Annotated in this window: 55 protein-coding genes, 11 tRNA genes, 4 pseudogenes and 1 riboswitch (1 of these 71 running past the window's edge); of the genes and pseudogenes, 16 read left to right on the top strand and 54 right to left on the bottom strand. The window is 36.2% G+C overall.

Going from position 1 to position 57,671, the window contains the following annotated elements; all coding sequences use genetic code 11:
- Together feoB and J4P91_RS22730 are read right to left on the bottom strand one after the other, a co-directional pair.
- On the bottom strand, positions 1–1,291 hold the 5' portion of the coding sequence (gene feoB, locus J4P91_RS22735) for a ferrous iron transport protein B (protein WP_207995923.1). It extends 698 nt beyond the left edge of the window; 1,291 of the gene's 1,989 nt are visible here — the first part of the coding sequence; its start codon is at positions 1,289–1,291; its stop codon lies off the left edge, out of view.
- Positions 1,288–1,515 (bottom strand): FeoA family protein, encoded by a 228-nt coding sequence (locus J4P91_RS22730; RefSeq protein ID WP_017153710.1) that lies wholly within the window; start codon positions 1,513–1,515, stop codon positions 1,288–1,290. The genes feoB and J4P91_RS22730 overlap by 4 nt, the downstream gene beginning before the upstream one ends.
- Positions 1,516–1,701: 186 nt before the next feature.
- A riboswitch (TPP riboswitch) is annotated at positions 1,702–1,803 on the top strand.
- Between the two features lie 93 nt (positions 1,804–1,896).
- Here J4P91_RS22730 and thiT point away from each other — a divergent pair.
- Positions 1,897–2,541 carry an energy-coupled thiamine transporter ThiT gene (gene thiT / locus J4P91_RS22725; protein WP_207995922.1) on the top strand — a complete coding sequence of 215 codons (645 nt, stop codon included), beginning with the start codon at positions 1,897–1,899 and terminating at the stop codon, positions 2,539–2,541.
- A gap of 30 nt (positions 2,542–2,571) precedes the next feature.
- Here thiT and J4P91_RS22720 read toward each other — a convergent pair whose 3' ends face one another.
- The 6 genes and pseudogenes from J4P91_RS22720 to J4P91_RS22700 all read right to left on the bottom strand — a co-directional run bounded on the left by J4P91_RS22720 (position 2,572) and on the right by J4P91_RS22700 (position 5,931).
- The gene (locus J4P91_RS22720) at positions 2,572–2,799 is read right to left on the bottom strand and encodes a hypothetical protein (protein WP_243763968.1); all 228 of its coding nucleotides are present in this window, start codon (positions 2,797–2,799) and stop codon (positions 2,572–2,574) included.
- Positions 2,795–2,958: pseudogene (locus J4P91_RS29065) on the bottom strand (class D sortase); the annotation flags it as partial. The gene J4P91_RS22720 and the pseudogene J4P91_RS29065, both read right to left, overlap by 5 nt.
- Positions 2,959–3,072: 114 nt before the next feature.
- The gene (locus tag J4P91_RS22715; RefSeq protein WP_017153707.1) at positions 3,073–3,405 is read right to left on the bottom strand and encodes a hypothetical protein; all 333 of its coding nucleotides are present in this window, start codon (positions 3,403–3,405) and stop codon (positions 3,073–3,075) included.
- Positions 3,406–3,590: 185 nt separating this feature from the next.
- Positions 3,591–3,803 (bottom strand): hypothetical protein, encoded by a 213-nt coding sequence (locus J4P91_RS22710; RefSeq protein WP_207995921.1) that lies wholly within the window; start codon positions 3,801–3,803, stop codon positions 3,591–3,593.
- Positions 3,804–4,133: 330 nt separating this feature from the next.
- A complete protein-coding gene (locus J4P91_RS22705; protein ID WP_017153705.1) occupies positions 4,134–5,033 on the bottom strand; it encodes an ABC transporter permease subunit in 900 nt (299 codons plus the stop codon).
- The gene (locus J4P91_RS22700; protein ID WP_017153704.1) at positions 5,026–5,931 is read right to left on the bottom strand and encodes an ABC transporter permease subunit; all 906 of its coding nucleotides are present in this window, start codon (positions 5,929–5,931) and stop codon (positions 5,026–5,028) included. Before J4P91_RS22700 ends, J4P91_RS22705 begins: the two co-directional genes overlap by 8 nt.
- A gap of 199 nt (positions 5,932–6,130) precedes the next feature.
- On the opposite strand from J4P91_RS22700, the gene hpt reads away from it, so the two are divergent.
- The 3 genes from hpt (at position 6,131) to J4P91_RS22685 (ending at position 7,976) form a co-directional block, all read left to right on the top strand.
- Positions 6,131–6,661: a hypoxanthine phosphoribosyltransferase gene (gene hpt / locus J4P91_RS22695; RefSeq protein WP_017153703.1), complete on the top strand. Its 531-nt coding sequence runs from the start codon at positions 6,131–6,133 to the stop codon at positions 6,659–6,661.
- Between the two features lie 83 nt (positions 6,662–6,744).
- Positions 6,745–7,647 carry a diacylglycerol/lipid kinase family protein gene (locus J4P91_RS22690; protein WP_207995920.1) on the top strand — a complete coding sequence of 301 codons (903 nt, stop codon included), beginning with the start codon at positions 6,745–6,747 and terminating at the stop codon, positions 7,645–7,647.
- Between the two features lie 149 nt (positions 7,648–7,796).
- Positions 7,797–7,976, top strand: coding sequence for a cold-shock protein (locus tag J4P91_RS22685; RefSeq protein WP_017153701.1), 180 nt, complete (start codon positions 7,797–7,799; stop codon positions 7,974–7,976).
- Between the two features lie 220 nt (positions 7,977–8,196).
- Here J4P91_RS22685 and J4P91_RS22680 read toward each other — a convergent pair whose 3' ends face one another.
- The 9 genes from J4P91_RS22680 to J4P91_RS22640 all read right to left on the bottom strand — a co-directional run bounded on the left by J4P91_RS22680 (position 8,197) and on the right by J4P91_RS22640 (position 16,563).
- Positions 8,197–8,808 (bottom strand): DedA family protein, encoded by a 612-nt coding sequence (locus J4P91_RS22680; protein ID WP_017153699.1) that lies wholly within the window; start codon positions 8,806–8,808, stop codon positions 8,197–8,199.
- Entirely contained in the window at positions 8,808–9,374 is a 567-nt protein-coding gene (locus J4P91_RS22675; RefSeq protein ID WP_207995919.1) for a class I SAM-dependent methyltransferase, read from the bottom strand. The genes J4P91_RS22680 and J4P91_RS22675 overlap by 1 nt, the downstream gene beginning before the upstream one ends.
- Positions 9,375–9,520: 146 nt before the next feature.
- Positions 9,521–11,470 carry an ABC transporter permease gene (locus tag J4P91_RS22670; RefSeq protein WP_207995918.1) on the bottom strand — a complete coding sequence of 650 codons (1,950 nt, stop codon included), beginning with the start codon at positions 11,468–11,470 and terminating at the stop codon, positions 9,521–9,523.
- Positions 11,457–12,227 carry an ABC transporter ATP-binding protein gene (locus J4P91_RS22665; RefSeq protein ID WP_207995917.1) on the bottom strand — a complete coding sequence of 257 codons (771 nt, stop codon included), beginning with the start codon at positions 12,225–12,227 and terminating at the stop codon, positions 11,457–11,459. The genes J4P91_RS22670 and J4P91_RS22665 overlap by 14 nt, the downstream gene beginning before the upstream one ends.
- 255 nt (positions 12,228–12,482) lie before the next feature.
- Complete coding sequence (locus J4P91_RS22660; RefSeq protein WP_017153695.1) at positions 12,483–14,057, bottom strand: putative ABC transporter permease subunit; 1,575 nt, start codon at positions 14,055–14,057, stop codon at positions 12,483–12,485.
- Positions 14,047–14,763 (bottom strand): ABC transporter ATP-binding protein, encoded by a 717-nt coding sequence (locus J4P91_RS22655; protein ID WP_017153694.1) that lies wholly within the window; start codon positions 14,761–14,763, stop codon positions 14,047–14,049. Before J4P91_RS22655 ends, J4P91_RS22660 begins: the two co-directional genes overlap by 11 nt.
- A 223-nt stretch (positions 14,764–14,986) precedes the next feature.
- Positions 14,987–15,622, bottom strand: a complete 636-nt coding sequence (locus J4P91_RS22650) for an SdpI family protein (protein WP_017153693.1) — start codon at positions 15,620–15,622, stop codon at positions 14,987–14,989.
- A 21-nt stretch (positions 15,623–15,643) separates the two neighbouring features.
- A complete protein-coding gene (locus J4P91_RS22645) occupies positions 15,644–16,294 on the bottom strand; it encodes an SdpI family protein (RefSeq protein WP_017153692.1) in 651 nt (216 codons plus the stop codon).
- On the bottom strand, positions 16,291–16,563 hold the full coding sequence (locus J4P91_RS22640; RefSeq protein WP_016116817.1) for an autorepressor SdpR family transcription factor: 273 nt from the start codon (positions 16,561–16,563) through the stop codon (positions 16,291–16,293). Before J4P91_RS22640 ends, J4P91_RS22645 begins: the two co-directional genes overlap by 4 nt.
- 356 nt (positions 16,564–16,919) lie before the next feature.
- Here J4P91_RS22640 and J4P91_RS22635 point away from each other — a divergent pair, with 356 nt between their 5' ends.
- The 5 genes from J4P91_RS22635 (at position 16,920) to J4P91_RS22615 (ending at position 23,449) form a co-directional block, all read left to right on the top strand.
- Positions 16,920–17,615: a response regulator transcription factor gene (locus J4P91_RS22635; RefSeq protein WP_207995916.1), complete on the top strand. Its 696-nt coding sequence runs from the start codon at positions 16,920–16,922 to the stop codon at positions 17,613–17,615.
- A gap of 2 nt (positions 17,616–17,617) precedes the next feature.
- Entirely contained in the window at positions 17,618–18,640 is a 1,023-nt protein-coding gene (locus tag J4P91_RS22630) for a sensor histidine kinase (protein ID WP_017153689.1), read from the top strand.
- Positions 18,641–18,734: 94 nt separating this feature from the next.
- Positions 18,735–20,705 (top strand): ABC transporter permease, encoded by a 1,971-nt coding sequence (locus J4P91_RS22625; protein ID WP_207995915.1) that lies wholly within the window; start codon positions 18,735–18,737, stop codon positions 20,703–20,705.
- A gap of 21 nt (positions 20,706–20,726) precedes the next feature.
- On the top strand, positions 20,727–21,479 hold the full coding sequence (locus J4P91_RS22620; RefSeq protein ID WP_207995914.1) for an ABC transporter ATP-binding protein: 753 nt from the start codon (positions 20,727–20,729) through the stop codon (positions 21,477–21,479).
- Complete coding sequence (locus tag J4P91_RS22615) at positions 21,476–23,449, top strand: FtsX-like permease family protein (RefSeq protein WP_207995913.1); 1,974 nt, start codon at positions 21,476–21,478, stop codon at positions 23,447–23,449. The genes J4P91_RS22620 and J4P91_RS22615 overlap by 4 nt, the downstream gene beginning before the upstream one ends.
- A gap of 51 nt (positions 23,450–23,500) precedes the next feature.
- Here the strand turns inward: J4P91_RS22615 and J4P91_RS22610 are convergent, their stop codons facing one another.
- From J4P91_RS22610 to J4P91_RS22565, 11 genes and pseudogenes are all read right to left on the bottom strand, one after another.
- Entirely contained in the window at positions 23,501–23,722 is a 222-nt protein-coding gene (locus tag J4P91_RS22610) for a YjcZ family sporulation protein (RefSeq protein WP_207995912.1), read from the bottom strand.
- 205 nt (positions 23,723–23,927) lie between these two features.
- Positions 23,928–24,035: pseudogene (locus J4P91_RS29605) on the bottom strand (GntT/GntP/DsdX family permease); the annotation flags it as partial.
- A gap of 113 nt (positions 24,036–24,148) precedes the next feature.
- Positions 24,149–24,912, bottom strand: a pseudogene (locus J4P91_RS22605) (hypothetical protein).
- A 471-nt stretch (positions 24,913–25,383) separates the two neighbouring features.
- On the bottom strand, positions 25,384–26,370 hold the full coding sequence (locus tag J4P91_RS22600; RefSeq protein WP_207995911.1) for an inorganic phosphate transporter: 987 nt from the start codon (positions 26,368–26,370) through the stop codon (positions 25,384–25,386).
- Positions 26,371–26,441: 71 nt separating this feature from the next.
- Positions 26,442–27,059, bottom strand: a complete 618-nt coding sequence (locus J4P91_RS22595) for a DUF47 domain-containing protein (RefSeq protein WP_207995910.1) — start codon at positions 27,057–27,059, stop codon at positions 26,442–26,444.
- A 468-nt stretch (positions 27,060–27,527) separates the two neighbouring features.
- The gene (gene menC / locus J4P91_RS22590) at positions 27,528–28,640 is read right to left on the bottom strand and encodes an o-succinylbenzoate synthase (protein ID WP_207995909.1); all 1,113 of its coding nucleotides are present in this window, start codon (positions 28,638–28,640) and stop codon (positions 27,528–27,530) included.
- Positions 28,641–30,086 (bottom strand): o-succinylbenzoate--CoA ligase, encoded by a 1,446-nt coding sequence (locus tag J4P91_RS22585; protein ID WP_207995908.1) that lies wholly within the window; start codon positions 30,084–30,086, stop codon positions 28,641–28,643.
- A 150-nt stretch (positions 30,087–30,236) separates the two neighbouring features.
- On the bottom strand, positions 30,237–31,055 hold the full coding sequence (gene menB / locus J4P91_RS22580) for a 1,4-dihydroxy-2-naphthoyl-CoA synthase (RefSeq protein WP_207995907.1): 819 nt from the start codon (positions 31,053–31,055) through the stop codon (positions 30,237–30,239).
- Between the two features lie 82 nt (positions 31,056–31,137).
- The gene (menH, locus tag J4P91_RS22575) at positions 31,138–31,950 is read right to left on the bottom strand and encodes a 2-succinyl-6-hydroxy-2,4-cyclohexadiene-1-carboxylate synthase (protein WP_207995906.1); all 813 of its coding nucleotides are present in this window, start codon (positions 31,948–31,950) and stop codon (positions 31,138–31,140) included.
- A complete protein-coding gene (menD, locus tag J4P91_RS22570) occupies positions 31,947–33,701 on the bottom strand; it encodes a 2-succinyl-5-enolpyruvyl-6-hydroxy-3-cyclohexene-1-carboxylic-acid synthase (protein WP_207995905.1) in 1,755 nt (584 codons plus the stop codon). Before menD ends, menH begins: the two co-directional genes overlap by 4 nt.
- Complete coding sequence (locus J4P91_RS22565) at positions 33,698–35,092, bottom strand: isochorismate synthase (RefSeq protein ID WP_207995904.1); 1,395 nt, start codon at positions 35,090–35,092, stop codon at positions 33,698–33,700. The genes menD and J4P91_RS22565 overlap by 4 nt, the downstream gene beginning before the upstream one ends.
- Positions 35,093–35,282: 190 nt before the next feature.
- On the opposite strand from J4P91_RS22565, the gene J4P91_RS22560 reads away from it, so the two are divergent.
- Positions 35,283–36,236, top strand: a complete 954-nt coding sequence (locus J4P91_RS22560; protein WP_017153673.1) for a 1,4-dihydroxy-2-naphthoate polyprenyltransferase — start codon at positions 35,283–35,285, stop codon at positions 36,234–36,236.
- Between the two features lie 176 nt (positions 36,237–36,412).
- Positions 36,413–37,144 (top strand): yteA family sporulation protein, encoded by a 732-nt coding sequence (locus tag J4P91_RS22555; protein WP_207995903.1) that lies wholly within the window; start codon positions 36,413–36,415, stop codon positions 37,142–37,144.
- Between the two features lie 44 nt (positions 37,145–37,188).
- Here the strand turns inward: J4P91_RS22555 and cspD are convergent, their stop codons facing one another.
- Entirely contained in the window at positions 37,189–37,389 is a 201-nt protein-coding gene (gene cspD / locus J4P91_RS22550; protein WP_001193054.1) for a cold-shock protein CspD, read from the bottom strand.
- Positions 37,390–37,905: 516 nt separating this feature from the next.
- On the opposite strand from cspD, the gene J4P91_RS22545 reads away from it, so the two are divergent.
- A complete protein-coding gene (locus tag J4P91_RS22545; RefSeq protein ID WP_207995902.1) occupies positions 37,906–38,688 on the top strand; it encodes a TIGR00266 family protein in 783 nt (260 codons plus the stop codon).
- Between the two features lie 36 nt (positions 38,689–38,724).
- On the opposite strand, the gene J4P91_RS22540 is transcribed toward J4P91_RS22545, so the two are convergent.
- Entirely contained in the window at positions 38,725–39,507 is a 783-nt protein-coding gene (locus J4P91_RS22540) for a MerR family transcriptional regulator (RefSeq protein WP_207995901.1), read from the bottom strand.
- Positions 39,508–39,704: 197 nt separating this feature from the next.
- Here J4P91_RS22540 and J4P91_RS22535 point away from each other — a divergent pair, with 197 nt between their 5' ends.
- Together J4P91_RS22535 and J4P91_RS22530 are read left to right on the top strand one after the other, a co-directional pair.
- Positions 39,705–40,427: a lipase family protein gene (locus tag J4P91_RS22535; protein WP_207995900.1), complete on the top strand. Its 723-nt coding sequence runs from the start codon at positions 39,705–39,707 to the stop codon at positions 40,425–40,427.
- A 76-nt stretch (positions 40,428–40,503) separates the two neighbouring features.
- Positions 40,504–40,647, top strand: a complete 144-nt coding sequence (locus tag J4P91_RS22530; RefSeq protein ID WP_207995899.1) for a hypothetical protein — start codon at positions 40,504–40,506, stop codon at positions 40,645–40,647.
- Positions 40,648–40,974: 327 nt separating this feature from the next.
- On the opposite strand, the gene J4P91_RS22525 is transcribed toward J4P91_RS22530, so the two are convergent.
- The 4 genes from J4P91_RS22525 to J4P91_RS22510 form a co-directional block, all read right to left on the bottom strand.
- On the bottom strand, positions 40,975–41,262 hold the full coding sequence (locus J4P91_RS22525) for a hypothetical protein (protein ID WP_207995898.1): 288 nt from the start codon (positions 41,260–41,262) through the stop codon (positions 40,975–40,977).
- 319 nt (positions 41,263–41,581) lie between these two features.
- Positions 41,582–42,058: a hypothetical protein gene (locus tag J4P91_RS22520; protein ID WP_207995897.1), complete on the bottom strand. Its 477-nt coding sequence runs from the start codon at positions 42,056–42,058 to the stop codon at positions 41,582–41,584.
- 56 nt (positions 42,059–42,114) lie between these two features.
- Complete coding sequence (locus tag J4P91_RS22515) at positions 42,115–42,498, bottom strand: lipase family protein (protein WP_207995896.1); 384 nt, start codon at positions 42,496–42,498, stop codon at positions 42,115–42,117.
- Between the two features lie 41 nt (positions 42,499–42,539).
- A complete protein-coding gene (locus tag J4P91_RS22510) occupies positions 42,540–42,788 on the bottom strand; it encodes a hypothetical protein (RefSeq protein WP_207995895.1) in 249 nt (82 codons plus the stop codon).
- Between the two features lie 137 nt (positions 42,789–42,925).
- Between J4P91_RS22510 and J4P91_RS22505 the strand changes: the two genes are divergently transcribed.
- On the top strand, positions 42,926–43,201 hold the full coding sequence (locus tag J4P91_RS22505) for a hypothetical protein (RefSeq protein WP_207995894.1): 276 nt from the start codon (positions 42,926–42,928) through the stop codon (positions 43,199–43,201).
- 198 nt (positions 43,202–43,399) lie between these two features.
- Here the strand turns inward: J4P91_RS22505 and J4P91_RS22500 are convergent, their stop codons facing one another.
- The 9 genes from J4P91_RS22500 to J4P91_RS22460 all read right to left on the bottom strand — a co-directional run bounded on the left by J4P91_RS22500 (position 43,400) and on the right by J4P91_RS22460 (position 55,670).
- The gene (locus J4P91_RS22500) at positions 43,400–43,954 is read right to left on the bottom strand and encodes a GNAT family N-acetyltransferase (RefSeq protein ID WP_207995929.1); all 555 of its coding nucleotides are present in this window, start codon (positions 43,952–43,954) and stop codon (positions 43,400–43,402) included.
- Positions 43,955–44,277: 323 nt separating this feature from the next.
- On the bottom strand, positions 44,278–46,686 hold the full coding sequence (locus J4P91_RS22495) for a glycogen/starch/alpha-glucan phosphorylase (protein ID WP_207995893.1): 2,409 nt from the start codon (positions 46,684–46,686) through the stop codon (positions 44,278–44,280).
- A gap of 11 nt (positions 46,687–46,697) precedes the next feature.
- Positions 46,698–48,134, bottom strand: coding sequence for a glycogen synthase GlgA (glgA, locus tag J4P91_RS22490; RefSeq protein WP_207995892.1), 1,437 nt, complete (start codon positions 48,132–48,134; stop codon positions 46,698–46,700).
- A gap of 129 nt (positions 48,135–48,263) precedes the next feature.
- Complete coding sequence (locus tag J4P91_RS22485) at positions 48,264–49,298, bottom strand: GlgC family sugar phosphate nucleotidyltransferase (protein WP_207995891.1); 1,035 nt, start codon at positions 49,296–49,298, stop codon at positions 48,264–48,266.
- Positions 49,299–49,316: 18 nt separating this feature from the next.
- Positions 49,317–50,447 carry a glucose-1-phosphate adenylyltransferase gene (locus tag J4P91_RS22480; protein WP_017153663.1) on the bottom strand — a complete coding sequence of 377 codons (1,131 nt, stop codon included), beginning with the start codon at positions 50,445–50,447 and terminating at the stop codon, positions 49,317–49,319.
- Complete coding sequence (glgB, locus tag J4P91_RS22475; protein WP_207995890.1) at positions 50,395–52,332, bottom strand: 1,4-alpha-glucan branching protein GlgB; 1,938 nt, start codon at positions 52,330–52,332, stop codon at positions 50,395–50,397. The genes J4P91_RS22480 and glgB overlap by 53 nt, the downstream gene beginning before the upstream one ends.
- 379 nt (positions 52,333–52,711) lie before the next feature.
- Positions 52,712–53,656 (bottom strand): L-lactate dehydrogenase, encoded by a 945-nt coding sequence (locus tag J4P91_RS22470; protein ID WP_017153661.1) that lies wholly within the window; start codon positions 53,654–53,656, stop codon positions 52,712–52,714.
- A 463-nt stretch (positions 53,657–54,119) separates the two neighbouring features.
- Complete coding sequence (locus J4P91_RS22465; RefSeq protein ID WP_207995889.1) at positions 54,120–54,563, bottom strand: carboxymuconolactone decarboxylase family protein; 444 nt, start codon at positions 54,561–54,563, stop codon at positions 54,120–54,122.
- Between the two features lie 234 nt (positions 54,564–54,797).
- Positions 54,798–55,670 carry an RNA polymerase sigma-70 factor gene (locus J4P91_RS22460; protein ID WP_207995888.1) on the bottom strand — a complete coding sequence of 291 codons (873 nt, stop codon included), beginning with the start codon at positions 55,668–55,670 and terminating at the stop codon, positions 54,798–54,800.
- Positions 55,671–56,070: 400 nt separating this feature from the next.
- Between J4P91_RS22460 and J4P91_RS22455 the strand changes: the two are divergent.
- A pseudogene (locus tag J4P91_RS22455) lies at positions 56,071–56,385 on the top strand (MFS transporter); the annotation flags it as partial.
- Positions 56,386–56,539: 154 nt separating this feature from the next.
- Here J4P91_RS22455 and J4P91_RS22450 read toward each other — a convergent pair.
- The 11 genes from J4P91_RS22450 to J4P91_RS22400 all read right to left on the bottom strand — a co-directional run bounded on the left by J4P91_RS22450 (position 56,540) and on the right by J4P91_RS22400 (position 57,501).
- Positions 56,540–56,611, bottom strand: a tRNA-Glu gene (locus J4P91_RS22450).
- Between the two features lie 6 nt (positions 56,612–56,617).
- A tRNA-Ser gene (locus J4P91_RS22445) sits at positions 56,618–56,708 on the bottom strand.
- Between the two features lie 8 nt (positions 56,709–56,716).
- Positions 56,717–56,791, bottom strand: a tRNA-Asn gene (locus J4P91_RS22440).
- Positions 56,792–56,795: 4 nt separating this feature from the next.
- Positions 56,796–56,872 (bottom strand) — tRNA-Ile (locus J4P91_RS22435).
- Between the two features lie 11 nt (positions 56,873–56,883).
- A tRNA-Gly gene (locus J4P91_RS22430) sits at positions 56,884–56,954 on the bottom strand.
- 12 nt (positions 56,955–56,966) lie between these two features.
- Positions 56,967–57,042 (bottom strand) — tRNA-Lys (locus J4P91_RS22425).
- Between the two features lie 10 nt (positions 57,043–57,052).
- Positions 57,053–57,128 (bottom strand) — tRNA-Thr (locus J4P91_RS22420).
- Positions 57,129–57,142: 14 nt separating this feature from the next.
- A tRNA-Phe gene (locus J4P91_RS22415) sits at positions 57,143–57,218 on the bottom strand.
- A 9-nt stretch (positions 57,219–57,227) separates the two neighbouring features.
- Positions 57,228–57,303 (bottom strand) — tRNA-Asp (locus tag J4P91_RS22410).
- A gap of 3 nt (positions 57,304–57,306) precedes the next feature.
- Positions 57,307–57,383 (bottom strand) — tRNA-Met (locus J4P91_RS22405).
- Between the two features lie 25 nt (positions 57,384–57,408).
- Positions 57,409–57,501 (bottom strand) — tRNA-Ser (locus J4P91_RS22400).
- Positions 57,502–57,671: the final 170 nt, after the last annotated feature.

The following is a 57,671-nucleotide window of genomic DNA, read 5'->3' as shown; positions in this document are numbered from 1 at the left end:
GTGCTGAACAAGACATAAATGGCGTTACTAATACTGTCAGTAATCTCTCCTTCTCTTGCTCAATCGTTCTCGCTGCCATAATGCCTGGAACGTTACAACCGAAACCGATAATCATTGGAATAAACGCCTTCCCGTTTAAGCCAAAGAACTCCATAATACGGTCCATAACAACCGCAATTCGTGCCATATATCCTGAGTCTTCTAATAATGAAATAAAGAAGAACAACGCAAAAATTTGCGGAACGAATACTAATACAGCTCCGACACCAGCAATAATCCCTTCCGTAATAAGAGCCTGAATAAACTCAGAAGCCCCAATATTTACGAGTCCCGCTGTAACCCAATCCGTAAACTGTCCACCAAGAAATTCATCAAGCATATCTGATAAAGGCGTCCCAATCCACGTAAACGTAACCTGAAAAATAAAAAACATAACTGCTAAAAAGATTGGAAGTCCCAATATTTTATGTGTAATTAACTGATCGATTTTTTCTGAAAAAGGAATCTTTCCTTCCTTTTCATGATGAATGACATTTGTTTTTAACTTTTCAATATACGCTGCACGTGTCCTATAAATATGTTGTTCCAGCGTTACATCAAGTTCTGCCTCTAATGCTGATCGAATCGCTATAAGCTTTTCATAAACAGGCAATTTCTTTACTTCTTGCTCTACTACTTCATTGTTACTTAAAAATTGAAGTACAAGCCATCTTGGATGTTCATAATTCTCCCTAGTTAGAAGATCCATAAGATCTGTAATTCCTGCATCTACTTGTTTTCCATAAGAAAGAATGAAAGGTTTTTCCCTCTTCTTCTCACTCTCATGAAGAGCAGCAAGTAACTCTTCACAGCCTTTCCCACTTCTCGCAACAACAGGAACGACTGTTACTCCTAATATTTCTGATAATCTTTCTACGTTGATAACGATTCCACGCTGCTTCGCAACATCAATCATATTTAAACCGATAGAAACTGGTTTACCAAATTCTAATAACTGCAACGTTAAATGCATATTGCGCTCAAATTGAGAAGAATCCACAATATTTAACATATGCTGAAATTCTTCTGTTAATAGAAACTTTGTAACGACACCTTCATCACGAGAAACAGGATTTAAATCATATACACCTGGCAAATCAATTAGCGTTCCTTGCTTATCTTTTAACTTACCAACTTTCTTCTCTACCGTTACTCCGCTCCAGTTCCCTACATATTCATAGGAACCAGTTAGCGCATTAAACAATGATGTTTTCCCTGTATTTGGATTCCCTAGCAATGCAACCTTATTCACGCTAATTCCACCTTTATCATTTTCGCGTCACAATGACGAATACTAATTAACTGTCCACGGCACTCTAATGTACATGGGCCATTGAACATTGCTTTTTGTTTTATACGAAGCTCGCATCCTTCTGATAGGCCAAATGCAGATAGACGTCTTTTCAATAATTGATCCAGTGCCTGTAAATTTTTCACTCGTACTTTTTGACCTATACTTATCTCAACTAAACTCATAATCTCCCTCCTCAAAAGAGAATGATAATTATTTTCAGAAAAAATTATATCATATTCTTTTTATCTGGTACTATAGCTCTTTCCTACCTATTTATTAACTTTTTGAGACAATTGTATGTAAATACACACATCCATTTGTCATTCTCATCCATTTCGCTTACAATGAACTTAACAAATAAAGAATCTCGTTATCACAGGGGGAGCCTCGTTGCTGAGAGGGAACACTTCGTTCCGACCCTTAGAACCTGTTAGTTAATGCTAACGTAGGAATTGTGCGAACGTCGAAATACATATACCTCATTATTTTCTACTTACGTATTTCATATCTCCCTTTGGTAATCATTCTTTTTTGTGCAACTTGGATTTAGGGGGAATGACAACATGCGTAACACCAATTTACAAGCGATGATTGAATCTGCAATCCTTGCAGCCTTTGCCTTAATCATCGACATTTTACCACTATCGATTAAACTTCCAACAGGCGGTTCTATCTCATTTGCTATGATTCCTATTTTTATTATCGCTTACCGCTGGGGATTTAAAACGGCTTTCTTAGGAGGGCTAATTTGGGGACTACTACAAATTGTAGTCGGCGATGCATATATTTTAACGCCTGTGCAAGCGTTTATCGAGTACTTCATTGCATTTGCTTTTGTCGGCTTTGCAGGTTTATTCTATCGTCCCATTCAAAAGGCACTTGCAACATCTAGTCTTGGCAGTCGCAAAGATAAGCTTTCATCCAAAGGCAATCAAGGAAAAAAAGTTTTTGTTTATATTATCCTTGCTACATTTGTTGGTAGCTTTGCACGTTATTTCTGCCACTTTATCGCGGGTATTATTTTCTGGGGACAATATGCGCCGAAAGGTCAATCTGCAGTCCTATATTCATTAATCGTGAACGGTAGTACAATGCTTGCTTCTTTCGCATTATGTACAGTGTTACTACTTCTTTTATTTACAACTTCACCACGCTTATTCAAAAGCGTTGGTGCATATAATATGAATTCAAAAAATAAGAGCGCCTAAATGGCGCTCTTATTTTGTATAAATTAGGATTTAATCTTTATCAAAATGTCTATAAGAACGTAATCCATCTAGAAAGAACTGAAAATTTTCCGTCAAGACAGTAATGATAGGATCTTGATAATTCTCTACATTGACATGAATAACTCTCGGTTCTCCATTCTTTCCACACCTACTATAATCTAACATAACCGCATCGTGGCCAGCTGTTGAAGATTCACTAATCAAAATCCCAATGGATGGATATTCAAACTCTTCCATCTTTATATGGCATTTGAGAAGAAGGTTCTTGAGAATTCGCAGTTGTTTCAGTCAAACTCCCTTTTGATTCTATCTTCTCAAAATGCTCTATCTCTTCTATTGTTAAATCTTGCGCGGAACTTTCCCCTTATACCATTCAAAGGAATAATAAGCCCCCATAAGAATGCCAATTATCTTCAAGAAAGCAAAATTCCCTATACACACCTCTCTATTTACGGGATAAAAAAAACATTGTAGATTCCCTCTACAATGCTTTTTTTAGTGTCTCAGTATCTACATGTTACTTTCTTGTGATTTCAGAGTAGGAGAGTCCGAAGCAATAACTATTTGTCTCGACTCAGTTTTCTTTAAGTGATTAGTGACGTTACACTTACGACGTTGAACAACCCATGACTTTATAGGGTTTGTAAAAATGACTCTTCGCTCTTCATTAGGGGTCTCTTCTTTAAACTTACAACTTTCGCTCCATTTACACCATTTCATTGTAAACTTAGAAGAAGAATGATCTTGTTCTCGATCAAACAAATACGAAAAACTCATATCTCCAGCTAACGTAACTGTGTTAGTAGCCGATAATAAAGCAATGGTTGCCCAACGTCTCTCCATTCCCTTCTACTCCTTTTTCACATATAGTGCCTAAAGCTTACTTTACCTAAAATGTGCTTGCCTTTTACCTTACATATATAAGTTTATCCAAAACACTAGCATTCAACTATCGATTTGTCTTACAATTCACCTTACATTTTTGTAAGGAACGAAAAAACCTTCATTTTATAAATGAAGGTTTTAAGTCATTTCTTATCTATATATTCTTTCATATCGTCTAATCCCGTTTCATACAACTGCAACAACATTCCATGAGAGATAGCACCAAGGACTAACGTCATTCCAATAAGTGAAACTCGAATAACTGGAATATCAATTATATAAGACAACATACCAAGAACGATTGTTAATAGCAGCGCTTTTATAAATGTAATACTTGTGTACTGTTTCTTTTTCATGATTATCACCCTTCATGGAAGCGTTTTCTCGATATGACTATTATATCATATCATCAGATCTTTTGGTGGGTATTTTTGTAAAAAGACTTTCCTTTTTGAAAACAAAAACGGCCTCTGAAACAAATCAGACTCTTCTTTATTCACTCCCTTTTATATAACAAAACCTCTACTATCTAAATATGCTAGACGAAAAATAATACTCTATACTCGTTCTCTCCTTTTATTCTCACTTGGCATGGGGCAGGGAGAGGATCTGACCGCTTCTATGCATGGCCGGATGCTCTCTCCCACCTAAAAAGAAAGATTTTATTTCATTTTTTTAATTTGTATTTATATATTATGTTTATACCCGTTCACTACTTTCGACATACAAAATAAAAGAATCATATAAAAAACAACTGGAATCATAATAATTCTTGGCTCTAGCATTAATTCTCCATAGTAATAACTAATTACATTTGCCCAGTCATTTAAGTATGGAAAATATCTACTAAATTGATCATGAGCTTGCCCGGAAACAATTTTCGTTCCCCCTAAAAATAATTTAAAAAGGGCAAGATGTAACATAATTAATAATACTTGGACCATCTGCTCTCCAATTTGAAATATAATTTGTGGTTTCAATACTTTCATAATATGAGTTCGAAACACGTGCCATCTGCTTCCTCCTAATAGAAAAGAACTCTTTACATATTCTTTGTTCCAAAGTTGCTGAACTTCTTTATGAAAAAATCGTGTCATGCCTGGCACTGCTACAAAAACGAATACAAGAAATTGTATACATAGTACTTCTATATTTGTGACAATAGGTTTCGTTCGTAGCTCATAAATGATAAATGGTGTAAGAAATAAAATACAAAATAAAGTTTGCGGAAAAAATTGCAAACTAACAGTAACACGTTGTAAGAAAGAAAATCCCCACTTATCATTACGAATGAACAAGCTCATCAATAAAGAAAGGGTTACTCTAGCAAGTGCCACACAAAATGCAATTAAAATTGTATACTTAGCTCCATCTATTATTTTATAAAATAAATCTTCTCCTTCTCGATCCGTCCCAAACCAATGTGTACGGGAGTTTGAAAAAGGGGCCGCTTCAACGATTTCTCCCTTTTCATTGTATCGATATTCCACTGCCTTAGGCTCCTTCTGAAAATATGGGAGTGCAATACTCATTATTAATAATAAAATAATCGGGAATAAGAAGTACTTATAACGCTGGTTACGCATACAACTTCCTCCTTAACCAATTCAATCCTACTATTACTCCATACATAGGAACTATAAATAACAGTAACAAATAAACGATAACCGCTGGCTCTTGACCACTAATCAAAATTGAAAACAAACCTTTTATATGAAACATGTATTCAAAAACGAATAAGCTTGTTATTAATGCTAGTAATATGGATTCAATATGATTCACAACTGAAGCTACGATATTACTAACAATATGCTTACATAAAATATACAGACTACTAAAACCTTTCGCTTTCACAAACATAACATAATCTTTTTTCTGTTCCTCACCTATAAGTAGCATTTGGAATTGAAATAAAGAGATTGTAGGTATAATAGCTAAAATGAGAATTGGTAATACAACAGATGAATTGTGCATTGTAGAAAATGGATGTAATGGTAAAACCCCGGTATACCTATATATACTTACCATTAAAAGTTGAAGAAAAAAAATCAGGAAGATATCTGGAATTATTTTAAGAAAAAATACAACTTCTTCTATCACTCTCTGTACACGCCGCGGTAAAATCGCCGTAATGATACTACATAAAAAAGACGAACAAATAGAAACTATGAGCGCTCCAAATATAAGCACGAGTGAATATGCATATGGCTTAAATATAAGCGGAAACAAAGGAAATTCTCTTTCTTGCATCTTAAATATTTGCACATTGTTTGAAACAGTCGCTACTTGTGTAGCCATTTTCAGCTTTAATTCTTCTGGGTGTATCAACGCAGAGATAACATGTATACATTGTGTAAAAAAATGCTCTATATGTATCCCAATTTTCTTTCCATCTATAAATAACATCGGAAGACTTACAATCACTACAAATAGCATAATCATGATAAATAACTGAAGAATTATTGAGATTATATTTTTTAACATTCCATTCTCCTCTCAATTTCTCTAGCATAAACGGATCATGAAAACTTCAAATCGAACTTTCACTTTCACTTTCACTTTATTTTATTCTTACTTTCCTAACATAGCCCTTCATTAAATATGTATTTCTTCTTTTTGACTTTTCCCTCTCAATCCTTTACAGTCGAAATGTTCATAAGTTTTACAACATAGGAGGATCATAATGAAAATTGAAATAAAAGATACTTTAATCTCTGAAGAAGTATTACAAGCAAAAGTAAAAGAACTTGCACTGCAAATCGAGCGTGATTTTGAAGGAGAAGAAATCATTGTTATCGCTGTATTAAAAGGTTCTTTCGTCTTTGCTGCCGATTTAATTCGTCACATTAAAAATGAAGTAACAATCGACTTTATCTCTGCATCTAGCTATGGTAACCAAACTGAAACAACTGGAAAAGTAAAATTACTAAAAGATATCGATGTAAACATCACTGGTAAAAATGTAATTGTCGTAGAAGATATTATCGATTCTGGCTTAACACTTCACTTCTTAAAAGACCACTTCTTTATGCATAAGCCAAAAGCTTTAAAATTCTGTACATTACTTGATAAACCAGAGCGTCGTAAAGTTGACTTGAAAGCAGAATACGTAGGCTTCCAAATTCCAGATGAGTTTATCGTTGGCTATGGTATTGATTGCGCAGAAAAATATCGTAACTTACCATACATCGCTTCGGTTGTAACAGAGAAATAAAACCACATATAACTTCCATCAAATTCTGATGGGAGTTTATTCATATCATCCACTACTAGTAAAAAGCAAAGGGAGAGATTAGAATGATACAGACCAAATTTGAAAAAGTTCTTCTCATCATAAATCCTAAAGCGGGACAAGGCGATTTACATACAAACTTATCCAAAATCGTTCCGCCGCTTGCTGCAGCTTTTTCTGATTTACGTATTCTTCATACAAAACAGCAGGGTGATGCGACAAAGTATTGTCAGCAATTTGCAAATGAAGTCGATTTAATCGTTGTCTTTGGCGGTGATGGAACTGTCTTTGAGTGCACAAATGGCTTAGCCCCTCTTGAAATTAGACCAACACTTGCAATCATTCCAGGTGGGACGTGCAATGACTTCTCTCGTACACTCGGTGTTCCGCAAAATATTGGTGAAGCAGCAAAACTAATTGTAAAAGGTCACACGAAGCCAATTGATATTGCTAAAGCAAACGGACAACATTTCTTAAACTTTTGGGGAATTGGACTCGTTTCAGAAGTATCAAATAATATTGATGCTGATGAAAAAGCAAAACTCGGGAAAATCGGTTACTACTTAAGTACAATCCGCACTGTCAAAAATGCTGAAACCTTCCCTGTGAAAATTACGTATGATCAGGAAGTATATGAAGATGAGGCTGTCCTTGTTATGGTTGGAAACGGTGAATATCTTGGTGGCATCCCTTCCTTCATTCCAAATGTAAAGTGTGATGATGGGGCGCTTGATATCTTTGTTGTGAAGTCAACAGGCATCCAAGCATTTAAAGATTACATTGGAAAAAAACTATTTGAAGATACAAATAACAATGATATATTCCACGTCAAAGCAAAATCAATTCATATTGAAACGCGAGGAAAAAAAGAAGTGGATACAGATGGAGAAAGTTCCCTTCATACACCGTGTCAGATTGAATTATTGCCAGGACATTTTACAATGATTTATAATCCAGAACTAGTATAATAGATTCCTTGTTATACTTTGGTAAATGATAAAGTTCGCATTTTTATAAAATAAAGATTATAATTAAAAGTATAAAAGGTTGTTAACAAAAAACGTTAACAACCTTTTTATTTTTTTAGAAAAATTTTTCACTTTAGAGGAGTGATTATATGTATTGGAAAAGAAATAATAAGCCTGTCGAAGATCCAGAAGAAATCGCTGTATGGGAATGCCAATCAGAAAGCTGCCATGGATGGATGCGTAAAAACTTTTCTTTAGAAGAAGAACCAAAATGTCCTTTATGTAAAGGTGATATGAAAAGCGGGACACGACTACTACAAAAACTATAGAGATCGTGCTCCATTTCCTCTATATTCCTCAATTATGAAATCAATTGAACTACCCCCACCTTCACTTCGTTTAGAGGAGGGGGTCTTCTCGGTTAAAACAATAAAGAGAAGTTCCTCTTTCTCCTTATCTCCGCTATAACTACCTTGCCTAAATGTGAATCGAAAATAGCTTTTTTTTCATTACTTCAAGATTTAAAATCTATTCCCTATTGTTTTAATCTTACGTTTCTCTACCTATATTTACTCCCGAATCTTTCTTCCGCAGATGCAAATAAGAAATACTCAATATAACAACAACTACGCCACCAAAATATATACCATACTTCGTCGCAAGTTCTACAATCGTCTCGATATGTTTACCAAACATAGAACCAAGCATAAAATAAAGCAATGTCCACATAAATCCTGTCGTGTACGAATACAAAGCATACGTTTTAAAAGACATACAATTCATACCAACTAAATAAGGAACGATATGTCTAACGACAGGTATAAAATAGCTTGTTACTAATGCATAATGTCCGTATTTACCAATCATTTCTTTTGATTTTAAAAGGTACTTCGCCTTTTTCTTTTTCATCAATTTATCAAGTACTTTAGCGCCAAATATCTTTCCAAGTATATACCCTAAAGAGAGGCCTGACACAACGCCTAGATAAGTTAATAAAAAGGCTGGAATTACTCTTAGTATGCCCAACGATGATACAAACCCGCCACTCATCACAATCATTTCGTCTGGAACTGGCATACCTACAATCCCGAGCCATAAACAAAAGAATAAAGCCCAATAACCATACTGCTCAATATAGGATAACAATTCATGTAATTCCATTACGTGCATGCCTTTCTACAACTAAGAACATGCGCTGGAGGAAGATTTAGCCAAACCTTTTTTAATGAAATTTCCTGAAAAAAGGTGTGGATAAATGCTTTCTTTGCAAGTGAATATTGAAATGTAATGAATTCACCATCCTCACTTAATGACTCCATGACGCTGGATAAAATGCGAGATGATACTTCCCGTGGCAAAGACGTAAAGGGTAACCCCGATAAGACGTAATCAACCTTTTCTATTTGTAACTCCTTGATGTATTTCTTTATGTTTTCAGCTGATCCATGTATAACTAAAACGCTTGGATCGTCCTTAAACTGCTTCTGTAACTTTTTGAAAAAAACTTCATTAATTTCAATCAAGATAAATATTGTATGTTCTTTTTTTCTCTTTATAATCTCTCTCGTGAATGATCCTGTTCCAGGTCCTAATTCTAAAATGTACTTTGCTTCTTCAAAATTAATCGCGCCTACCATCTTTTTGGCTAATCTATTAGAACTAGGTACAATTGCCCCAGTATTCTTTGGATGCTTCACAAATTCGGTTAAGAATGTAATAAGTTGCATTTCTAACCTCTCCCATTCATTCGGTATTGTTTAATATAGCCCTAAGTATAACTATCATTTTTTAAAAAATATCATGGAAATTTCTTAAGATTTTATGAAGAAATTAAAAAAGCAGCTATTGCTCATCACAATAGCTGCCTCTTTCATTACTTCGCGCTCACAATCTTATAATAAGAACGAACTGTTAAGAAGTAATATCCAATATAAATGACGCTATACACACCAATACTCATTAATAATGGGATTAAGATTTCATATGGCATTAACGTCGATAAACCTTCTAATGCAAATAAGCTGTGGCAAATTCCAACTACTAATGGAATCGCGAAGATAAAGCTTACTTGTTTTGCAATCGCCTTTTTCATTTCTTGTTTTGTAACTCCGACTTTGCGAAGTACTACGTAGCGATCACGGTCTGCATTTGCTTCTGTTAACTGTTTGAAGTAAATGATAGAACCTGTTGCTAGTAAGAAAACTAGACCTAAGAAGAGGCCGATGAACATCATTAGCCCTGTCGCTTCCAGCATACCGTGGAAACCAGTGTAGAAATCATTAAAAGGTAGCGCAACTTCTGATTCTCCAATTGGCATCACTTTCTTTAATTTCTCTGTCAGTACTTTACTATTCTTCTCGTCTTTCACATCAATATTTTTAACGATGCGTGTGTCAGAGACTGCCTTCGCATTGTTATATACTTCATCTGGTACAACAACGAATAATTCTCCTAAGTTCGTTACATTACGCCCTTCAGCACCTTGAATCGTTAATGTTTTCGTCTCATTTCCAATTGGGAATACGGCTTTGTTCCCTTTATATACTGTACTAAATTCATGCCCTTCAATATACATACCATCAAATACGAATGCCTCGTTGGCTGCCAAAGTTACAGCATCTATATCCATGTTCTTTGCCATTTTATTAAATGCTGATTGCGATACAAGCTGATATTTCTCAGTAACTAAATAATTTGTATTCATACCCATATCTGCTTTTTCGCCTTCAAACTTCCCTTTAACAGGAACCATTTCTATTTCAAATTGGTTCGTTACAGGATGATTTCCCTTCTCTTCATCCAAAATCGCATTTACTTTATTATCAAGTGCAGCATCTTTTTTCTCGTAAGAATAGCTGTACGGCGCATAATCTCTCGTTTGTTTAAATGTGTTATAATACATCATTACAGATGTACCAACCGCTGTTAATGTAACAGCACTTAATACTGCAATTGTTGCGAGTGACTTTGCATTTCCTTTAATGCGATACAATAACTGTGATGTCGTTACCATATTCATTCCATTATAGAATGATGACTTCTTATTTCTTGCTCTTTTTAATACGAATACTGTAAAGAACATAAACAGTAAATATGTTCCAAGTACTGTTGCAAGTAGAATATAAAATGCAATCATCATAAAGTTAGCATATTGTATTGCTTTTATAAATGTCAGTGATAAAAAATACCCAGAACCGATTAAAAAGACTGAAATTAGTGCCATAATCATCGATCCTTTTGGCATCGTTTCTCCTTCACGTTCTGCACGGAAAAGTTCAATTAATTTAAAGCGATAGATTAAACGATATCCTTGAAGTGATGTATACAATATAATCACGAAGAATATTATTGCCGTATCAATAATTGCTCCCATTGGTACTTCAAAGTGAACATTTAAGTTTAGTCCCATCATGCTTACTAATAGCTCAAGGAATAACTTTGAAAGTACACTACCGATTGCAATCCCGATTACTAATGATATGAATCCCATTAGCATATTTTCATAAAATAACATTTTACCGATTTGCTTTTTACGAATTCCAAGTAGTGAATATAGTCCAACTTCTTTTTTACGTTTACGTGTAAAGAATCCATTAGAGTATATAATAAATACCGCTACGAAAATAATAAGCATCACACTTGATACTTGAAAGGCTCCACTAATTTTTTTAGAACCTTCCGCTGCTTTTTCCATCTGTGAGTTATACTCTAGCGCCTTAAATGTAAAATAAATGACGATGCTAAAGATCATAGATGCAAAATATAAAAAGTAATCCTTAAAGTTCCGCTGTATGTTGCGGAGGGCAATACTAGATAACGTCATCCATTGCACCTCCGGAAATTGCGGACATTACGTCTACTACTTGCTGGAAGAATTGTTTACGAGTTAATTTCCCGCGGTGCAATTCTTTATATAACTCTCCATCTTTAATGAAGATAACACGTTTACAATAACTTGCCGCAAATGCATCATGCGTTACCATTAAAATTGTTGAATTATCATATTCATTTAATGATTTCATACTTTCTAATAAATCTGTTGCTGATTTTGAATCAAGAGCTCCTGTTGGCTCGTCCCCAAAAATCATACTTGGATTTGTAACGATTGCACGTGATGCAGCGCAGCGCTGCTTTTGTCCACCAGATACTTGGTATGGGAATTGACTTAAAATATGATCAATGCCGAACTTCTTCGCAATCTCAAGAACGCGACGATCAATTTCACTTGCTTTCACTTTTGATAACGCAAGTGGCAATGCAATGTTCTCTTTCACCGTTAGCGTATCTAATAAGTTATAATCTTGGAAAATGAAACCTAAATGATCACGGCGGAATAATGCCAATTTATCATCATTCATTTTCACAATGTCTTTCCCATCAATTAAAATCTCACCGCTCGTTGCATTATCAATCGTAGAAAGAACATTTAAAAGAGTCGTTTTACCAGATCCAGAAGGTCCCATAATTCCAACGAACTCACCTTCTTGAACTTGTAAGTTAATCCCTTTTAACGCTTCAAATTTATTTCCACCTGTATCGTATACTTTTTTAATATCTTTCGCTTCTAATACTGTTTTCATCGCTATATCCCCCTCTTCTTCTATTCTCTATTTTTCACTATATCTCACTTCTACTCTTGCCACTATCGATGTTTCTTACACAAACATGACAGTTATGTAAGGGCACCTGGCAGAAGAAAACTAAATTTAACTTTGTGAAATAACTACTTTGTTACTATAGCACCCGGATAACATACCATCCATTCATTCTCCTTACATGAACATTACAATTCTGTAAGGTTAAAAAACACCCATCTTATAGATGAGTGTTTCGTTTCACTTTATGCTTTTTTTCGTTTCATTGTTATACAGTATAACTGTAATAATAGAAAGTATTGCAACAACTATAAAAGTAAACACCCTATAGTTTGATATCGCACTAGTACCTACTAACAAGGCAGGGATGATAGCCATAATCATACCCCCAAACATACCAAGAACAGAGCCCATACTCTGTTTTACCACTTGTGTTTCTGACACCCAGTCGTAATAAGCAAATCGATTATTAATAAAAATCCCCCATACTGCTGAAAAGAATGAATATGTGATGGGAGTTATTATGATTAATATAGAAGTCCAAATATCCGTCTTTAAACCTATCACCATAAGTATCGCGCTAATAATTGATGTAGGTATGCTCAGCGAAAGGTTCATGAGAATCTTACTGTCATAAATTATCTTAGGTGTAAGAGGCAATGATTTGATAATCCATACGTTTTTCCCCTCTAATGACAATGACACGCATGTTGTACACGTCAACGAAATCATTGCTGAAATAACAAATGGCGCAACCTTTTGTAAAATTGTTTCGATTCCAGGATACCCGATTAATTTGCTTGGTCCTACTACAACCACTGCAAGTGAGAAGATGACTGCCATGACAACTCCCATACCAATATTTATCACATATACTGTAGAAGAAAAGAAGCGCTTTCGTTCTTTTTTATATAATGCAATCAATACTTTTTCTTTCTTCATACTATCAATCTTGTAATTTGAAAGCATATGGTACGTAGAAATACCTGTATTGATTTGCTTATATTTAAGAGCGAGTATTTTTACAAAAAGATAATACCAAATAACTGATATGCCAACAAAAAGGATAAAAGCTCCCATATTAGCATCAACAATTGCTTTTTGAAAAATGTTAGCTAATGGATACACTCTAGCTAATCCCTCTGAAACAGTTGCCCCAATCCCTTCTAAATCAGTAAAACTATATTTCGTATTTCCCTGTTTGAACATAAAAAAGCCGAATATAATAATTGCGATAAAACTTAAAATGGTAGTGATTTTATTCGTATGTCTAAATTTAGAGGCGATTGCCGTAATACATGCACCAAAAACTGCCGCAATTGTTGTTGGAATTAATGAGACTGTAAACAGAGTGATGAACCACATCAAGTAGAAAGAAGCTGATGGCTTTTCATATATACAATAAACAGTTCCCATTGGTAGCATAATTATCATCGAAAAGACCGTATTTAGTATATATAAATACAAAAATCTACTAGCAATAATCGTACTTACAGAAATCGGTAAAGACATGACAAAATCATAATCCTTAAAGGCAAAAATTTCACCATTCGCCTTAAACATAGTGAAAAATAAAACTAATACACTGCTAATAACGAATGCATAAACCGGAATGATCTGTCCTATTCCAAGTTTTATCAATCCATATGCCGAACTTCCACAATACAACATCAACATAACAGCCACTAATGCAATTGATACTGAAATTAAAATTTTATTCTGCTTCTTTTTCTTATCTTCTTCATACTTAAAAGTATTGAGACCAAGCTGCGTTATGAGACGGATTTTTAAAAGAGCTAACGTATTATTCTTCATCAGCAAGCACCTTCATAAAGAGCTCTTCTAATGAATGTTCCTTTATTAAAGACTTTACTTCCCCTGAGATCGCTAGTTTCCCTTTATTTATCATCGCTATCTTATTGCATAACTTTTCTGCCACATCTAATACATGGGTAGAAAAGAAAATCGCACTGCCTGATTCGCAAAGTTCCTTCATAATATTCTTAAGTACGACGGCTGCCTTTGGATCAAGCCCAACAAAAGGCTCATCTAAAACTAATAATTTCGGATGATGCACAACTGCTGATATAATCGCTACTTTTTGTTTCATACCATGTGAATAGGAAGATATTAAATCTCCCAAATATGGTGTAATCTCAAAAGCATCTCCATATTTTTGTATCCGTTCTTCTCTGTCTTTTGCAGACACCCCAAAAACATCAGCAACAAAATTCAAATATTGAATTCCTGTTAATTGCTCATATAAATCTGGATTATCAGGAATATATGCCATTACTTTCTTACACGTAATCGGGTTCTTTTTTACTGAATGTCCATCAACAAAAATTTCACCCTCCTCGAAATCAATAACACCTACTAGTGATTTAATCGTCGTACTTTTCCCAGCGCCGTTATGTCCAATAAATCCAAAAATATCTCCTGCTTGAACGGTAAGATTCAAATGATCTACTGCTTTTTTTCCACCTTTGTATGTCTTGCTAAAATTTATGATTTCTAACATACGCTCTCCCCCAAATGATTTAGACTCGTATAGCATTGGTTCAATATATTTGACCGTTTCTTGTGTCCTATTCCTACTAATAATCAAATACCAAGATTAAACTTCTTCAAAACCCCATTTTCTTCGAATATTCAGACTCCCGAAACAAAGCTTTACGCAGTAAGACTTCATTCCTACTGCGTATGATTGATTCCAACCTGCCCTAAAGAGCGACAACTTCTAGTTATAATTGCATTTCTTTTTTATATAAGACATAAGAATATAAATTCGTCAGCACTACAGCAATTAATATCATCGCAAGCATCATATATGATCTCAAGTTAGCTGGCACAACAATACTTACAATCATGAGCAGACCTAGAGCTACAAATACTTTTCCGCTAAAGCGATGTGTCTTGCGCCATACTTCTTCATTGCTTAACGTCCAAGGATTACGCATGCCAACAAAGAAGTTTGGTTTACACTGCGGCAAATAGTTACCGATGATTAAAAATAAAATACCGACCAGTAATTCTGGTACCCGATGAAGAAATACATTATATCCAAGTCCAGTTGTAATAACAGCCATGTTTCCTATAAATAAAAGCACTAATAATGCATTGTTTATCATCATAAGCCCTTTAGGAAACTTCTTATAATTCTCTTTCTTTGGATCAACCTTTGGTACGATATTCAGGAATATATATAATCCAATCATAATCCCAACTACAGACATCATTGCAGATAATTTAGACGAAAATCCATCTGCAGTACCACCACTCCAATGCGTTGCAATTGTATCCGGCAAATATGGCCAAGAAATCGCCCACGCTACACAAGTTATAAGAATTAATATGATTGCAAAAAGATGTTTTTTCATTCCCCTACACTTCCTATACTTTTAGTATTTTCCGCCTAACCCTATTTCTTTTTTATAAATCGAATATGATTTTATCGTTGAGATGATAATGCATAATAAAATTGTTCCAATTGCACTAAACATATTGATAGGATCAGGAAATACTGCAGCAACATACATGAATATTGCCCCAATTACAAATACCTTTGAAGCAAATCGGTGCGTTTTACGCCATACTTCTGGATTTTCTAATGTCCAGTACATTCGAATTCCTACAAAACCATTTGGCTTTGTCTGCTGCATATAGTTACCTACGACAAGAAATATCGTTCCTAATCCAAAATTAAATGCTATTGAGCCTGAAACAATATATCCAGATGAAGCTAATAATGCGAAAATATTACATCCAAAAACCACAAAAAGAATAGCATGATTTGTCATAGAAAGTACTTTAGCATGCTGTTTATGATTCCCCTTCGTTAAATCGATTTTCCCTATAAATATCCATATCACATAGAACAATATCATGCTGCCTATTGAAACAAAGGTCGCTTCTACTTTAGAAAAATATCCATCTACCTCACCAGATGCATTATAATGACGTGGGATTTGCTCTGGTAAATGCGGCCAAACAATATACCAACCAATTGCAACCGCAATAATGAAAATCCACGGTAACAAATGCTTCCTCATTTCCCCTCTCCCCCTTTATTTGTAAACGTAAACACCCATGTTAATAAATCTTGAAAAACAGTAGTGTTTAAGGAATACACAACGAATTGTCCCCTTTTTTCATCTTGAATAAGTTCAGCGTTTTTAAGCGCACTTAAATGATGCGAAATACTTGGCTTTGTCATATTAAAATGTTCGGCAATTTCACCAGCTGTTAAATCGCCTTCTTTTAATAAATCTAAAATTTTTCGCCTTGTTGGGTCTGCTAATGCTTTAAATGCTTGGTTCAATGTCTTTCTTCCTTTCACTAATTAGACATTTAGATATTTATCTAAATGTTAAAATAAAAACTACAAATTGTCAATTATATCCACTGCCCTTTTTACTTTTCCTACTTTTGACCTATACTGTTTACTAGCTCTCATTTCAAGGTAAAGTGAAACTTTAATCAGTGGGGATTTTTTCATCCCCACTGATTATTAGCCCTCACCAATCGGGCTTTTACGGGCAGTTTATCTCCATCCTAACTTCTTCGCTTTTGCTGAGCTTTAAGGCGGAAGTATTACTGCCCGTTAAAGCGGGGTAATGAAAAGACAGGAAACACATGGTACACTATAGCTACAATTGTTTTTTAGGAGGAATATATATGTATAAAATTTTAATCGTTGAAGACGATCCAAATATCTCTTCTTTACTACAGTCTCATATTCAAAAATACGGTTACGATGCAGTTGTTGCGGAGAACTTTGATGATATTATGGAATCATTTAACGATGTGAAGCCACATCTTGTTCTACTCGATGTGAACTTACCGAAATTCGATGGTTTCTACTGGTGCCGTCAAATTCGTCATGAATCTACTTGTCCAATTATTTTCATTTCTGCTCGCGCAGGTGAAATGGAACAAATTATGGCAATTGAGAGCGGTGCAGATGATTACATTACAAAACCATTCCACTATGATGTTGTAATGGCGAAAATTAAAGGGCAATTACGCCGTATTTACGGTGACTATGCACCAAATATTTCAGAACGAATTGTGGAAGTAGAAGGGTTAAAATTATTCCCTGAACGACCAGAAATCCATTTTGGAACTGAGCAAGTTCTTTTAACAAAGAAAGAAGCAATCTTGGCAGAAATGCTGTTATCAAAATTCCCACGTACAGCAAGCCGTGAAGATTTATTAGCAGCACTTTGGGACGATGAAAGCTTCGTTGAAGAAAACACATTAAACGTAAACATTACACGTCTTCGTAAGAAATTTAATGAGCTAGGTATTGAAAATGCAATTGAAACAGTACGCGGATTAGGGTATCGTTTGAATGCAACTTGGAGTGAATAAGAATGAAGTTATTTTTGCGTGATCATTTTGCATTTTTTCTATTATATGCACTAAACTTCGGTATCATTTTTATTCTTTATGATGCAGTAGATGGCTTCCAAAACAACAAGTTTTACTTCATTGTGTTAAGTCTATATTTATTTATTTGCTTCCTTGCTTATCGTTATGTTCGTAATCGCAGAATGTATCACAGATTAAGTGAGCCACCAGAAAAAATGGAAGATGCATTTATTGAAAGAGCAGCCGCACCAATGCCACACGGCGTAAATGAGCTTGTTCGTACGCAATATCGCCTATTCCAAAAAGAACTACAAACATATGAAGTAAAACAACAAGAGCATCAATTGTTTATTAATCACTGGGTGCACCAAATGAAAACCCCGGTTTCTGTTATGCAGCTAATGGTACTAGAAATGGAAGACGAGCATCTCATCCCTAAGTTTAAGAAAGAGCTAGAAAGATTAAACCAAGGACTGGATATGGCTTTATATATGGCAAGATTAAATAACTTCCATGAAGACTTCCATGTAGAAACACTTTCACTGAAAGATGCTGTAACGAAAAATATTAATGGCTTAAAGGAACTCTTTATTCGTAATGGGGTCTTCCCTGTTCTAGAAGTCCATTCCGATCTTAAGGTCGCTTCTGATGCGAAGTGGTTAAAATTTATTATTTATCAATTAATGACCAATGCTGTTCGTTATTCTGGCGAACGTGGTAAGAAAGTCTTCTTGTCTGCTTATCGAAACGGCAAAGACATTATTCTAGAAGTTCGTGATGAAGGTGTTGGTATCCCGCAGGAAGATGTGCGAAGAGTATTTGAACCATTTTACACTGGGAAAAATGGACGCACTTTTGGAGAATCAACTGGTATGGGGCTTTATATTGTAAGTAAAATTTGTACTTATTTAGGACATTCCGTAAAGTTAGACTCTGAAGTTGGAAAAGGAACGAGTGTTAAAATCATCTTCCATAATGCTGCCAATAACCAAGCAGATGAATTAGGGAAGGTGACAAACGAATGAAAATTACATATTTCAGTAAAATGTATGAGAACTCACTCTCATACATTTTTTACAACACGGCAGAGCCTATATCTTCGATTTGGAGGTATACATCATGACATTTTGGCAATTTGCATTTAAAAATGTAACTCGAAACTCTCGGGCTTATTTCGCCTACTTTGTAAGCAGTGCGTTTTCCATTGCGATTTTCTTTTCGTTTGCGGTGTATTTATTTCATCCTCGATTACAAAATTCTAGTACAATTGATGCAATTTCAGGGTTAATGATCGCTTCGGAAGTAGTCATTGTGTTTTTCTCTTTTTTCTTCTTGCTTTATTCTATCGGCACCTTCTTAAAGGTTCGAAAAAAACAATTTGGAATTTTAACCGTTTTAGGAATATCAAGAAAGCAATTGAAGCGCCTTGTTTTCATGGAAAATATGTTAATTGGAGTATTATCCATTTTCTTTGGTATTCAGTTCGGCCTTGTATTTTCACAATTTTTCTTATTGATAACAGCGAAAATTACATTTGCTCCCGGACTATATTTATATTGGCCAAAAGGAGCTATCATTTTAACGGCGACAATCTTTTTGGGACTCTTTATCGTTGTATCAGCTTTCACTCCTATGCTTATTCGAACAAGAAAAGCAGTACGTCTTCTAAAAGAAGGGAATGTAAAACAAAAGGACCGAAAGCCGTCTATCCTGATTTCTCTATTCGGTGCTATATGTTTGCTATCTGGATATGTACTAGCTGGAAACCCAAAATATTTTATATCTCTCGGTACTGAAATAGGAGCTATATACTTATTTTCTAGTATTTTTGTTATTCCGTCACTAGTTGCGATTGGAACTTATCTTTTCTTTTCTCAAATTAGTTTCCTGCTCATTCGCATATTGAAAAGACGAAGAACATTTTATATGAAACGTATTAATATGCTGTGGATTTCAGATTTAGCAAGCCGCATTCGAACAAATGTTAATATGCTTTTTATTGTTGCAATGCTATCTACACTTGCATTTACGATGATTACATTCATCTATGGATTTGGGAAGTTTATGAAGTTTGATGTAGCAAATAATACCCCCTTTCCGTTTACCTATCTTTCATACGATGCCAATCCATTTGCTTCACAGCATATGGACTGGTTAGAAAAACGACTTAGCGAAGAGCAATTTACCTATAAAAAGGTCAAAACAGACTTATATGCAGTTTCATTACAAAAAAATGAAACTAACCCCTATGAAAGAGAAGCATTTGTATTAAAAGAAAGTGACTATAATAAACTTGCGACTGCTTTACATCTCAAGCACCTTTTTGTAAAAGAGAATGAAACATACATACTACCTGGATACGGATATCAAAACATATTGAGTCCAATGCAAGAAGAGCTCAAACAAAAAAACATTACACTTTCTCAAACCTCCACTACATTCCAAGTAAAAGGTTATGAGAATTTTAGCGTAATACCAACTGGATTGGCGTCACAGTTACTAGTTTTATCTGATGATACTGTACATACCTTATCGAATAACATGAAACATATGACACTGTATAACTTTCAAGTAAAAGATTGGGAAAAAACACATGTAATCGCTACAGAATATCTTGATAAATTGAGAAAAGATCGAAAAAGCATCGTATCTGATGAACCTTTATATATTATGCGGGAAGCGAGTTATACGCTATACGAAATTAAATCAGGTGCCGCTTCATTCTTCTTAATTGGAACATTCCTTGGCGTCATTTTCTTCATTGGAGCTGGAAGTGTCCTTTATTTCCGCATGTATACGGATTTAACAAATGAACAAGAAAAGTATATTACCATTACGAAAATTGGGTTAACGGAATCTGAGATGAAGCGCTCAGCAACCATCCAGCTTGCGATTTTATTCTTTGTTCCATATATTATGGCTTCCATCCATACAATGTTTGCTACAAAGATGTTACAAGAAATCATAGACCTTTCATTATTTGCTGAGATTACAGTGGTTCTTACGATTTTTGGAACAGTTGAGATTCTCTTTTTCCTGTTAATTCGTTCCCTATATATGCAAAAACTATCACGGCATATTAAGCTTTAAGAAATAGAAAGGTGAGTTTTTATGGAAGAAGTATTACACATTAAAAATGTCTCCAAAGTGTATGAGGGCAAAGTCCCTCATACCGCTTTAAAAAATATTAATTTACATGTGGATAAAGGTGAATTTGTCGCAATTATGGGACCTTCTGGGAGCGGTAAATCTACTTTTTTAAATGTAATTTCAACAATTGATTCCCCTACTGCTGGGGAGGTTTTTATTAACGGAAAACAGCCGCACACATTCCGCAGAGAAAAATTAGCGGTTTTCCGCCGCCAAGAATTAGGATTTGTCTTTCAAAACTTTAATCTACTAGATACATTAACAATTGGTGAGAATATTGTACTCCCATTAACGTTAGATAATGTTCCGTTAAAAGAAATGGATAAGAGATTAGATAGGATTTCAAAGAAACTTGGGATTGATCACATTTTAGATAAGCGGATTTTTGAAGTTTCTGGTGGACAAGCGCAGCGTACTGCAGTTGCTCGTGCTGTTATTCATAATCCATCACTCCTGCTTGCCGATGAGCCTACAGGAAATTTAGATTCTAAAGCAGCAATCGATGTAATGGAACTTTTTACAAAATTAAATAAAGAAGAGCAAGCTACCATTTTAATGGTGACACATGATCCATTTGCAGCTAGTTACTGCAACCGCGTAATTTTTATTAAAGATGGTGAGCTATACAATGAATTACACCGAGGTTTATATCGTGAAAAGTTTTATCAAGAAATATTAGATGTACTGGCGTTACTGGGAGGAAGACGCGGATGACATTTTGGCAGTTTGCATTTAAAAATGTCTCTCGTAATTCAAAAGCATACTTTGCCTATTTTGTAAGCAGTGTATTTTCAATTACGGTTTTCTTTTCATTTACTGTGTATTCGTATCACCCACGTTTACAAGACTTACAAGAACGAGGACCACTTATGAATCTCATTGGGATGGCACAATTTGTCATCATCATGTTTTCGTTCTTTTTTCTCCTTTATTCTATAGGAGCATTTTTAAAAGTACGCAAAAAGCAATTCGGCATTTTGACCATTCTTGGCATTTCAAAGAAACAATTAAAACGACTTGTGTTTCTGGAAAATATGATGATTGGACTATTAGCAATTTTTGCAGGTATTCAAATTGGCCTTATGTTTTCTAACTTTTTTCTACTAGTTACTTCTAAATTAACAGGGGTAAAAGGGCTTTATTTATATTGGCCAACAAAAGCAATTATCATAACGACCATAACATTTATCATTTTATTTTTGATTGTTTCTACTTTCACACCCATATTAATTCGCACGCGTAAAACAATACGCTTAATAAAAGACGACGGTCAACCAAAAAAAGAGAGACGCCCTTCTATTCTCATTTCTCTTTTTGGAGTGGCTTGTTTAGTAGGGTGCTATTATATCGCTGGTGTTCCAGAAAGTTATGTATCAGAGAAAACAATTCGAAGCGGATTTTCCATTGTTCCACCATTATCTATCATTCCACTTGTAACAATTGGAACCTATTTACTATTTTCACAAACACTTTTTCTTTTCATTTGGTTATTAAAAAAGAGACGCCGTTTTTATATGAAAAAAATTAATATGCTTTGGATCTCAGATTTAGCAACACGTACACGTGGTAATATTAATATGCTTTTTATCGTTACTATGCTATCTGCGCTTACATTCACGATTATCACATTACTTTTTGCAATCAATAATTACACAAAAGCAGCAATTGTAGTAGATTATCCCTTTCCTTTCACGTATATATCTGATGAGAAAAATCCTTTTGAAAAAAAGCATACGGATACAATCGAAAGAGAGTTAACAAATCACGAATTTCAGTATAAAAAACACAAATTCACCGTATTAAACGATCGAGCTTTTAATACTGATATTGCCATTATGAAAGAAAGTGATTATAACCAACTTTCTACACTATTAAACAGACTTACCATTCAACTGAGTGAATCCGAAACCTATATTGTTTCGAGGTATTCAAAAGCTACAGGAAGTTTAATCATGCACCCTTTTGAACAACGAGAAAATATTACGATTGAATCTAACAAAAAAACATTTCATATAAAAGGCTTTTCTGAACAAGCAATTCAGCCAAAGTATGCTCTTCCTTATATTCTGGTTATGCAAGATCATGTAGTCGAAACGATGATTCCTCATATCGAAACGATGACAATTTATAATTATATAGTGGAAAACTGGGAACAGGCCCTTTTACCAACTACAAATGCTTTAAAAGTCATAAACAAAGATAGTGACAATATTTCTAAAGCTGAAGAACAAAATAAGAACACACAAACGCACATCCCATTCTCTATTTTTACGGCTAGTGACGAACTGTATTATAGTAAACAAAATAATGTTTCTGGTTTCTTTATCGGTACATTTCTTGGGGTTATCATCTTTATGGGGGCAGCTAGTGTTCTATATTTCCGAATGTATAACGATTTAACAAGGGAAGAACAGAAATATATTACCATTACGAAAATTGGATTAACAGAAAACGAGATGTTTCATTCGGCAACCATTCAATTGGCAATTCTATTTTTTGTACCTTATATCGTTGCTGCTATGCATACGATATTCGCCATTCAATTTTTACAATTTATATACTCATTTTCATTATTAAAAGAATTACTATTCGTATTAACTCTATTTGGGATTGTAGAGATTATTTTCTTTTTCCTAATCCGTTCCTTTTACATAAATAAATTATCACAACGCCTTAAATTTTGAATAAAATAGCCTTGTGCGCATGCACAAGGCTATTTCAATAGTTTGTAACTGTTAGCAACAATAACCGCCAAAACCGCCACCAAAACCGCCGCCAAAACCACAGTGACCTCCACCGAAACCGCCGAAGCAGCTAGCACCGATGATGATCAACAAAATAAACAACACAATTAGAAGCGCGAAGCCGCCGCCAAAGCCATGACAACGATCACGGTCATGACAACGGTCACGGTCATGGTCATGACCTTTATGTCTATGATCGAAACTTTCACTCATTGCTCTATTCCTCCTTTAGTGTCATTCGTAACAAGAAATTCTATCTTGTTCTAAATGAGGGGATTCCATTTATATTATGTCTATAGGGCAAATCGGAAGCTTGTATTTCCAAAAAACGGGCTCAGTTCATTTAGATGAAAAAAAAAGAGGACACTCATTGAACGTGAATCCCTTTAACAGCATAAATATAAGGGATACCCTTTCCCTAAATAAACATATCAAGTAATAGAGCAAATCTAAATGCGATAAATGAAAGTAATGTCTCTAATACCATCCACATCTTAAACGTCTCTTTCACTGTTAAATCTATATATCAAAACTATTATCGTTTACAAAATGTTAAGTTTGTTTTTTGTTGAAAAAGATGGAGCGTAAAAAAAATAGAGCAGGTACCTATTTTCTAAATAAATACCTGCTTACATCATTCTACGCTTCTTTTGGAGTTGCTCTTTTACTAATCCAAACACCTAAGCCTACCATTCCCAGCCAACAACAGAATGCTAAAATAGACATTAATAACGATACTGGTAACCCCGGAATCTGCAACTTATTCTTTCCGGCAATTGTTTGGAAAAGTTGAGACCACGGGACGTCGTAGTAGATTCCAACTGTCACAATCACAATAAATACAAAGAATTGTAAACACATATTTCCAATCGATCTCCAAGTTGTATGAATGAGTAGTGAAAGCTCTCTATGTGAAGGATTATGGGTATATACATTCATATTATTTTGAGAAGAAATTATGTTAAATGTATAGCTCCCAATTGTTACAATAAAGTTACTAATGGCAGGTTTACTAAGCTAATTGCCAAAAGAATTAAAATTAACAAGAAAAAAACGATAAACATAATCATGGCTTGTTGATTTTTGTTAAAAACTTTCCCTCCTCTTTCTACGTGATGAAATAATAAAGTGCTTGTCATTGAAGAAATAGTACTAACTGAAAAACCAGAAACTAATGCGCTTCCTTCGAGCCACAGGGAAGAATCTTTAAAAAAGACAACACTAATTATCGATACAATCGTAATGAAAACTGACCAGTATAAAGATCGATGAATACCAATCTTACTAACTATAGGTATCCAAATGAACACCCCAGTCATATAGGTAGTATAAAATAAGATAGATGGCCAGTATCCTTCAAATCCAGTTGCTAATTGCAATCCATATACAATGTAAAGAAGCATTGGTGTAAAGACTGTACTTAATAGTAAGCTAAATATACATATACTCTGAACCCTGCCCCATCTTTCTCTATTGATATGTATCATACAATACCTCCACTAAAATTGAGAATTCAACTGTTTCTAATTCATATTCTATCCTGAATCATAATATTGCATATTACAAAGACCATTCATAATCATCAGATAATAATTAGGTTATTTCCCTTTAATATGTTCCCAACCGGAAGAAAAAAGTGGGTAATTAAAGTTAAGCTCTATTAAAGATTATCGCCCATTACCTTATTAAGTTAATGGACAGGATGGTTGAAGAAAGAGAATTACATATTCATGGCTTTTTAAAAGAGTGGTAACGAACAAATATTTTTTATTGTTTTTACCACTCTTTTTCTGTTTTCTCAATTAACATGAATGGCTCCTAAAATGCCTGAACTATTATTAGACACTTAACCATTGTTTTTTCCTCTAACATCCTTATATGAAAATTTTTATTATCATCATTACTAAGCCAGCTAATAATGCCGATATTGGCAGTGTAATAACCCAAGTCGTCACAATTCTTATAGCGACTCCCCAATTTACACCTCGAACACGTTTAGCGGAACCAACGCCTAAAATGGCAGATGAAGATACGTGTGTGGTTGATACTGGTAGGCCTAACATAGTAGCACCTTGCAGTACTACAAACGATGTTAAATCTGCAGCAAATCCATTGATAGGTTGAACTTTAAATATTTTTTTAGCAACAGTTTTAATAATTCGCATTCCACCAATCATTGTTCCTAGACCAATTGTCGCTGCACAAGTAATTTGTACCCAAAGTGGTACATCTAATGTAGCTTGGTAACCACCCGCTACTAAAGCAAAAACAATAATTCCCATTGTTTTTTGTCCATCATTTCCTCCATGAGAAAATGCAGCTAAACCAGAAGCTATGACTTGAAACCCTCGAAAACCACGAGTCGCACGGCGAGGATTTACGTTTTTAAAAACAATTGCTAATATTTTCATTAGAATAAATCCTACTATAAAAGCTAAAAAAGGAGAAATGATTAGGGCTTTTATAATATCTGTGAAACCTTCCCAATTTATAGAATGTATTCCTGATCCAAAAATAACAGCTCCAGCAACAGATCCGATTAAAGTGTGTGACGATGAAGAAGGAATCCCATAGTACCATGTAAACAGATTCCAAAATATAGCGGCAATAAGAGCAGCAATGACGATTAACAAGCCATTTTCAATCTGAAAAGGATCAGCAATTTTACCGCCAATCGATTTTGCTACGGCTTCTGATATTAAAGCACCTATAAAATTTAATACACCTGCATAAATAACCGCGAATCGTGGTGATAAAGCCTTTGTAGAAACTGACATTGCAATTGCATTAGCTGTATCATGAAATCCATTAATGAATTCGAAAATTAAACCAAGAATAACGATAATAATTATTGTTGTCATTAGAGCCTCCACATATTTTTTGACTGTATTAATTTTTACTCCAGAACTATATTAATACTGCTTGAACACGGTTAAGCATTCTTCATGATAATGCTTTCTAATGTGTTGGCTACATTCTGACAAAAATCCGCAATGTTTTCGAGCTCTTCATAGATTTCTTTATATTGAATAATACGAATAGGATCTTTTTCATTAGCAAACAGATTTTTAATGGATTCACGCAAAATCCCATCACATTTTGATTCCAACTCTTTAATTTTGATGGCATGATCCCTCATATTTAGTAATTTCTTTGTTGCCAACATTTCAACCGCTGCCACAATTTCAGCAGTGCAATTACGGATAGCATCAACAAACTTAAGCATATAATTATCAGCATTTACTATAGAATACATTTCAAATAGAGCAGCAGTATGTTCTAACCCATCTAAAACATCATCCATGCTCAAGGTAAGAGATAAAATATCTTCTCGTTCAATGGAAGTGATGAAAGCATTGTGTAAATCTTTGATAACTTCATGAACCAAAGAATCCCCCTCCGATTCATATTCCTTCATTTTTTCAGAAAAAATTTTAAGGTCATTAACATTTTTTAGTTTATAGTCAGCGAAATAATTAGCACTTTCTTTTAAATTTAAAGAAATATTACTTAAGTGATTTGTAAACTTGTCTTTTTTTCTTACAGCCATGCTATTACCTCCACTTTGTCCAATGAGTTTAAATATCAAGCGTGAATCATACAACCTTAATATTTCCTTATAGCACAATTCAATCCATGAATGTTAATTAAATTAAGGTGTCAAAACAATTGACCTTATATTAAGCTAAGGGGTTGCGCTAGTTGAAGAAAACATATAAAAAAGTCATATCGTTTATAAAGTGAACCGAATCTTACTAATTGAAAGGATTTCAGATTCCCTTATTTCACTAACAGGAAGGTTTACCGAAATAAGAAATGTTTGGCATAAAAAAGAGCACTATTGCGAGTAAATAGTGCTCTTTTCTATGCCAACCGTTGAATAAAAGTCGTGTTTTTTCTTATTTCCAGGCGGACAAATATTTCTTTCGATATTTGCTATCTTCCTCGGACTCAATCAATTCCATTGCTATTTCCTTAATGCGTTCATCCTTGACTTCATCGTATCACCTTAAAATTATTAGTTATTTTGACTATACTCTTTACGTGTTCTTGTGATTTCTTCTAATCTTTCCCGGTTTACGTTATATCCAAGCCCAGCCTTTTTTGGAATAATCACTTTTCCGCCTTGCAGCGTGACTTCTGGTGAAATAATATCTTGCTCCCAGTGCCTACTAGAAGCAGAAATATCACCTGGAATCGTGAAGTTTGGGAGTGATGCTAACGCAATGTTTTGCGCGCGTGAAATCCCCATTTCAACCATACCACCGCACCAAACGGGAATACCATGCTGCTGACAATAATCATGAATTTTAATCGACTCTGCTAATCCACCCACTCGCCCAGGTTTAATGTTCACAATGCGGCAACTACCGAGCGTAATTGCCACTCTTGCGTCTTCTAAGCTATGAATACTTTCATCTAAACAAATCGGTGTTTCCATTTGTTTTTGGAGCTTGGCATGATCGAGAAAATCGTTATCTGCTAGAGGCTGTTCAATCATCATTAACTGAAATTTGTCTAACCTTTTTAATCGCTCAGTATCCGCTAACGTATACGCTGAATTCGCATCAGCCATTAATGGAATTTGTGGAAAAGCCCTTCGTATCTCCTTCAGCAACTCATAATCAAGTTCCGGCTTTATTTTCACTTTAAAACGTCTATAACCTTCTTCCGCATACATTTCAATTCTTTTTAACATATTTGGAATCGTATCTAGCCCAATCACAACACCAACTTCAATTTCTGACTGCGTCCCGCCAAGTAAAGTCGCTACTGATTGATTTTGACGTTTCGCATACAAATCCCATACGGCACCTTCTATTCCCGCTTTTGCCATACGGTTACGCTTTATATGTTGAAATACATGGGGAATTTCTGTTGGATGCGTAATTTCAGTTTTAAATAAATTTGGTAATAAAAAATCCTGGAGCATATGTAGTGCTGTTGTTACTGTTTCTTCTGTGTACCATGGCTCCGAAAAAGCAACGACTTCCCCAAAACCGATATATCCGTCCGTATCCTCAAGTTCAATGACAATACTTTCCCGCGTTTCATATGTTCCATAACTTGCTGCAAAAGGAGTAACAAGCGGCATTTCTGTTACATAAAGCGTCGCCTTTTTAATTCTCATTTACATTTCCTCCAGCAGGTGCCTTAATTCCCGTCTTAACAATTTTTTCGAAGCATTACGTGGTAGCTCATGTAAGAAATGGACTTCTTTTGGTACTTTATATTTTGCTAATTTTTCTTCACAAAATCTAATCAGTTCTTCTTCTGTTACATGGCCTGCTCTTACAATAAAAGCAGCTGGCACTTGTCCCCACCGTTCATCTGCTTTCCCAACAACACCAGCTTCTGCTACCATAGGATGCGCAAGCAGTACTTCTTCAATTTGCGCTGGATAAATATTTTCTCCGCCTGAAATAATTAAATCACTGCGGCGGTCTAATACATATAAGAATCCTTCTTCATCTAAATACCCAAGGTCACCAGTATGAAGCCAGCCATTTGTTATTGTTTCACGCGTTGCGTCCTCACGCTTAAAATAGCCATATGTTACATTGGGCCCTTTTACAACAATTTCGCCTTCTACATTTGGCGGCATAACCTTACCATCATTCTCAATTCGAAGCTGGCATGGGAAAAGAGGTTTTCCTGCTGATCCCACCTTCGTTAACATATAATCAGCTGATAGTGTGCAAATTTGTGAGGAAGTTTCCGTCATACCATATGTTTGATACACAGGAATTCCTTTTGTCACACAAGTTTCTAATAATGGCTTCGGCGCTGGCCCTCCGCCTAGTAACATGCAGCGTAAAGAGTTAGGGTATGTTTCCTCCCCAAGTCTTTCTAATAGGTCCGTTACCATCTTAGAAACGACCGATATAATTGTAACGCCTCGTTTTTTTATTGCCTCATGAATAAAATCAGGATCATATTTCGGAACGAGTAATATGCGCATACCATACATAATATTTTTCATTAAAAGAGATAGCCCGCCTACATGGAACATCGGCATACATGCTAACCAACAATCATCATCGCGAAGCCCTAAGTTCAGTGATGATCCGACAGCACTCGCCCAGTGATTACCGTAAGTTAAGATAACGCCTTTCGGTTTCCCAGTTGTCCCTGACGTATAAATAATGGTCATCGCTTCTTCTAAAGAGAACTCCTCTTGAACAACTGCATATGTCTTTTGTCCATTCACTACCTCTCCAAATGCGTAGACAGGTACCTGCTCCGTTTCAAATTCTTGGTCCGTTACTAAGCAAACAACTTCAGCATCTTCCATTTGCCAAAGTAGCTCTTCTCTTGAAAGACGTGTATTTAGAAGTACAGCTACTCCCCCTACATAAGACAAGGCATGAATTACCGTAATCATCTCGATACTATTTTTCATCAGAACAGCCACTTTTTGACCTTTTTCTACTTGTAAGTGTGAAAAGTGTTCACAAACAGATAATACTTTTTCATGCAGTTCTAAAAATGTGATTGTTTCTTCTCTCGTTTCAATCGCAGTGCGCTCTGGCGTTAAAAAGGCACGTTGCATTAACCAATTGGGCATCGTCTCCATTACACATTCTCCTTCCATGAAAGAAAGAGACTTGATGTAGAATCAAGTCTCTTGTTTTTTGCTTCCACTTTTGATCTGTCTAGCTGCAGCAGCTAGAATAGTCGGTGGCTTCGCTTCTTCCTATTCTGAACGAGCTGCTTCCGCTTTTGATCAAGGGAAACGAGGGAATTGTCCGAAGTCTGGACGGCGTTTTTCTTTGAACGCGTCGCGGCCTTCTTTTGCTTCGTCAGTTGTGTAGTACAATAACGTTGCGTCTCCCGCTAGTTGCTGGATACCAGCTAAACCGTCTGTATCTGCATTGAATGCAGCTTTTAAGAAACGAAGTGCCATTGGGCTGTTTGCTAAGATTTCTTCTGCCCATTGTACTGTTTCTGCTTCTAATTGGTCTAATGGTACAACTGTGTTTACTAAGCCCATATCAAGCGCTTCTTGTGCACTGTATTGACGGCATAGGTACCAAATTTCACGAGCTTTCTTATGGCCTACCATACGAGCTAAATAACCTGCACCGTATCCGCCATCAAAGCTACCTACTTTAGGACCAGTTTGTCCGAATACAGCGTTGTCTGCTGCGATTGTTAAGTCACATACGATATGCAGTACGTGTCCTCCGCCAATTGCATAACCTGCTACCATTGCGATAACTGGTTTAGGGATTGCGCGAATTAAACGTTGTAAGTCTAATACGTTTAAGCGTGGGATTTGGTCTTCACCTACATATCCACCATGACCGCGAACTTTTTGGTCGCCGCCAGAACAGAATGCACGTCCACCTTCACCAGTTAAAATGATAACGCCAACATTTGCATCATCGCGTGCGTGTGCAAATGCATCGATTAACTCCATTACCGTTTTAGGACGGAATGCGTTATGTACTTCAGGGCGGTTAATCGAAATTTTTGCGATACCATTGTATGTGGAATAAATAATATCTTCGTAATTGCCTTCTTTTATCCATTCAATAGCCATTACTCTTACCTCCTTTTTTATTGTGCTAATGGTTATCCACTAGCCTCTCTATAAGCGTCACTCTCTTCAAAAGAAAAAAGTGTCACCGTATGGTTTTAAGAAATCCCTCTACTATTGTACCAAACTTTTGCGGTTGTTCCACATGAATTGCATGGCCAGCTCCATCAATTTTGACAAATTTCGCGTGAGGGATGCGTTTTTGCATATTTTTTAAGATGTGAAAGAACTTTTGATCGCTCTCTCCATTCATTAATAAAACAGGCATTTTGAGCTCTGCAAGCTGATTCCACCAAGAAGGTTGCGCACCTGTTCCCATACCTCTTAAGCTATTTGCAAGTCCTCTTGGATTATTGGCAAGCCGCTCGTGTCTTACTGCCTCTTGTACATCTCGTGGCAACTTTTTTTGCGTTGTAAATAGCGGGATATTTTCCCATCTATTTACGAAGGCTTCTATTCCTTCTAATTCAATTCGATCTGCAAGCTGTTCATCTTTCATGCGGCGATCTTTCCGATCCGATTCCATCTCAAGTCCAGCTGTGCAATTCTCTAATAAAAGAGATTTCACGCGCTTTGGATATAAGCATGCCATCGTAATCGCCAGTCTTCCGCCCATCGAATAGCCAAGTATATGTGCTTTTTCGATAAGTAGATGATCTAGTAAAGCCATTATTTGTGAAGCTACATTTTGAATATCATAATGCGTAAGTTCCTCGGGGCTTTCTGTTTTCCCATGTCCAACAAGATCAACTGTGATGACTTGGAACTGCTTACTCCACGAAGGAATAAACGCACGCCACGTTTCCATGCTACCCGTAAAACCATGAAGAAGTAGAAGCGGCTCTCCACTTCCCACTACTTCATATTCATATATTACACCTTCTAGCGTTACTTTCACTCTGCTTCACCTTGCAATAATGCTGTAACAGTCTTTGATGTATTGGCCCATAATTCACGGTGTAACTGCAAGTTCTCTTCTCGATTTGTACAAATTTCCACAACATGTAACCCTTTTTCCATTGTTCCTTTTTGTACTTCTTCACGAAATGCTTCCCAACCATTTACACGTGCAAATGAACCTCCGTACATTTTGACAACATGTTCATAATCAAGTCCAATCGGTGTTCCAAATAATGATTCAAAATGTTCTTTTGACTCGTATTGCGGTAGGAACGAGAAGATGCCACCACCATCATTATTTACAACAACAATTGTTACGTTTAAATCATGTAATTTTGCTGCTAGTAATCCATTTAGGTCATGATAAAATGATAAATCACCAATTACTAATACGAGCGGCTCACAAACAGTACTCGCTCCTAGGGCTGTTGAAATAATTCCATCAATTCCATTCACACCACGGTTTGCCATGACATGAATTTTTTTATCTGTGTTAAAGAAAAATGTATCTGTGTCACGAATTGGCATACTGTTGCTGGCAAATAACGTCGCTTCCTCTGGTAACACATGCACAATATCTGTAATCACTTTTCCTTCAAACGCTGTTTCATATGTTTCGATTTCACGAAGCTTTTTCTTCGTTTTATCGTTTATATGTTTCCACATCCCGCACCAATCATTCTGTTCTCGCTTTTGCATATTATCTATAATTGCTTTACAAAACGAGACGTCGCTTGCACATACAACTTCCGTCGCTACAAGAGCTGGATCTCTCCATTTTCCTGATTCATCTACAACGATATGGACAGCAGTCTCTTGTTTCTTTATATATTGCGTTAATGCTTTCGATACAGGCATACCGCCAAAACGAATAATGACATCTGGCTTCCATGCATCCTTTAACAATTCATTTCGTAAAAATGTATCATAGCAATCGATTACCATTGATTTATCATGATCACCGCTTCGAAGGCCTGAAAGCGGATCTCCTAAAATTGGATACCCGGTTTGTTCAGCAAACTGCGTGATACCTTCAGCAATCTCTGGATGACTATCGTCTCCACAAACAATAAGCCCCTTTTCCATACTCGAAAGGCGCTCTGTAAGAGAACTTACATATTCACTCGTCATCGTCATGCTTCCTTGATGAACTGCCCCTGTATATTCACCTCGTCCTTTTTCCCATAATTCCTCTAAAGAAAAGTCAGGGATCAATGGCTCCCGAAGTGGAAAATTAATATGGACAGGTCCCTTTGGTACAAGCAATGCACTTGCAACAGCACGCCCAGCTGTCATACGAGCATAATGATACATAGGCTCTCTAGCTTCTGGCAGTGCCATCTCCATAAACTGTTTCACAAAGGAGCCATATAAGTTCAGCTGATTCATTGCCTGCGGTGCACCAACATCTCTTAGTTCATGTGGTCTATCTGCTGTTAAGACAAGCAGTGGTACACGTGAATGAAAAGCTTCACAAATTGCTGGATAATAGTTCGCTGCAGCTGTCCCTGATGTACATAAAATCGCTACAGGGCGCTTCTTCGCTTTCGCAATCCCGAGCGCAAAAAAGGCAGCTGATCGTTCATCTACATGCAAATATGTTTTTATCTGTTCATGTTGCTGCATTAGTAAGGCTAGCGGTGTTGACCGTGAACCTGGACTAATGACAACATCACATACATTTAGACACGCTAGTTCGTCCACAAACGCGCCTAAATAATATGATAATGCTTCTATATGATTATTCATTTCATTAATTCCTCCAAAGCACTAAGCATCGGTCTAAACTTCAAACTTGTTTCTTCATATTCAAGCTGTGGTACTGAATCAATCACAATACCGCAGCCGGCAAATAAGGATGCCTTGTCACCATTCAATAGCCCGCAGCGCAGTGCTACCGCAAATTCACCGTTCCCTTTGTCATCTATCCAGCCGATTGGTGCTCCGTACAATCCACGGTCTAATAACTCTACATCACGAATGAGTTTCATTGCTTCAAGGCGAGGCGTACCACCAAGTGCTGGCGTTGGATGCAGTTCTTCCACCATCGAAAGAAGCGATGCGTCACCTTTTGCTTCAACTGGTGTATATAAATGTAATAAATTTTTTGTTGTTAATAAACCTGGGCGCTGCGGAATATTGACTGATTTACAATGCTCTGTTAATACACCGCGAATCATATTTACTACATAACCATGCTCTGCTAAATTCTTTTCATCATGAAGAAGTGCATCACCATTTTGCTTACTTTCTTCTATAGAATTACCATGACCAATCGAACCAGCAAGACACATCGACGTAAATTTCTCGCCTTCTTTTCGAATTAATCTCTCAGGCGTTGCTCCTAAGAAGCATGCCCCTTTATAATCGAAGGAAAATAGGTAACAATCCGGTTGTCCAATGCGGAGTGCTTCTAAAACACGAGCAGAATCAATATTTTGATCCATCACTAGTTTTAACTCTCTCGCTAATACAACCTTCTGTACGCTTCCTTTTTTCATTTCATCCTGCACTTTTACAATCGCGTTCATCCAGCCTTTTGGATCAACTTCTACTTTAGAAGTTACCGTTAATTTTGCTTCTGCAAGCGGACGCTTATTCTCTTGCAAAATTCTTTCTTCTAGAGAGACAATTTCTTCATAAATCTTCTCTGCACAATCTTCCGCTGAAACAAATGTATTAATCGTCAACCATGCCTTTTCATTTTTTACTGTTAAAAGAAAAGTCGGTAACGATAATGTTGTATCTTTAAATTCTTTCCAAAGATCCGTTTGTTCTTTTTCTGGATCAAATGAAAAACCACCAAATAAAAGTGGACCCGTTCCAAATTCATATTCTTCCCTGTGAACAATTGCTTTCTCCTGTACTTTACTCCACTCTTCGCGGGCATTTTGAAAGCGTTTGTCAGAAGAATTTGCTATAGTGAAAACAGAGCCAATTCCAGCAAATATGACATGCTGCGCTGGGTCTGCAAAATAACATCTATTTTCGGATGCAATCCGTTTTCCTGCTGCATAAAAAAGAAGCGGATCCATCCAATCTATTTGTTTTACAAAACTAACCAATGTTTTTTCATTCGTCGCACGTTCAATAGCTGTAACAAGCACTTCTTGTAAATCTTTTTGTTTCGTCTGAATCACAAAGTCTCCCCCCTATGGGCGAAAAATAGTCATAAATACGCTTGATTTTAAGATACACCTCAAACGAAAGCCCTGTCAACGTTTAGCATTTCTGAGAAATTCACCTTCCGTTCCTAGAAAATAAACGTTGACACTAAATGATGCTTTTCCTACACTTAATTGTGTACTTTATGTGACAGGAGGAATCAACATGGAAATGAAAATAGAAACGAATTCCTCTCCTATGCCGCCAAAGCCAAGTAAGCAAACTGGTTGGCGCATTTGGTGGAGTTTATTGCGTCCTCATACATTAACAGCAGCTTTTGTTCCTGTTTTTATCGGAACAGCTTATGCAATGCAAGTAGGCGGTATTAATCAAATACATCTCCCTCTTTTCTTTATCATGCTTCTTGCTTGTCTTCTCATTCAAGCAGCAACAAACATGTTTAACGAATACTTTGATTATAAAAGAGGGTTAGATCATGAAGGTTCAGTCGGAATCGGCGGTGCAATTGTCCGCGACGGCATTCAGCCAAAAACAGTACTGAACTTAGCATTTGGATTTTTCGGTATCGCGATGCTATTAGGCGTTTATATTTGTATGAACTCTAGCTGGTGGCTTGCTGCAATCGGTCTTGTTTGTATGGCTGTTGCTTACCTTTATACAGGTGGTCCACTTCCGATTGCCTATACACCTTTTGGAGAATTAACAGCAGGATTATTTATGGGTGTTATTATTATTGGTATTTCATTTTTCATCCAGACAGGAACTGTAACATCAGAAATTATTTTAGTATCCATTCCAAATTCAATTTTAATTGGAGCGATTTTACTTTCCAACAACATTCGTGATTTAGATGGAGACAAAGAAAACGGCCGTAACACATTAGCAATTATTGTTGGACGTGAGAACGCAATAGGTGTCCTTGCTTCTATGTTTATCGTTTCCTACATTTGGACGATTGCCCTCATCATTGTCGGAATCGTATCTCCATGGATGCTGATCGTGTTCCTAAGTGCACCGAAAGCATTTAAAGCGACAAAAGGATTTATCGGCAAAAGCATTCCAATGGAAATGGCACCCGCAATGGTTGCGACTGCAAAAACAAATACAATCTTTGGTTTCTTAATGGGAATCGGATTGTTACTTGGATATTTCCTATAAAAAAGGAGCTGCTAGAGCAGCTTCTTTTTTCATTTTCAAAATATATCGGCGGTTCGACACAACCTATCGATCGTTCGACATTTCACGACGCTGCTATCTCTCTAAATTCCTCCTCATAATTCCCACAATCCAGCTCATACTACATAAAGAAACCGAATTGTAGGAAGGTGGATACAATGTTAACTCCACAACAAACCAATCATTTTAAGTCTATTTTAGAAAAGCAAAAACAAGAGCTAGAACAAACGCTGCAAAATCATGAGGGTGAAGACCGTGCTTCTGAACGGGAATCTGTGGGAGAATTATCAGCTTATGATAATCACCCTGGCGATATGGGTACCGAATTATACGAACGCGAAAAAGATTTTGGACTGATTGAATTTTGGCATAAGCAACTGCAAGATACAAAACACGCCTTGCAAAAAATTGAAGCTGGCACATACGGTGTTTGCGAAGTTTCTGGTGAAGAAATTCCGCTAGAAAGATTAGAAGCAATGCCGACCGCTACAACTTGTATTGAACATACAACGAATAAATTGAACCTAGATGCACGTCCTATTGAAGAAGAATTAGTAGAGCCACCGTTTGGCAAATATGATATGGATAGTGCCGTAGGATACGATGCAGAGGATGCTTGGCAGGACGTCGCTTTATATGGAACATCAGAAACACCATCGGATTTAGAACGCCGCGATTCTAAAAACTTTAATGAAATGTATGTAGACGCTGAAGAACCTCGCGGTTACGTAGAAGATTTTGAGAACTTCATCGGAACAGATATGTATGGAAAGAATCCGCAAGTTTATGCGACAGAAGCACATGAGGAATATGAACAAATGCTAGATGATTTTGAAGAACGCACTTATAAAGGGGAATTATCTTCGGATGAGTCTGGTTCGAAGGCATAAAAAAAGCATTCCGAAATTCGGAATGCTTTTTTCTCGCTAGCTAATTAGTTTTTTGTAACGTTAGCAGCTTGTGGTCCACGGTTACCTTCAACGATTTCGAAAGAAACTTCTTGACCTTCTTCTAAAGTTTTGAAGCCGTCACCTTGGATAGCTGAGAAATGTACGAATACATCGTCTCCACCTTCAACTTCGATGAAACCGAAACCTTTTTCGCTGTTAAACCATTTAACTTTACCTGTTTGCATGTCATGTACCTCCTAAATAAAAATGAAACTATGAATCCACATGAAAAGGTGGATATAAAGGACATGATGTATCTCAGACCTAACGCCTTGAATTAAACACGCTTTATTTCCGTACCACATTATGTAGCTCAATAGTGATTTCACTATATCACGCTATATCAAAAACGTCAAATGAGAACACTTTCATTTCAGCATTTTTCTCATGTTTTTTTTAAAAGTTCACAAAATATGTAAACTATATAAATCCAAATTGAAAAACCGACATAAAACTTAATTTTTTATTTAAGTGTAAGGGAACATCCGACCTTGCATAGAAACGGTCATATCCTTTTCCAGCACATACCATATGAAAACAAAAAGAGAAAATGAGTGGAGGTCCCTTCTTATTTTTACAGCAGTGACTTAAATGTTGAAAAATCAAAATGGGTTTTTATTTGAAAATTAACAAAACTACAGTTTTCTAATCTCATTAATTTCTGTACAATATTAGTATCCACTACATATGAGGTGAAAATAATGAAAGCACATGAAATTGAGTATAAATTATACGGCGATGATATGCAGTTCGTTGAAATTGAATTAGATCCAGAGGAAAGTGTTATTGCAGAAGCTGGTGCAATGATGATGATGGAAGACCATATTGAAATGGAAACAGTCTTCGGTGACGGTGCTGGAAAATCTAGCGGTCTTTTCGGTAAACTAATGGGTGCTGGAAAGCGTCTCGTTACAGGTGAGAGTATGTTTATGACTGTATTCACAAATACAGGTCATGGCAAACGTCACGTATCATTTGCTGCACCGTATCCTGGGAAAATCGTCCCAGTTGATTTAAGAGAGTATCAAGGAAAAGTCGTTTGTCAAAAGGACGCTTTCCTTTGTGCAGCCAAAGGGGTTTCAATCGGAATTGAATTCACGAAAAAAATCGGTAGCGGCTTTTTCGGCGGTGAAGGCTTCATTATGCAAAAGCTTGAAGGTGACGGACTTGCTTTCATGCATGCAGGTGGAACAATCTATAAACGAGAACTAAAACCTGGCGAGAGATTACGTATCGATACGGGTTGTCTCGTTGCGATGACAAAAGATGTTGACTACGATATTCAATTTGTAGGAAATGTGAAAACTGCTCTATTCGGCGGAGAAGGTTTATTCTTCGCAACGTTAGAAGGTCCAGGAACTGTTTGGCTTCAATCCTTAACATTAAGCCGTTTAGCAGCACGTCTTACAAATCCTGCAGCTCAAAGTAGCGGAGAAGGTAGCGTGTTAGGTGGACTTGGTCGCCTATTAGATGGTAAAGAATAAAAAACAAATCGCTACGTCATAAGACGTAGCGATTTTTCACTTATCCTCTTCTTCTGTAGGACTATACATACCGTTTTGAATCATATAATACTCCATTGCTCGTTTTAACCATTCTTCCTCTTCCTTTGTATACGGAGACGGAATCATATTCTCATACTGATCTTCCATATTTTCTAATTCATTCAAAGAATATACCGCCTCTTCTCCCACATATGTAAGAGTTGCCTTCATATGTTGATCGACAAGCTTCTGTACCTCTGGATCATGGACTGGCTTCCCAAATAATCTCTTTACTTCCTTCGACAACTGAATAAATTCTTTATCCAATGCCACCATCTCTTCTTCAGATTTATCGTATAACCGATCAACGACTTCCTTATCCATGTATTCCTCAAGCCATAGGCGTTGTTCCCTTTCTTTTTGTATATTACGAATTAAACTCATTAAAATGGCGCTATCTGCTTGCCCTTCATCTTCTAATAAAGTAATTGTTCGATTAATTGCTTTCAAAGAAGTTTCGATATGTTCCTTTTTTTCTTCAAAAGCTTGTTTCTGACTTTGTAATGTTTCTTTTAAGCTTACGTTAAAGCTAGCCATATTTATCATTACACGTATTTCATCTAAACTATATCCTAAAAATTTAAGACTCACTATCTTTTGCAACGTTAAGATATCTTTATTTTTATATATTCGATGTCTGGAACTAAAATGTTTTTCTGGTGTTAGTAATCCAATTTCATCATAATAATGTAGCGTCCGTATTGATGTGCCTGTTCTTTTAGAAAACTCTCCAATTGAATAATTTTCACTTTTACTCATCTTAATTTCCCCCTACATTCTTTTTACCGATGTGGTTACCCAAATCATACTTCCTCACGTAACTGGAGGTTCAAGTGTTAATTAGTAAAAAACATTCACTTTTTTATCTCGCTTTGTTTTAAAGCTACTCAAAGAATGATTCCCCTCTTTGAATCATATATTGAACTATACTTTTCTTCTTGAGGAGGGCTTTCTTGATGCGTGCTCCTTTATCCTTTGACAAAGATACCGCCATATTGTTAGCTTCTTGCTGCGAGTTAACATATGAACAATATAAACAAAATGGAGTTTTTCAAATACCTGATGGATTTCAATATGTACAAGGTTTTCAAGCTAAAGCGCTTCAAACAACAGAATGGTTTGGTTTCATCTTAGAATCTGAAGATACCATCATCGTTGCCTTTCGGGGAACACAAACGGAGCCAGATTGGGTTATTGATTCTCTTGTTAATCAAAAGCCTTATCCATATGCACTAAATAGCGGCAACGTTCATAACGGCTTTCTCTCTACTTACGAGTCTTGCCGCGATACGATTATGGATATGCTCGTCTCTTTACCAGCACATAAAACACTTCTTGCTACAGGACATAGCCTAGGCGGAGCACTTGCTACACTACACATATTAGATGCACGCGTTAACACTGCATTTGCACAATACGGTCTCTATAACTTCGCTTCTCCAAAGGTTGGGGATATCATCTTTCGAAACTACTATAAGCTGCAAGTAGCCAGCAGCTTTCGCTTCGTTAATTTATTCGATGTCGTCCCTCTTCTTCCCCCTCGTAAATTACATTTTAATGACCAAGACTGGGAATATGCACATGTTCATCACAATATGACATTTACGAAAAACACAAAATCCATCACTAACAACCATTCCATGACAACATACAAAGCATGTCTGACTTCTCATTTTTGATACGGAAACATTTGGAAACACAATGATAGTATATTATAATAATATATGTAACTAACTTCGGATGAGGGGACCATACATGCTAAAATATTTCTTTGCAATTTTTCTCGTTATAATTTTTGCAGTCACAGGTTTCTTTACATTCTCATACTTCGCTACAGAGGAATATGGTGGGACTGGTATGCTGTATTCGGTGACGCCTTATATCTCCATAGTGGAATAATCAAAAACAGCTTGGAAGTTTCCAAGCTGTTTTTGCTTTGCATACCTTTACTTTACGAATTCAATTCATTCTCCTTCATAAAGTGAAACTTTAATCAGTGTTTTTTTCTTCATCCCCCACTGATTATTAGCCCTCACCAATCCGGTTTTTATGAACAGTTTAACTGTCTAGTTTAATCATGATACGTCACTAAATCTGTAAAATAAAAGAAGTACTTTATACGAATCTATTACCCTATAATTCTATAAATCGTATGAATTTTATTTATACTAGCAGTTATTAAAACGGTAATATCAATCACTGTTCATTATTATTCTAAATATGAATCTATCCAAATAGCGTATTCAATAATGTAATACATATCAGCCAAACAAAAAGCCCTGCATTAATTAGTAAATTTAAAATACCGATAAAAGCTGTTTTGCCACTCCGTACTCCTTGTAAACCTATAATACTTATGACAAAAGATCCAAATAGCACACTAATCGCAAAATACTCTGGAGGTATCCCTGTAAACTTCCCGAAATAATAACCAAAAGGAGTCAAAGAAAATATAAAAATAAATACTATACAAACCCAACAACTAATTAAAGACCAGAATAAAGTTTTTTGCATTCTGTTGCTCCTTATATGATATATACAGCTAAAATTTTTTATAATTCTATCTATAAATACTTCTATCCATCGCTTTCACATATTCCCAATCATCTCTCAACTGCTTTTTCTTATCCTTTATTTCCTCCACAGAATGCTTCAACTCTTTTTGTAAATTCTCTAAATCTTCAATCTCTTTTTCCCTGCACCATTTTGTGACCATCCTGCCTGTATCAAACTATGTATATCATTACAACTTCATGATTCTTAATCTCTTCCATCAAGTTTTTTAAGCATTTAAAACCTTCTTCTATATCATTCTCATTAAAATATATATGTTTCATTTTTTCAACCACCCAAACCCTGTATAGTTTTCATCCGTACGTTGATACTCATCTTTTTTCTTCTGAACAAATTCACTAATTTCATAGGCCCTTGCTGCATATATACGACTTGTTGTATCTAATGCTTGATGTAATTCGCGAATTTTTCTTCCTATTCGTTCACTTTGTGTAGAACTAAAACAACGCATGACTTCTTCAATCACTCTTGGAACTTGATTGTAAAACTGTTCTGCACTATATCGCATCTTACGAGCCGCTTCTTCCAACACAACTAAATCAACTTGAATCTCACCATTAGCTGAAACAGACACTCCTTTTCTTGGAGATTCTGATATTTGCTCTTTTGTATCCCAATTCATTAAAAAATCATTTGCAATATTTCCATCTTTATCGAATTTAAAATGATTTAAATAATGCCACCCTGGCTTATCGCTTACTGAATCAACAAAACGTTCTAGATTCTCTTTCAACATCCAAAAACCAGACTCATAATTATGTTTTTCAGGAGGTGCAATATAATATGTCGTTCCTATATGTTTTTCACCTTCAAACGCACCTGCACAATTGAGTCCTTTGGATGTACATAACTTGTTATTTTATGCTTAAAATACCCTTCTTCAACCATTCTCCTTACATCTTCTGGCAATAAATGTTGAACATTGGGAGCATTATAAGAAACACAAGGAACGTCATTCATTGCTGCTGCATATTCTGCATTTGCACCACCTAAAGAATGACCTGTCGTCGATATATTTGCATCAGGATACTTTTTCTTCATTGCCTTTACTATAAGATCCGCTTCTAAAAATTGATTATAATCACTTTTCATACCCTTTTCTGTTCCATCAGCAGTCATACGATTAGTATGATAAACGCTACTCGCTTTATCCAAAATATACATAGCATCTGTCACAGCATCTGGGTACCCTGAAGCAAATCCACCTTCTTTTTTTACTATATCCCCCCCTCTGTTCCTCTAAACGCAACAGTAATATCATCTGGCTTACCATCACCATTTGTATCTCTTCCATACACTACACTATCCATGCCTGTCTCTTTATCATGAAAACTCTCTATCGGCTTCCAAGAATCTATTATTTCACCAGCCTCATTCCTAACATCAACACTTTTTGCTCTCTTATCATCACTTTTATAACTATCATCTGCTAATGTCCTATAAGCTAAATCGGAAGTCTTTGCCATCCCTTTCCTCTCCTTGTAAAATATTATATCCTTATTGCAGACTATTTTTTTAGAAAGAAGGTAATATATTGAAGAAAAAGAATATTTTTCTTTCTGTTTTCATCACACTACTTATCATTATAGGAGGAGTATATATCATGAAAGAAAAGCAAAAAAACGAAGCTAAAGAACAAGAACAAAAAAAAGAAGCTATGATACAAAAATCAAAGGAAGTAGCTATTGCTACAATAAAAAAAGACTTAGGTGTTGAAATGATTGTAACTAGTTATCAATTAGAACCTACTATACGAGTTATTTTTATTTACGGTCACCCAAAGGGGGATAAAAATAATAAATTAAATGTATCCATTTCATATGAAGAAAATTACTTAGTTACTTCAATCGGATATGATTACTTGCCACAAAAAGACTAATATCTAGTTGTTTCATTACGAAATAATTATAAGAAAAAACTGACTAAAAACTTACTTTTTCTTGTTCTATTATTTATAGTCTCATACTTTGCTACAGAGGAATACAGTGGAACTGATATGTTATATTCAGTAGCGCCTTATATTTCAATAGCAAGCTAAAAAAATTAAAAAGCTTGGAAACTTCCAAGCTTTTTGACTTTACCGGGAACTATCATATTCTTGTTTCAAAAGAGAATATACCTTAGAATCACAATATGTCTCATTGATTTTTACACTTTGTCTCAATGTTCCTTCATAGGTCATCTTTAACTTTTGCATCACTCGTTCAGACGCTATATTTTTCACGTCACATCTTCCTTCAATACGATTCAAACTTAACTCCTGAAATCCAAACTTTATAAGCTCTTCTAACGCTTCAACAATGATGCCCTTTCCCCAATACAACGGACTGATAACCGCTCCTAAAGAAGCACTACTGTGCGGTAATGTCCAAATACCACAAGTTCCTATCGCTTTTTGATTCTCCTGAAAAATAACGGACCAAACAAAAGACTTACCTTCCTTTGTTGTTTCTATCATCTTCTCTAATAAACTTTGAGTCTCTTCTTTATTTTCATGTATATTTCGAGGTACATATGTAGTCGTTTGAGGATTCGAATAGACTTCAAATAAATCGTCTAAATGAGGCATATCTAATTTTGTTAGTAGCAGACGCTTTGTTTCTAATTTCGGAAGTTCATAGCTATTTTGCATACTTTCACCTCGGTTCATAATTACTTTATCCACTTTTTTCATAATAAAAAGAATCCAATACTAAAATATAACGTACTTATTTTTATATTCTCCAATCTATAAATAAAAGCCCCTCCAAATCCTCACAAGGGACTCTATATTATTCCTATATATTCATTTTGATTTTTAGGCATAAAAGTCGCTGCTATGAAGGAACACAGTACCCTCCACTCTTTTTCTCCTTTTGTCTTCACTTGGCATGGAAAAAGGATCTAACCGCTTCTATCCATGGCTGAATCCTCTCTCCCATCTAAAAAGTAAGTTCTTTAATTTATATCTTCAACTCACGAAAGCTTAATCCTATCACCAATACCCCAAATCTCATTACTATATTGCAGAATCGTTCGATCACTCGCAAAGTGTCCTGATTGTGCAATATTGATGATCGACATCTCTAGCCATTTTCTTCTGTTTTCATATGCTCTTCCTACATCTTCTTGGCGCCCTGCATATGGGCTAAAATCACGGAGGACAAAGTACTCATCGTTTTGAATGACAAGCGAATCGTAAATCGCTTCAAATTCAGCTCCGGCATTTGTGAAGAAACCATTTGTTAATTGATCAACTACCTTTTTAATATGCATATTGTGATGATAGTAGTCGTTCGCACGATATCCGCCATTTTGATAATAATGCAGTACTTCTTCAGCCGTTAATCCTAAGATAAAACAGGCTTCGTCCCCTACTCTTTCTCTTATTTCAATATTGGCACCATCTAGCGTTCCGAGCGTAATGGCACCGTTCATCATAAATTTCATATTCCCTGTTCCTGATGCCTCTTTGCTTGCGGTAGAGATTTGTTCACTTACATCAGCTGCTGGGAATATATCTTCCGCAAGTGAAACACGATAGTTTTCTAGAAAGATAACTTTCATATATTGACTCACATACGGATCTTCATTTACTTTTCTGGCAAGTTCATTTATTAATTTAATAATTTTTTTTGCATAATAATAGCCTGGGGATGCTTTCGCACCGAAAATAAATGTGCGCGGATAAAACGAAAAGCTTGCGTCGTCTTTTAAACGATTGTACAAATATAAAATATGTAATACGTTTAATAATTGTCTTTTATAAGCGTGCAATCGTTTTACTTGTACATCAAAAATGGAATTCGGATCCACAACAATTCCCATCTTATTTGCAATTCTCTCAGCCAAAATATTTTTACGGTGCTGCTTTACAGAGTGTAACTTGTCTTGAAAAACAGTATCATACCGATAATCTTGCAGCAATTGTAACTTCTCAGGTTGCTTCTTCCACTCCGTTCCAATCGCTCCTGAAATAAGATTTGTAAGCTGCGGGTTCGCTTTCATAAGCCAGCGCCTGTGCGCAATTCCATTTGTCTTATTGTTAAATTTCTCCGGGTAAAACTCATAAAACAATCGCATTTCACGTTGTTTTAAAATTTCCGTATGAATTTTTGCGACGCCATTTACACTATAGCTTCCGACAATTGCTAAATGCGCCATTTTCACAAGATCATGCGCGATAATCGCCATGTCTTCAATCCGCTTCCAATCATACGGATATCGCTCCCATAGTTCATGACAAAAACGTTCATTGATTTCTTCAATAATCATATAAATACGCGGTAATAACGGTTTAAAGATATGAATTGGCCACTTCTCAAGCGCTTCTGATAATGTCGTATGATTCGTATAAGAAATCGTCTGAGTTGTAATATCCCACGCTTCTTCCCAAGAGAGCTTTTCTTCATCTAGTAAAATACGCATGAGTTCTGGAATCGCAAGGACTGGGTGTGTATCATTAATATGAATTGCAATTTTTTCATGTAAATTTCGAAGCGTCTCATTGCACTCACGGTGCAAACGAACGATATTTTGTAAGCTTGCCGATACAAGAAAATACTGCTGCTTTAAACGTAGTATTTTCCCTTCATCATGTGTATCATCAGGATATAAAAATTCTGATACTACTTCTGTTTCACGTTTATATTTCAAAATATCTTTGCAATTTTGTGGAAAAGGAACTGGTTCTGCGTTCCAAAGTCGAAGTGTATTCACAGTGCTTGTTTCATACCCAACGACCGGAACATCATACGGAACCGCCATAACAACTTCTGCGTCAGTATGGCGAAATTCTAAGCGGCCATTGATTTGCACAGCTTCCACTTGTCCAAAGTAACTCACTTCCACTGCTTGATCATGCCTTCTTACTTCCCATACATTTTCATGACGAAGCCACTGTTCAGGCAATTCCACCTGATACCCATCGACAACTTTCTGATCAAATAAACCATGCTTATAACGAATACCACATCCGTGCCCTGGAAGATTTAACGATGCAAGTGAATCAAGAAAACAGGCTGCAAGGCGGCCAAGTCCTCCGTTGCCAAGCCCTGCATCCGCTTCACTTTCTTCTAATTCTTTCAATGAAATTCCAAGCTCTGAAAGGCCCTGTTCACATACATCACGGATACCTAGATTTAGTAAGTTACTACCGAGCAAACGACCAAGTAAAAACTCAATAGATAAGTAATACATTTGCTTTTGATTCCCAGTCCGGTATTTTTCATTTGTTGCAATCCAGTGCTGATTCATATACTCACGTACCATATGACCAAGTGTATTATACTGATCACGACTTGTAGAATCTTTGAAACTCTTTCCATACATCGTTTCTAGTTTTTCTAAAAAAGCTACTTTAAAGCTTTCAACATGAGTAAACATTTTTTCACCACCTAAGAGTGTTTCAGCAAACTTTTATATAGTTCCTTGTATGCCAGAGCCGAATTTTTCCAGCTATAATCTTCTGTCATCGCCTGTTTGACAAGTTGATCCCATACTGGTTTATTATGATAATACGTAAGCGCACGACGAACCGTATGTAGCATGTCATGAGCGTTAAAATTTCTAAAACTGAAGCCATTTCCAGTCTCTGTTTTCTCATTATAAGACTGAACTGTATCGTTCAATCCTCCCGTTTCTCTTACAATTGGGATTACACCATATGAGAGTGCAATAAGCTGTCCGAGTCCGCATGGTTCAAACAATGATGGCATTAAAAATAAATCGCTGCCTGCATATACTTGATGTGCTAACTCTTCATTAAAGCCGATATACACTTTCACTTTTTCTGGATACTCATATGCCATCCATTCAAAAAATTGCTCATACTCAGAATCCCCTGATCCTAAAATGATACATTGTACATCGTCTTCCATCATTTCATGAAAGACAGTACGTACTAAGTCGAGACCTTTTTGCTTTGTTAATCGCGTTACCATTGAAATAATTGGCGTATCTTCTTTTTCTGGCAAACCGAAGTAACGCTGTAATGCACGTTTATTATCTTGCTTATCACATAACGACTCAGCATCATATTGCGTGGTAATAAACGCATCTGTTTTCGGATTATATACGCTCGTATCAATACCATTTACAATCCCGCTCAGCTTATCATTATATTTGCGCAACAAACCATCTAGTTTTTCTCCAAAAAATTCATATTGAATCTCTTCCTTATATGTTGGGCTAACCGCTGTAATGCGATCTGAAGCGATGATGCCGCCTTTCATAAAGTTAACGTTCCCATAAAATTCAAGCTGTTCACTATCAAAATATTCATCACCAAGCTCCAGTAAATCATGCATAACCTCACGAGGAAACACACCTTGGAACTGCAAATTATGAATCGTATAAACAGTTTTAATATGTTGATATAATGAGTTGTCCCCATACTTTTCACGCAGTAAAAAATTTGCCATCGCTGTATGCCAATCATGACTATGAAGGATATCCACTTCAAAATCTAGGTGTGGCATACACTCTAACACTGCTTTAGAAAAGAAAGAAAAACGTTCTCCATCATCATAATGTCCGTATAAAGAATCCCTTTTAAAATAATATTCATTGTCGATTAAATAATACGTAATCCCGTCTTGCTCCCCTTTTAAAATCCCGCAATATTGGTTTCGCCAGCCGAGCTGAACATTGATTACCTTATGAAGCGTACATGCTTCTCGTAAATGCTTAGGAATAAGACTGTAATTTGGAAGTATAATGCGGACGTTTACCCCTAATTTTTTCAATTCTTTTGGAAGTGCACCCGCAACATCTGCTAAGCCTCCTGATTTAATAAACGGTACGCATTCTGATACTGCAAATAAAATATTCACGTGTTGTTCCACTGCCTGAAAAGCGTGTACCCCTGAGCCGCCCTTCTTACAGCTTCCTCCCTTCGGATTTTAAATTCATTATATGAGCAAGTGAATCCCTATCAAATAGGGATTCACTTGCTAGAGCGTTTAAGAATAACTATTAATTGTATGATTTTGGACACTACCTTTTTCCACAACATGCGGATTATCAGGTGTTCCTGTTAAAACCACGCCATCTTCAATCTTAACATCTTTATCAATAATAACACCGTCTAATATACAATTATCTCCAATTTGGCTCTTTTGCATAATAATGCTATTTCGAATGACAGAGCCTTTTCCAACCTTAACAGAACGAAATATAACACTGTTATCTACTTGTCCTGCAATAATACTACCGTTTGCAATCATTGTGTTTTTCACCTCAGCGCCTTTCATATAGCGCGTTGGTGGTTCATCCTTTACTTTTGTAAAAATCGGAGCTTCCTTCGTAAATAACTGCTTCCAAATAGCAGGCTGCAAAATTTCTAAACTATGTTTATAATAGCTTTCAATCGAATCGATTACCGCTACATATCCCGTATGTTCATATGTAGTAATATACAGCGACTCTCCTCGTTTCTCTTTGACTACATCAAATAAACTATAATGTTCCATGTCTTTATACGTTTCAAATAAGTCTATTAGTAATTGCTTCTTTAGTACATAAGTTTGCAACGACACCCCATCATGACACACTTCCGTAATATCTGCTTCCGTATGTATATGTCTCTCTAACACTGCTTGAAAATTTATCGCTGTAACAAGGTGACTATTTGTAATGACAACATACTCTTGTCTGCTACGCAGAAAATAGTCAATATGTCTTCTAAAATGAGCGAAGGAACCAAACTCATCTTGATCACATTGGCAATTCGGAGGAAATAAAAATAAGCCGTCGCGTTTTCTATCTAAATCCCATTGTTTTCCTGATCCGAGATGATCCATCAAGGAACGATTTTTATGACTCGTAAAAATCGCTACACTATGAATATGAGAATTAACCATATTAGAAAGCATGAAATCAATGAGACGATAACGTCCTCCAAATGGTAGTGCAGCTAGTGAACGGTGCCCTGTTACTTTCTTTAAGGAAGGAAAGCTCCCTGTTGCATTAATAATTCCTAACATTGATTCTCCCATTCATCTCATCCCCTTTGTCTATTTTCCTTCTGCAATTAATACGATATCATCTACATTTTTTTCTGATCGAATAACCGTGTTATCCTCAATTACCATGTCTGAGCCAACAATCGCTTTTTCAATTACAACATTTTTTCCAATTCGAGCCCCTGGCATAACAACAGAATCAATTACCTGACTTCCTTCTCCTACTGTTACACCTTGGAATAAAACGGAATGCTTAACCTCTCCCTCAATAACACATCCCTCATTTATCAATGATTCTTCTACTTTTGCCTCTTCAGAAATAAACTGAGGTGGCTCATTTGGATTGACAGAATAAACGCGCCAGTCATGATCATTTAACTGCAATAAAGACTCATCACGAAGTAAATCCATATTTGCTTCCCATAAACTTTTGACTGTTCCAACATCTTTCCAATATCCTTGGAATGGATAAGCAATTAATTTCTTTCCTTCATCCAATAAAAGTGGAAGTACATCTTTTCCAAAATCATTACTAGAGTCTGGATTTCGTGCGTCCATCTCTAAATATTCCTTTAAAATAGCCCAATTAAAAATATAAATTCCCATTGAAGCTAAATTACTTTTCGGAAACTGCGGTTTTTCTTCAAATTCAACAACTTCCATCTCTTCATTCGTGTTCATAATCCCAAAACGATTCGCTTCATCCCACGGTACTTCAATAACAGAAATCGAAACATCTGCTTCTTTTTCAATATGGTAGTCTAGCATCTTACTATAGTCCATTTTATAAATATGATCTCCTGATAAAATCAGAACATATTCTGGATCATACTGCTGTAAGAAATTTAAATTTTGATAAATCGCACTCGCCGTTCCTGTATACCATTTCACTCCGGAAGATTCCGCATAAGGAGGTAAAACTGTCACCCCTCCGTTGACACGATCTAAATCCCATGCATTTCCAATACCAATGTAATTATGAAGCTCTAACGGTTGATACTGCGTTAAAATCCCCACTGTTTCAATACCAGAATTCGAGCAATTACTTAATGTGAAATCAATGATTCGGTACTTACCGCCAAAGGGAACAGCTGGCTTTGCTAAATTTTTTGTTAGTGCACTTAAACGACTACCTTTTCCTCCTGCTAGTAACATTGCTACGCAATTCTGTTTTTTTACCATCTTGTTTTTTGCTCCCCTTTCTCGTTTTCACTGGCCGTAAAATAGATACACCAAATGGCGGAATTGTTATTTCTACATGAGCAGACTGGTTATGATACGGCTCTATTATTGCCTTCAGCCGTTTTTTATTTACCTGTCCTGAGCCGCCGTATATTGCATCATCACTATTTAAAATCTCGTTATAATACGTGAACTCTGGTACACCTACTTTATAATTTTCGTACACAATATTAGTAAAATTACATACCACGACAAGGATATCTTCTTCCTTATCCCCTTTACGGATAAACGAGAAAATACTTTGTTCCTTGTTATCGGCATCAATCCACTGAAATCCTTCCTGCGAATGATCCAGCTGCCAAAGTGGTTTAGAACGCTTATACAATGCTATGAGCTCTTTAAAGTAATCATGCATATAACGATGCATTTCAAAATCATGTAAATTCCAATCTAGATCCTCAAGATCTTTCCATTCATCAAACTGACCAAATTCCCCGCCCATAAAGAGTAATTTCTTCCCTGGATGCGTAAGGAAGTACCCGTATAATAAACGGAGCTGCGCAAACTTTTCCCAGTAGTCTCCCGGCATTTTATTTAACAATGATTTTTTCCCGTGAACGACTTCATCGTGAGAAAGTGGCAATATAAAATTTTCAGAGTAAGCATATAGCAAAGAAAATGTCATTTTCTCATGAATATATTTTCGGTATTCCGGTGCACACTCCATATATTTCAGCACATCATTCATCCAGCCCATATTCCACTTATAATTAAATCCTAGTCCACCTTCATAAGTTGGAGCGGTCACAAGTGGCCAAGCTGTCGAATCTTCTGCAGTCATCAGAAATTCTTCGTCCTCTGCAAATACTGCCTCATTTAACTCTCGTAAAAAGGAAACTGCATATTCATTACTTTGCTCTTTCCCTTCCTTTTCCCAATACAACATATTTGCAACCGCATCGACACGAAAGCCGTCAATATGGTAATATTTCATCCAAAACAATGCATTTGAAATTAAAAAATTTCGCACTTCCTGTTTTCCTAAATCAAAATTTACTGTTCCCCAAACACGATTTTCTTGCACATCCAAATCTTTATATTCATAGGTGGGTGCCCCATCAAATAAGTACAAACCATGAGCATCCTTACAAAAGTGCCCTGGCACCCAATCTAAAATGACACCGATTCCATATTTATGACATTCATCGACAAAATACATAAAATCATGAGGTGTACCAAACCGGCTTGTCACCGCATAATATCCAGTACCTTGATATCCCCAAGATCGATCATACGGATGTTCAACAAGCGGCATAATTTCAATATGAGTAAATTGATGTTCCGCCACATAAGGAATAAGCTCCTCTGCCATTTCTCGATACGAGTACAGAGAACCATCTTCTTTCTTTTTCCATGAACCGAAATGCAACTCATAAACTGCCATTGCTTCCTTATAAATTGATTTTCGCTTTTTCTTACGGAACCAATTTTTATCGTTCCATTCGTATCCCCTTATATCAAAAATAACAGATGCCGTATTTGGTCTTACTTCTGCATAATTTGCATAAGGATCTGCTTTTAAAATTGTTTCGCCACCTTTGGTTTCAATCGCATATTTGTATATTTCATTTTCCTCCAAATGTGGTATAAACAATGACCAAATACCCTTTTCTGTCATTTGTATCATCCGATGCCCTTCAACATCCCAATCGTTAAAATCTCCAACTACACTCAGCACTTTCGCATGAGGAGCCCATACTGTAAATCGTACGCCTTGTATTTCATCCTCTACTACAAGATGCGCGCCAAATATGTTATAGCTCTCATAACACTTCTTTGTATGAAACTCATACACACTCTCTTCTATACAATTTGTTACACTCAATATGTTCACCTCACCAAGATGACAGAATTTTTATTACTTTTTAAACATTCGTTAAAAAACTGAAATATCCTTGTGTATTTTTAAATAAATATACGTTTTTTCGTGGAAATTAAAGGAAATATTTTGATTTCTGATAAAATATATCGAATTTTGACGAATATTCATTGAAAGCGTTTTATTCTCATATAATTATTTTACTTGTAATAATATAATAAAAAAGCACTCTAGTTTAAATAGAGTGCTTTTTTCTATAAACGACCCTTTCCCAGAAAAAGGGGTATACTTGGGGGATATACGGAAACTGGAAAAGGAATTTATATAAAGTTATATATAAAGATTCAGAAGTGAGAAGCAGTTTCCCGCTTCTGAATCATTTATCTTATAGTACTGGTGCCATTGTTTCTTTTAATACTTTTACAGAGTGAGCGAATTTCGCTTTTTCTTCTTCATTTAATTCAAGTTCAACGATTTCACGTACACCCTCGCGGTTAATAACAGCTGGAACACCTACATAAGCATCTTTCTCGCCATATTGACCTTCCAGGTATGCAGATACAGTTAATACACTGTTCTCGTTGTTTAAGATCGCTTTAGTTACACGTAGTAGTGACATACCGATACCGTAGTAAGTTGCACCTTTACGTTCGATGATATGATAAGCAGCATCGCGTACATTTTCAAAGATTTTATCTAAATCATCTTGGTTATATTGTTCGTTGTTCGCTAAAATTGTTTCTAGCTTTTGTACACCTACAGTAGCGTGGCTCCATACTGGAAGTTCAGTATCACCATGTTCACCAACGATGTATGCATGAACGTTGCGTGGATCTACATCTAAGTAGTCACCTAACATGTAGCGGAAACGAGCAGAGTCTAAAGTTGTACCAGAACCGATTACACGTTCTTTCGGTAATCCAGATTCTTTCCAAGTTACATAAGTTAAAATATCAACTGGGTTAGTTGCGATTAGGAAAATACCATCAAATCCGTTATCCATAATACCGCGAACGATTTGCTTAAAGATTTTTGTATTTTTCTCAACTAAATCTAAACGAGTTTCACCTGGCTTTTGTGGTAATCCAGCAGTAATAACAACTAAATCTGCATCTTTACAATCTGCATAACTACCGCTCCATACTTTTGTTGGTGATGGAGAGAATGGTACCGCATGGCTTAAGTCCATTGCTTCTCCTTCTGCTTTTGCTTCGTTTACATCTACAAGTACAAATTCTTCTGCTACACCTTGGTTGATCATTGAGTAAGCATAACTACAACCTACAGCTCCTGTTCCTACTAATACTACGCGATTGATACCTTTTTTCATGGTAATTTCCCCTCTCTATTGTTCACATATATTTTTTATTATTGTTTAAGTAATTAATTAAAGTACTAATTTAATGTTGTTTAACTTCCTTACACACATATTGTAGCATGAATCATTGTGAATACATTCACAAATTATGACCTATTTGTGAACTTTTTCACAGATAGGAGAAAGCTATAGTGACAGGTGTGGAATCAATCACAATGGAAGCCTTTTCTTTAGATTGTGAAAAGCTTGTTTCATTATATTTTATCGTTTACCTATTAAAGATTAAATCCTATATAATCTGCAATAGCTCTATATCCTTCCAATTACAATTTCTTTATGCTCAAAAACGAAAAAGCTATCCTTTCAGCAGTATTTCCAGAAAGAATAACTTATTTTTCGTTTTTGGAACCATCCTTTTTCTTAGCTTGTTGATGGTGTAAGGGTACCTCTACAAAATATTGGCCACATCTCCATCTTATCTTTTTTCCGGCATTAAACGAGTAGATACCCCAATTCGATTCCATGCATTAATAGCAACAATCTGCATAATGATTTCAGCAATTTGTTCTTCTTCAAAGAAATTTCTTACTTCTTCATATACCTCATCAGGAACGTGCGTTTCCGCTACTAGTGTAATTGCCTCTGTCAAAGCAAGCACAGCACGTTCTTCCTGCGTAAAGAATGGTGTCTCACGCCAAGCATTAAGAGCATAAATACGTTGCTCTGTTTCCCCTATTTTTCGTGCATCTTTCGTATGAAGATCAATGCAATACGCACATCCATTGATTTGAGAAGCACGGATTTTAATTAGCTCTTTCAATATTTCATCAATACTTGTAGTCATCAAGTATTTTTCTAAACCTACCATTGCCTTATAACCTTCCGGATTTACCTTTCCCATTAAAAATCTTGTTTCCATCGTATACTCCCTCCACAAAATAAAATTAGTTTGTACTTTGGCACTAGGATATTTAATAAGGGCTTTCATAATCACTGTCTGCTGTAAAATATTTTAATTCATAACAGAAGTTCTAATCAAAAACATACATAGCATCCCTTTTATACCCTGTCACTTATAAGACAAATTAGCTTTTCAATTTGTGACAAAATAAAAAAGAGATCTTAAAATAAAGATCTCTTTTTCAATTAAATGCTATAGAACTGGAATATGCTTTAATTTATCAGGATTGACTATAATGTAGATTCTTCTAATGGATTCCCCGCTTTTATCCCACTCAAAACATATGGCTTTCTCTGCATGGCCTTTATTCCTTGCTAAGATGCCAAATTGACCATTTATAATAGTTGGAAGAAGCTCCAATTGAAAGAACCCTCGTGAAGCAATTGCCTCCAGAAATATTTGGATACGCTGTTTGCCCAGAATCGGAAATATAGCAGCACGCACTTTACCGCCTCCATCAGTGACAAGTCTTGCATCTACTGTCAGTAAATTAATAAATTCCTCAAAATTTCCTGTTTCTGAGCCTTTGATAAAGGTATGTATCATCTTTTCTGTATGATTCGACTGTTGCGGATGTACGGGTACTTCATGCCTTATCTTCTCTTTACAACGACTGTAAATCTTTCGGCAATTTGCCTCTGATTTGTTTAAAATTTCCGCTATTTCACGATAATCGTAACTTAGCGCTTCCCTTAAAACAAATACGGCTCTTTCAACAGCTGTTAAATTCTCTAACAGTACAAGAAATGCATAGGATACTCTTTCGTTTTGAATGATAGTTTCCATAGGATTTAGTTTCATCGTATCTATTTCCGGCTCAGGAAGCCATTCTCCTGTATACACTTCTCTCTTTTTCCGAGCCGATTGTAGTATATTCAAACAATGATTTGTCGTCATTTTAATTAAATACGCTTTCATATTTCTAACGGATTCCTGGTCCATATGTTGACCTTTGATAAATATATCTTGAGTAACATCCTCCGCATCACTAACAGAGCCAAGTAGGCGGTATGCAACAGAGTAAACTAAAGGCTGATACGTTCGATACAAAGTTTCAAAATCCATACAATCACTCCATTCTATAGCGTGTTTCAATATAAAAATATATAATTTGTTATAATTCTTTCTGTTACGAAAGGAACGATTCTTAATCTTATGCAGGCTCTTAAATATCACTGACATAATACTATTTGATAGTTTTTATCTATAGAAAGCAAGGACTACAACTTGTATAAATTCTTACATAAAAATTGTACAATAGATAACTCCATCAAAATAGGAATATGAAACAAAAGATATATGTATGCTGGGCACACTACATAATAAAAAGGTAAACTTTTGTGCCACCTTTTATATATCCTATTCCCCTTTAAATTATTTTTCTTACCTATCAAATTCATCATAAATTACTATATAGAATGAAATTATCCCTACTCAAATTAAATCATGAATATTCCAATCCACTTTGCTCGTAATGGCTGTCTTCGCTGGCATGTCCGTGACTCCTACTATGATCATTACTATAGGATTGCTGGAGAAGATTGTTCCTGAATCAAAAGTAACAGAGAGAATGACTTGGGCAATTGCAGGATTAGGTATCGTTGGGATCGCGGCTGTAGTGCGATTCATGGTGGATAGTTTTGGAGCAAGAGCAGGATTTATCGTGACTATAATAGCGGGATCACTTGCTTTGATTATCGCACTTCTAGGCTACAAATCTCTCCGTTCAGCATATAGTCATGCAGTTATAACTTCGGAAAATCGTTCAACCAAGCGCTAAACCGATATTAATCAGACGCACCAAAAAGAAAAAGGTATACATGAATTATAAAATTTGAATAAAAAAAGCAGACCTATCAAAGTCTACTTTAGTTTAAAGAAAATCCTTATAATAAATAAAAAAGAGATAGCAGATTATGCTATCTCTTTTAGTATGACCCGTACGGGATTCGAACCCGTGTTACCGCCGTGAAAGGGCGGTGTCTTAACCACTTGACCAACGGGCCAATTTCTGGCAGAGAAGAAGGGATTCGAACCCTCGCACCGCGTTAGCGATCTACTCCCTTAGCAGGGGAGCCCCTTGAGCCACTTGGGTACTTCTCTATATAATATGGCTCCGCAGGTAGGACTCGAACCTACGACCGATCGGTTAACAGCCGATAGCTCTACCACTGAGCTACTGCGGAATAATGGTGGGCCTAAATGGACTCGAACCATCGACCTCACGCTTATCAGGCGTGCGCTCTAACCAGCTGAGCTATAGGCCCCCAATGGAAAAAGCGGGTGAAGAGAATCGAACTCTCGACCAGAGCTTGGAAGGCTCTTGTTTTACCACTAAACTACACCCGCATAAAATTAAAATGGTGAGCCATGAAGGACTCGAACCTTCGACCCTCTGATTAAAAGTCAGATGCTCTACCAACTGAGCTAATGGCTCATTTTGAAAGTGGTGCCGGCTAGAGGACTTGAACCCCCAACCTACTGATTACAAGTCAGTTGCTCTACCAATTGAGCTAAGCCGGCTTGCTATTTCAAAATGGTGGCTCGGGACGGAATCGAACCGCCGACACGAGGATTTTCAGTCCTCTGCTCTACCGACTGAGCTACCGAGCCAAAAATAAATGGCGGTCCCGACCGGGGTCGAACCGGCGATCTCCTGCGTGACAGGCAGGCATGTTAACCACTACACCACGGGACCATTTGGTTGCGGGGACAGGATTTGAACCTGCGACCTTCGGGTTATGAGCCCGACGAGCTACCAGACTGCTCCACCCCGCGACGGTATAATATTCTTTTTAAAAAATGGAGGAGGTAGAGGGATTCGAACCCCCGCGCGACTCTCGCCGCCTGTCGGTTTTCAAGACCGATCCCTTCAGCCGAACTTGGGTATACCTCCATGAAGTAAATATTAATTATATCTTTTAGTTATCTTTATACATCTAATAGTTTTTATTAACTATCCTATCATTCCATTTTAATTATTATAAAATGGAGGAGGTAGAGGGATTCGAACCCCCGCGCGACTCTCGCCGCCTGTCGGTTTTCAAGACCGATCCCTTCAGCCAG

This window comes from Bacillus sp. XF8, from assembly GCF_017498755.1.
Classification (GTDB): Bacteria; Bacillota; Bacilli; order Bacillales; family Bacillaceae_G; genus Bacillus_A; species Bacillus_A bingmayongensis.
Note: the sequence above shows the minus strand (reverse complement) of the source record. Positions and strands in the feature narration are given on the sequence as shown.

Excerpts from the sequence above, each read along its gene's own strand:
- J4P91_RS22730 (WP_017153710.1), bottom strand. The coding sequence starts at position 1,515 with ATGAGTTTAGTTGAGATAAGTATAGGTCAAAAAGTACGAGTGAAAAAT.
- thiT (WP_207995922.1), top strand. The coding sequence starts at position 1,897 with ATGCGTAACACCAATTTACAAGCGATGATTGAATCTGCAATCCTTGCA.
- J4P91_RS22720 (WP_243763968.1), bottom strand. The coding sequence starts at position 2,799 with ATGGAAGAGTTTGAATATCCATCCATTGGGATTTTGATTAGTGAATCT.
- J4P91_RS22715 (WP_017153707.1), bottom strand. The coding sequence starts at position 3,405 with ATGGAGAGACGTTGGGCAACCATTGCTTTATTATCGGCTACTAACACA.
- J4P91_RS22710 (WP_207995921.1), bottom strand. The coding sequence starts at position 3,803 with ATGAAAAAGAAACAGTACACAAGTATTACATTTATAAAAGCGCTGCTA.
- J4P91_RS22705 (WP_017153705.1), bottom strand. The coding sequence starts at position 5,033 with ATGCGTAACCAGCGTTATAAGTACTTCTTATTCCCGATTATTTTATTA.
- J4P91_RS22700 (WP_017153704.1), bottom strand. The coding sequence starts at position 5,931 with ATGTTAAAAAATATAATCTCAATAATTCTTCAGTTATTTATCATGATT.
- hpt (WP_017153703.1), top strand. The coding sequence starts at position 6,131 with ATGAAAATTGAAATAAAAGATACTTTAATCTCTGAAGAAGTATTACAA.
- J4P91_RS22690 (WP_207995920.1), top strand. The coding sequence starts at position 6,745 with ATGATACAGACCAAATTTGAAAAAGTTCTTCTCATCATAAATCCTAAA.
- J4P91_RS22685 (WP_017153701.1), top strand. The coding sequence starts at position 7,797 with ATGTATTGGAAAAGAAATAATAAGCCTGTCGAAGATCCAGAAGAAATC.
- J4P91_RS22680 (WP_017153699.1), bottom strand. The coding sequence starts at position 8,808 with ATGGAATTACATGAATTGTTATCCTATATTGAGCAGTATGGTTATTGG.
- J4P91_RS22675 (WP_207995919.1), bottom strand. The coding sequence starts at position 9,374 with ATGCAACTTATTACATTCTTAACCGAATTTGTGAAGCATCCAAAGAAT.
- J4P91_RS22670 (WP_207995918.1), bottom strand. The coding sequence starts at position 11,470 with ATGACGTTATCTAGTATTGCCCTCCGCAACATACAGCGGAACTTTAAG.
- J4P91_RS22665 (WP_207995917.1), bottom strand. The coding sequence starts at position 12,227 with ATGAAAACAGTATTAGAAGCGAAAGATATTAAAAAAGTATACGATACA.
- J4P91_RS22660 (WP_017153695.1), bottom strand. The coding sequence starts at position 14,057 with ATGAAGAATAATACGTTAGCTCTTTTAAAAATCCGTCTCATAACGCAG.
- J4P91_RS22655 (WP_017153694.1), bottom strand. The coding sequence starts at position 14,763 with ATGTTAGAAATCATAAATTTTAGCAAGACATACAAAGGTGGAAAAAAA.
- J4P91_RS22650 (WP_017153693.1), bottom strand. The coding sequence starts at position 15,622 with ATGAAAAAACATCTTTTTGCAATCATATTAATTCTTATAACTTGTGTA.
- J4P91_RS22645 (WP_017153692.1), bottom strand. The coding sequence starts at position 16,294 with ATGAGGAAGCATTTGTTACCGTGGATTTTCATTATTGCGGTTGCAATT.
- J4P91_RS22635 (WP_207995916.1), top strand. The coding sequence starts at position 16,920 with ATGTATAAAATTTTAATCGTTGAAGACGATCCAAATATCTCTTCTTTA.
- J4P91_RS22630 (WP_017153689.1), top strand. The coding sequence starts at position 17,618 with ATGAAGTTATTTTTGCGTGATCATTTTGCATTTTTTCTATTATATGCA.
- J4P91_RS22625 (WP_207995915.1), top strand. The coding sequence starts at position 18,735 with ATGACATTTTGGCAATTTGCATTTAAAAATGTAACTCGAAACTCTCGG.
- J4P91_RS22620 (WP_207995914.1), top strand. The coding sequence starts at position 20,727 with ATGGAAGAAGTATTACACATTAAAAATGTCTCCAAAGTGTATGAGGGC.
- J4P91_RS22615 (WP_207995913.1), top strand. The coding sequence starts at position 21,476 with ATGACATTTTGGCAGTTTGCATTTAAAAATGTCTCTCGTAATTCAAAA.
- J4P91_RS22610 (WP_207995912.1), bottom strand. The coding sequence starts at position 23,722 with ATGAGTGAAAGTTTCGATCATAGACATAAAGGTCATGACCATGACCGT.
- J4P91_RS22600 (WP_207995911.1), bottom strand. The coding sequence starts at position 26,370 with ATGACAACAATAATTATTATCGTTATTCTTGGTTTAATTTTCGAATTC.
- J4P91_RS22595 (WP_207995910.1), bottom strand. The coding sequence starts at position 27,059 with ATGGCTGTAAGAAAAAAAGACAAGTTTACAAATCACTTAAGTAATATT.
- menC (WP_207995909.1), bottom strand. The coding sequence starts at position 28,640 with ATGAGAATTAAAAAGGCGACGCTTTATGTAACAGAAATGCCGCTTGTT.
- J4P91_RS22585 (WP_207995908.1), bottom strand. The coding sequence starts at position 30,086 with ATGGAGACGATGCCCAATTGGTTAATGCAACGTGCCTTTTTAACGCCA.
- menB (WP_207995907.1), bottom strand. The coding sequence starts at position 31,055 with ATGGCTATTGAATGGATAAAAGAAGGCAATTACGAAGATATTATTTAT.
- menD (WP_207995905.1), bottom strand. The coding sequence starts at position 33,701 with ATGAATAATCATATAGAAGCATTATCATATTATTTAGGCGCGTTTGTG.
- J4P91_RS22560 (WP_017153673.1), top strand. The coding sequence starts at position 35,283 with ATGGAAATGAAAATAGAAACGAATTCCTCTCCTATGCCGCCAAAGCCA.
- J4P91_RS22555 (WP_207995903.1), top strand. The coding sequence starts at position 36,413 with ATGTTAACTCCACAACAAACCAATCATTTTAAGTCTATTTTAGAAAAG.
- cspD (WP_001193054.1), bottom strand. The coding sequence starts at position 37,389 with ATGCAAACAGGTAAAGTTAAATGGTTTAACAGCGAAAAAGGTTTCGGT.
- J4P91_RS22545 (WP_207995902.1), top strand. The coding sequence starts at position 37,906 with ATGAAAGCACATGAAATTGAGTATAAATTATACGGCGATGATATGCAG.
- J4P91_RS22540 (WP_207995901.1), bottom strand. The coding sequence starts at position 39,507 with ATGAGTAAAAGTGAAAATTATTCAATTGGAGAGTTTTCTAAAAGAACA.
- J4P91_RS22535 (WP_207995900.1), top strand. The coding sequence starts at position 39,705 with ATGCGTGCTCCTTTATCCTTTGACAAAGATACCGCCATATTGTTAGCT.
- J4P91_RS22530 (WP_207995899.1), top strand. The coding sequence starts at position 40,504 with ATGCTAAAATATTTCTTTGCAATTTTTCTCGTTATAATTTTTGCAGTC.
- J4P91_RS22525 (WP_207995898.1), bottom strand. The coding sequence starts at position 41,262 with ATGCAAAAAACTTTATTCTGGTCTTTAATTAGTTGTTGGGTTTGTATA.
- J4P91_RS22520 (WP_207995897.1), bottom strand. The coding sequence starts at position 42,058 with ATGTTGAAAGAGAATCTAGAACGTTTTGTTGATTCAGTAAGCGATAAG.
- J4P91_RS22510 (WP_207995895.1), bottom strand. The coding sequence starts at position 42,788 with ATGGCAAAGACTTCCGATTTAGCTTATAGGACATTAGCAGATGATAGT.
- J4P91_RS22505 (WP_207995894.1), top strand. The coding sequence starts at position 42,926 with ATGAAAGAAAAGCAAAAAAACGAAGCTAAAGAACAAGAACAAAAAAAA.
- J4P91_RS22500 (WP_207995929.1), bottom strand. The coding sequence starts at position 43,954 with ATGCAAAATAGCTATGAACTTCCGAAATTAGAAACAAAGCGTCTGCTA.
- J4P91_RS22495 (WP_207995893.1), bottom strand. The coding sequence starts at position 46,686 with ATGTTTACTCATGTTGAAAGCTTTAAAGTAGCTTTTTTAGAAAAACTA.
- J4P91_RS22485 (WP_207995891.1), bottom strand. The coding sequence starts at position 49,298 with ATGGGAGAATCAATGTTAGGAATTATTAATGCAACAGGGAGCTTTCCT.
- J4P91_RS22480 (WP_017153663.1), bottom strand. The coding sequence starts at position 50,447 with ATGGTAAAAAAACAGAATTGCGTAGCAATGTTACTAGCAGGAGGAAAA.
- J4P91_RS22470 (WP_017153661.1), bottom strand. The coding sequence starts at position 53,656 with ATGAAAAAAGGTATCAATCGCGTAGTATTAGTAGGAACAGGAGCTGTA.
- J4P91_RS22465 (WP_207995889.1), bottom strand. The coding sequence starts at position 54,563 with ATGGAAACAAGATTTTTAATGGGAAAGGTAAATCCGGAAGGTTATAAG.
- J4P91_RS22460 (WP_207995888.1), bottom strand. The coding sequence starts at position 55,670 with ATGGATTTTGAAACTTTGTATCGAACGTATCAGCCTTTAGTTTACTCT.